Raw genomic sequence first — 55384 nt, forward strand, 5'->3', positions numbered from 1 at the left:
TTGAGATCGAGCTCGGGATAGACGCCGAAAACGACGCCGATCACGAGCCACAGCGCCAGGGCGATGAAGAGTCCGGTCCGGTTCATGGCGCGCGGTTTAGCGGAGTGGGGCGGGGATGGAAACCCCGAGGGAAGCCAGGAAAGTCAGCGCGAATCCGGCCTTGAATTCGCCGGCAGCGGCGGAGGCGGCGTGCGCGGGGGCGGCGGATTACGCCAGGCACCGGCGTTGCGGCCGGCGATCAGCCAATAGACGATTCCGGCGACAATACCGGCACCGGTCATGATCTCCAGATGCCGCCGCACCACGCCCTCGAACTGCAACGTATCGGGGTGAAAGGGGATCAGGCCGAGATAGCAGGCGAGCCCGACGATGCCACCGCCGCCGGCGTAGGCAAGCGCGCTTCGGATGTAGAGCGCTTCGGTGATCGCGACGATCACCGCCGCCGGCACCAGCGCAAAGCCCGAGACGAAGATGAAGCCGAAGCCGAGCAGGATGTCGATCGCGCCCTGATCGACGGGGCCGGCGCCAAGATCGGCAAATTCCGGAAACAGCAGCGCGACGACGACGATCATCCCGCCGACGAAACAGGCGGCGAGAAAGCCGATGAAAATGACGATGAGGCGGCCGATCAGGGACATGACGCCAAAACCACCGTCATTGCGAGGAGCCCGCGACAAAATTGCGAAGCAATTTTGCGCTGGTGCGACGAAGCAATCCAGACTGCTTCCGCGGTGACATTCTGGATTGCTTCGCTTCGCTCGCAATGACGAGGAGGCGAGAGCGCGAGCATGATCAGGTCAATCCGTCATCGCCATGGCGCGCAGCGTCTGGCGTTCGCGCACCGAGAGCTTTTCAGTTTCCGACTTGAGCTGGCCGCAAGCGGCGAGAATATCGCGGCCGCGCGGAGTGCGCACCGGCGAGGAATAGCCGGCGTTGAAGATGTATTCGGAGAACTTTTCGATCTGGTCCCAATCCGAACATTCATAGGCCGTGCCGGGCCAGGGATTGAACGGGATCAGATTGATCTTGGCGTGAACGCCTTTGAGCAATTTCACCAGCAGCTTCGCATCGTCGAGCGAATCGTTGACGCCCTTGAGCATCACATATTCGAAGGTGATGCGGCGCGCGTTGGACGCGCCGGGATAATCGCGGCAGGCTTGCAGCAGCTCGGCGATCGGATATTTGCGATTGAGCGGCACGAGCTCGTTGCGCAGCTCGTCACGCACCGCATGCAGCGAGATCGCGAGCATCACGCCGATCTCGTCACCGGCACGCACGATGTTCGGCACCACGCCCGAGGTCGACAGCGTGATGCGGCGGCGGGAGATGCCGATGCCTTCATTGTCGCCGACGATGAGCAGTGCATCGCGCACCGCCTCGAAATTGTAGAGCGGCTCGCCCATGCCCATCATCACGATGTTGGTGACACGACGCGTGCCGTCCTCGCGATCGGCCCAGTCATTCAGACGATCCCGCGCGACCATCACCTGTCCCACGATCTCGCCGGCGGTGAGATTGCGCACCAGCCGCTGCGTGCCGGTGTGGCAGAAGGAGCAATTCAGCGTGCAGCCGACCTGGGAGGACACACACAGCGTGCCGCGATCGGTTTCGGGGATGTAGACGCACTCGACTTCATGCGCCCGCTCGACATTGTCGCCGCTCGGCAGCCGAAGCAGCCATTTGCGGGTGCCGTCGTTGGAGACCTGCTCCGCCACGACTTCGGGCCGGTCGACGGTAAAGCGCTCGGCGAGATCGGTCCGAATGCCCTTCGAGATCGACGTCATATCGTCGAAGCTCCGGGCGCCGCGGAAATAGAGCCAATGCCACAGCTGCTGCACGCGCATCTTGCGCTGCGCCGGCGCGACGCCGATCTCGCCAAGGCAATCGGCAAGCTCGGTGCGCGACAGACCGACGAGCGAGGGCCTCGCCGGCGGCACATAGGTTTCGAGCGGAGTCTTCTCCACCAGTGTTGCGTTGTGCGGCTCGGTCATCGGTTGCCTGAGATTGCTGCTGTCTCGTCATGGCCGGGCTTGTCCCGGGCATCCACGTTCTTTATCCGCCCGTAGCCAGCGCGTGGATGGCCGGGACAAGCCCGGCCATGACGGCTGTACCTTGGGAATAGCCCCTATATAGCAACCGGAACCGCCGATTGCGACCGTGATACCGCCCGCAGCCTTAACGCCTGCAATCCTGCGAAATCCGGTCAAGCGCCTGCGCGAGGCCCTTCAGCGAGAAGGTGTCGGTTGTCTCGGTTCCCTTGGCTGAGACGCCCTTGACCACGAGATCGGCGGATTTGCGCATGGCCTCGACCATCCGCTCTTCCTCGGCCGCGTTCTTGATCCAGAGACCGTCGCCCTGCGAGTACATGGCGAAAGCGCCGCCACCGACTTCGACCGAGGATTCGGAGCCCGGCTTCAGCGCGTAGCCGATCATGACCGAGACTTCGTTGTTGACCTTCTCCGCCGGGCGGGTGGAGACGAAGGCATAGGCTGGATCGCGCGGCCGATTCGGCGGGTTGGTCTTCGACGACGACGGCTTGGCCAGCGCGAAGCAGACCTTTTTGCCGTTGGGCGCGGCCGAATAGGCGCCCCAGGTGCCGAACTGGCCGATCAGGGTTGGCTCGGCGCCGCCCGCAACCGCCGCGGGAGGGGCCATCGGCTTGCTCTCGGGCTTTGCAGCCGTCTTTCCGGTCGTATGGGCCGCCGGCGCAGCCAATTTCGGCGCGGTCTCCTTCGGTGCAGTTTTGGGCGCCGGTTGCGCCGTCTGCGCCCGCGCGGAATCGGTGATTCCACCGGCTGCCACGCCAGTCATTAGAGCTAAAATCAGCACCCGCCACATGCTGGAGTGGTTCCCTCAATATTGTGACTGGAAGATGGCCCGGCCGCGCGTTGTCCCCGCGGCAGGGATAGCCGGAAAAGTCCAATTTGGGAAGGCAGTTAGCGAAGGTCGCGGTGACTAGGCCCTGGATCGCGCCGCACGCTGCTCCGTCCATTGCGCATCGGTCCAGCGCAACAAATCCTCGGCGCCGGAGCTGCGCAAATGCGCGCCACCGTCGATCACCACCATCTCGCCGTTGATGTAGCCGGCACGATCGGAGACCAGAAAGCTGGCGAGGTCGGCAAGCTCGCTGTGCTCGCCGGCGCGCCCCATCGGGTTGCGCGCGGCCCACCCTTCGTCGCGGCCCTCGGGACGAAGCTGCCCTGAGGCACCAGCGGTCGGGAACGGTCCCGGCGCGATCGCGACGGTGCGGATGCCCTTCGGGCCCCACTCGACCGCAAGACTCTTGGTCATCGCCAGCACCGCCGACTTCGCCATCGCCGACGGCACGGTGAAGGCGCGGCCGGTGATGGCCGATGTCGAGAGAATCGAGAGCACGACGCCGCCATGCTTGCCATCGATCCAGCGCTTGCCCGCGGCAAGCGTGCAATACATCGCGCCATGCAGCGTCGGCGCGAGGACCGCATCCGCTGCACGGAACGACAGATGCTCACTCTGCGCGATGAAGGTCGCAGCGGCATTGTTGACGAGAATATCGAGCGGCGCCTCGCGCCAGATGGCATCCATCATGTTCTCGACGGCGGCGCCGTCGCGGATATCGCAGGCCACGGTGGTGATCTTGCCGCCGGTCTCTTCGCGCATCTCGCTCGCCGTCGCTTCCAGCCGATCGAGCTTGCGACCGCAGATCACGAGCTCCGCACCGAGCGCAAGGAAGCGGCGCCCCATCGCCGCGCCGAGACCCGAGCCACCACCGGTGACGAGGATGCGCTTGTCCCTAAGCAGGCTCGTTTCAAACATCCTTTGAATCCTTCTTGTTATTTCGTCGTTGCGAGCGAAGGCAAGCCATCCGGAAACCGTACCGCGGAAATAGCCTGGATTGCTCACAATGACTGGAGGATAGGCCGGCGCGCAGATTCTACAAAGAAACCGGATTGTCGCCCGTGCCTAAATCCGGCAGAAACGGGCAAACTGTAATTCCACTCGAAACGCCCAAGGTGCCGCCATGAAAGCCATCCTCTGCTCGCAATATTGCCAGCCCGACGATCTCGTTCTGGCCGACGTGCCGGATCCGGTGGCAGGTCCCGGCGAAGCCGTGATCGCGATCAAGGCGGCGGCGCTGAACTTCTTCGACATCCTGATGATCCAGGGCAAGTACCAGATCAAGCCGCCGTTCCCGTTCTCGCCGGCCGCCGAAGTCGCGGGCGTGATCGAGAGCGTCGGTCCCGGCGTGACCGACGTGAAGGTCGGCGACCGCGTCGTCGCCTCCTGCGGCCACAACGGCGCGCGCGAAAAGATCGCGCTGCCGGCGGCATCGATCGTGAAGATTCCCGACAATCTCGACTATGACCGCGCGGCTGGCATCATCATCATCTACGGCACCGCGCTGCATGCGCTGGAAGATCGTGCGAGCCCGAAGCCGGGCGAGACGCTCGCAGTGCTGGGCGCCGCCGGGGGCACCGGCCTTGCCGCCTGCGAGCTCGGCAAGCTGATGGGCCTGAAGGTGATCGCCTGCGCCTCGTCGGACGAGAAGCTCGAATTCGCGAAAGCGCATGGCGCCGAGCTGACGCTGAACTACGGCAAGGAAGATTTGAAGGAAGGCTTGCGAAAACTCACCGGCGGCAAGGGCGTCGACATCATCTTCGATCCGGTTGGTGGCACCTATGCCGAGCAGGCGTTGCGCTCGATCGCCTGGGAAGGCCGCTTCCTGGTGATCGGCTTCGCAGCCGGCGACATTCCGAAGATGCCACTGAACCTCGCACTGCTGAAGGGCTGCGACATCCGCGGTGTGTTCTGGGGCGCATGGACGCGCCTCAACCCGGAAAAGAACCGCGCCAATCTCGAGAAGCTCGTGAAGTGGACGGCGGAAGGAAAAATCTCCTCGCATGTCGACCGCGTCTTCCCGCTGGCACAGACTGCCGACGCGCTGAAGGTGCTCGCGGGACGCCAGGCCATGGGCAAGGTGATCTTGCATCCGTGAGGTCAGGGCGACGCAGTCGCCCCCATGCGCAACCGTCATCGCGCGAAAGCCGGCGCTGCTGAAGCTGCGCCGGTTTTTTCGTGCGCGCTCCATGGTGAAAATGCCGTCAACCATCACCGCCAAAATTGCGGTGCATTCCCCCGCCTCGCCGTAATCAAACCCAAATGTTTCCCAATTCGCGCAAACCGCCGTCGTTTTTTGGGCTGAATCGGACGGCGATTTACCGGTTCCAGTTTGCGGGGCGCTTCTGGACAACAACAAGAAGACTGGAGCCGGGAAGGCCCCTGCGTTGCGTAATAATGGGGAGCATCACACCATGGAGACGACGGCATACCGTCCGTCCAAGGAGTCGGGGGCGTTCGACTCCGATCAATCTGCGTCACATCCGCCTGCCAGGTCCTACATCCGTGCGCGCGCCGCACGGGCCGATATTTCAGACGATCCAATGCCGCTGTTCCTGTCCGATCCGCTCGGGGCACCGGACCCATTGGAGTACGCGCCACCGGGTTTGCGTCCCAGAACGAGGATGGTCTCGCGCGTTCTGGCCGCCATTCTGGTGGCGTCCACCCTCGCGATCCCGGTCACGTTGTTTCAGTCCGACCTTCGCCGGCTGCTGGCCGGCGATGCCGGAGGCTCGACCGACGCAGCCCCGCAGCAAATTGCGACACCGGTCGGTCCGCCGGCCGCCCGGCAGACCCCGCTGAAGGATCCCGCCCGCGTAACCAACCCGATGCTGGCGAGCGCCGACCCGCAGGCCCTCCCTGCACCGTCGACGCCAAGCCGCGAAGCGATCGCGACCGCCTATCAGATCGCGCTGCAAACCCAAGGTCCCGTGCCGGCACCGGCGCCGCTCGTGGCGCAGCTTCCACCACCCGAGCCCGTCAGGGCACTCGATGCCGAGACGCTGGCAGGGCTGATGACGCGCGCAAGGAGCCTGATCGGCATCGGCGACATCACATCGGCGCGTTTGCTGCTCGAACGCGCGGCCAATGCTGGGGATGCAACGGCCGCGCTTCTGCTCGCACAGAGCTATGACCCCGCGGTGCTTGGCGCCAGCGACGCGCGGAGCGTCATTGCCGACGCATCGGTCGCACGTGACTGGTACCAGCGAGCTGCATCGCTCGGATCTGCGGAGGCACGCCAGCGCCTCGCCCGGTTTCAGAACTAGAACTCTTCAGGGGACATCATGCGTAACACTTTGCGAATGGCGCTTGCCGCCATCATGACGATCTGTGCCTTCACCGCCCGCGCCGAGCAGACCGAATACGATCCGGCGAAAGTATCGGACAGTTTGAAAGCCATCTTCCAGTTCGGCTCGAGCTCGACCAAGCAGGCGCTGAACGCCAACACCGTCACGCTGATAACAGGCACGATCGGCGGCACCTATGTGCAGTTCGGCGCCGATCTCGCCTCCGTGCTCGACGACGGCAACAAGATTCGCGTGCTGCCGATCGTCGGCCGTGGCTCGGTACAGAGCGTCGCCGACATCCTGTTCCTGCAAGGCGTCGATCTCGGCGTCGTGCGGGCCGACACGCTCGACTATCTCGAGCGCAAGGGTTTTGCCAAGGACATCAAGCGGCAGTTCACCTATGTGACAAAACTCTACAACGAGGAGATGCAGGTGATCGCACCGAAATCGGTTGCGACGCTCAAAGACCTCGAAGGCAAGACTGTCGGCGTCGATCTGCCGAACGGCGGCACCTTCGTCACCGCGCTCACCGTGTTCGAACGGCTCGGGATCAAGGCAAAATTCGTCTATGTCGAGCAGCGCATCGCGATGGAAAAGCTGAAGGCCGGCGAGATCGACGCCGTCATCGTGGTCGGCGGCAAGCCGTACAAATCGGTCTCGACGTTCGGCAATGACGGCCGCTTCCATCTTGCGAAGGTCGACTATGCTAAGCCGCTCCAGAACGACTATCTGCCGGCGACGCTGACTGCAAAGGACTATCCGAACCTGATCAAGGAGGGCGAAAGCGTCGACACGATCGCGGTGCCGGCGGTGCTCGCGGCCTATAATTGGGCGCCCAACACCGAGCGCTACCGCAAGCTCGCGCTGTTCGTGGACGCATTCTTCACGAAATTCCCTGCGCTCCAGAACCCGCCTTTCCATCCCAAATGGAGGGAGGTTTCGCTCGCGGCACCGCTGTCCGGCTGGAGCCGATTGCCGGTGGCGCAGCAATGGCTCGACAAACACGGCGTCGAGCCAGTGACGCAGAAGCGCTTCGAGGCCTTTTTGAAGCAGAGCTCCACGGCTGCGAAAGTCTCCGACGCGGACAGGGAGACGCTATTCAAGCAATTCCAGGCGTGGGACGCGGAGAAGGCGCGGGCGCAAGCTGGGCCGGAGAAGAAGTAGCGAGCGCTCGTATCCACACACTCAGTCGTCATCGCCCGGCTTGATGACCGGGCGATCCAGTACCCGGACGCGGCAATGATTGAACCGCACGGTCGCGGCGTACTGGATTCCCCGCCTTCGCGGGGAATGACAGCGTGCTTGTGGCGAACGCTACGACAAGGCTCCTAGATCGCCTCCACCTCATCCACCCCGCGCTTCAGTGCGGCGCGGGCGGCTTCGCGATGCTCGCTCGTGATGTGGCTGGCGACCATGCGGATCGCGGTGGCGAGCACGGCGGCGTCATCGGTGAAGCCGAGGATCGGCATCACGTCGGGAACGAAGTCGAACGGCAGGATGAAATAGGCGATCGCCCCGAGCAGCGACGCCTGGATATGGCGCGGCGTCTGCCGGTCGAAGGCGCAGTAATAGGCGGCGAGCAGATCCTCTGCGAATGGCAGTTGCGCGGCGACACGCTTCAGCTTGCGCCAGAAGCGGCGGCGCACGCTCTCGCGATCTTCCGCGAGCCGGTCGGCCGGCTCGAAACCAACGCTGTGTTCGGCAGCCATGGTCGACAAACTCCACTTCAGCCAAGGGTGGCGTCAGAGCGGCAGATCGCCGCATCGCGTACTGATCACAAGATGGGGACGCGGCAGCGCCTCGCAAGACGTCAGCCTGGTGTCAGCTTGGCGATGGCGTTCATCGCCTTGGCGAGCTCGATGTCGAGCGCGGTGACGCCGCCGGCATCATGGGTCGCCAGCACCACCTCCACCGTCTTGTAGACGTTGCGCCATTCGGGGTGGTGGTCCATCTTTTCGGCGACCAGCGCGACGCGTGCCATAAAGCCGAACGCCTCGTTGAAATCCTTGAAGACAAAGGTCTTCCCGATCGCGTCGCGTCCTTGAACCACGGTCCAGCCAGGGAGTCCGCCCAGCGCCTGTCTGCGCGCCTCCGCCTCGAGCCGTTCTGCCATCGTCGCCTCCGTCCTTCAGGGGAACTTTACCCTAACACCGTGCTGGCGCCCCGGGTTCATACGGGATTTGTGCCGTCCGCTAACCATGACGGAGATGTAACCCCGCCGGACAGGAAATTTGCTACACTTGCGGGTGTAAATCGCCGGCCAAGATGAAACTGAACCTCAAGCGACCGTTCGGGAGATCGATGACCGGGGGATTGGACCTGGCCGAAGCGCCCACCCCGCCTTCGCCGCGATCAGCGGCGCGGAAGACGGCGCTCGTGTCTCTGGCACTCGTGCTTGCGATCGTGGGCGCGCTTGCCGGCGGCTATTATTTCGCGATGCGGCCGGTGACGCTGAAGATCGCGGTCGGTCCCGCCAACAGCGATGACCTCAAGGTCGTGCAGGCGCTGACGCAGGCCTTCACTCAGAACAAGAGTCAGGTGCGGCTTCGGCCGATCCAGACCGACGGCGCCACAGCCAGCGCCGAGGCGCTCGCGGAAAGCAGGGTTGATCTCGCCATCGTGCGCGGCGACGTCGACGTGCCGAAGAACGCGCAAGCGGTCGCGACCCTGCGCAAGAACGTCGTGGTGCTGTGGACCGTGCCCGGCAAGGGCAAGAAGAAGGGCGCGAAGATCACCAAGATCGCGCAGCTCGCCGGCCATCGGGTCGGGGTGATCGGCCGCACCCAGGCTAACGTCAATCTGCTCAAGGTGATCCTCCAGCAATACGGCGTCGATCCTGCCAAGGTCGAGGTCATACAGTTCCCCGCCAACGAAGCCGCCGAGGCGATCAAGGCCCAGAAGGCCGATGCCTATCTCGCGGCCGGCCCTGTCAACAGCAAGATTACGTCGGACGCGATCGCCGCCACTGCCAGGGAAGGCGGCACGCCGGTCTTCCTCGCGATCGATTCCGCGGATGCGATCGCGCAGAACCATCCGGTTTATGAAGCCTCGGAGATTCCGGCCGGCACCTATGGCGGCTCACCCGTTCGCCCCGACGACGAGGTCAAGACGATCAGCTTTTCGCACCACATCGTGGCGCGCAAAGGCGTATCCGAAACCAACATCGCCGCGTTCACGCGCCAGCTTTTTGCCGTGCGCCAGCAACTGGTGACTGAATTCCCGCTGGCGGCGAAGATCGAAACGCCCGACACCGACAAGGATGCGGTGATCCCGGTGCATCCCGGCGCGGCCGCCTTCGTCGACGGCGAGGAAAAGACCTTCCTCGACAAATACAGCGATTACATCTGGTGGACCCTGATGGCGCTCTCGGCCATGGGCTCGATCGGCGCCTGGTTTGCGGGCTATTTGAAGAAGGACGAGCGCGACAACAACAACCATCAGCGTGAACGCCTGCTCGACATGATCGCGGCGGCACGCAAGAGCGAGACGACCGAAGACCTTGACCAGATGCAGACCGAGGCCGACGACATCCTGCGCAATACGCTGCGCTGCTTCGATCACGGCGCGGTCGAAGAAGCCGCGCTCACCGCCTTCAACATCGCGCTCGACCAGTTCCACGCGGCCGTCGCCGATCGTAAGGCTGTGCTGTTTAGCCTGCCGCAGAACCTGCAACGTGCGGGCGCGCAGTTCAGGGCCGCCGGCAGCGCGTAATCGCTGCGTCACATTGTCTCGATATAGCGTCGGACTTCACCGTAGCGGCCGCCTTGGGCGGTCCGCGTCACGCGATATCGAGACCGTCCCATGAACATCAAATTTTCACGTCGCCGTTTCCTGACGACCAGTGCCGGCGCGCTTGGCGCGGTTGCAATGCCGCATCTTTCCCGCGCGGCCGACCGGCCGGCGGTGACCCATGGCGTGCAGTCTGGCGACGTCACCGTCGACGGTGGCGTGGTCTGGGCGCGCGCCGACCGTCCCTCGCAGATGCTGGTCGAAGTGGCGACGACGGAGTCGTTCAGGGATGCCCGCGCGCTGCCGCCGATCGCGGCGCTGCCCGAGAGCGACTTCACCGCAAAGATGCTGATCGAAAACCTGCCGGGCGGGCAGGACATCTTTTATCGCGTCCGCTTCCGCGACCTTTCGCACACCGCGGTGGAGGGTGAGCCGGTGACCGGCCGCTTTCGCACCGCGCCCGCCGACCGCCGCGACGTCAGCTTCGTCTGGGGCGGCGACGTCGCAGGACAAGGCTGGGGCATCAATCCCGACGATGGCGGCATGTTCACCTTCTCGGCGATGCGCAAGCACCGTCCGGATTTCTTTCTGCACTCCGGCGATACCATCTATGCCGACGGTCCTATCCAGTCCGAGGTAAAGCTCGCCGACGGCAAGATCTGGAAGAACGTTACGATCCCCGAGAAGGCCAAGGTCGCCGAGACGCTGGACGAGTACCGCGCCGCGCACAAATACAATTTCACCGACGACAACGTTCGCGCCTTCAACGCCGAAGTGCCGATCTTCGTGCAGTGGGACGACCATGAGGTGACCAACAATTGGTCGCTGTCGAAGGAGCTGCCGGCGACCTACAAGGAGCGCGACGTCACGCTGCTCGCGGCGCGCGCAGGCCGCGCCTTCCACGAGATGTATCCGATGCGCGAGAGCATCGTCGAGCCCGGCCGGGTCTATCGCCAGATCTCCTACGGCCCGCATCTCGAATTGTTTGTGCTCGACGAACGCAGCTATCGCGGCCCGAACGGCCCCAATCTCGAGACCGCTTACGGCCCGGCCAGCTACTTCCTCGGCCCGGACCAGATGGCCTGGCTCAAGCGCGGCCTCCTAAATTCGCGCGCGACCTGGAAGGTGATCGCCTCTGACATGCCGCTCAGCCTCGTCGTGTCAGACACGCCGAAGGGCGGCTCCGAGGCGTTTGCGCAGGGTGACGGCCCGGTGCGCGGCCGCGAATTCGAGATCGCCGACATCCTGCGCTTCATCAAGATGGCGCCGATCAAGAACACCGTGTGGCTGACCGCGGACGTGCACTACGCCGCCGCGCATTATTACGATCCGAACAAGGCGCAATTCCAGGAGTTCGAGCCGTTCTGGGAATTCGTCTCGGGGCCGCTGCATGCGGGCACGTTCGGTCCGAACGAACTCGATAACACCTTCGGGCCGGAGGTGCGCTTCGTCAAGGCGCCGGGCAAGGACGACCAGAACCTGCCGCCGTCCGCCGGCATGCAATTCTTCGGTCACGTCAAGATCGACGGCGGGTCCGGCCAGATGACGGTGACCTTGCGCGACCGCGCCGACGTCGCGCTGTGGTCGACCACGCTTGATCCCAAGCCGGCTTGACCGGCTTCAAGCGCCACGCGACCGTAGCGCGATCTCCAGCGCCTCGCTCGAGCATGGCTTTTGCAAACGCGGCCGCTTGACGAAATCGGGAGCGATCCGTGCTTCGGCGTCGTAACCGGTGACGAAGACGAAGGGAATTTGCAGGGCCGCCAGCCGCTCGGCGACCGCAAAGCTCTTCTCGCGGCTCAGCTCGACGTCGAGCAGCGCAAAATCGGGAGCCCGCGCCGCGATCGCGGCCAGCGCCTGCGCCACCGATCCCACCGTGCGCACGCTCTTCACGCCAAATCCGAGCAGGCGATCCTCGAAGTCGATTGCGATGATCGGATCGTCCTCGACGATCAGGACATCGGCAGGACAGTCTGAACCATCGGAAAGAGCGGGTGCCATCGCCACAACTTGGAGCATGAGGTTTCTCTGATCAGGACAGCCGCGTCACGACGCCTGCGCCCAGCGCGCCGGAGGGTTCCCGGAACGAAACCCACCACATCGCAGTTGTTAGGTCTGTCCACTTGTGCACACAGGACCTGGCCGGAACTCGCTAATGTGGAGGCGGATGGGAGTTTAAGATGGACGCGCGCACCAGCAACGCTGCCGAGATCGACAGCCGGCCGACCAACAATCTGCTGCGGCGCTTGAGCCAGGCCGATTTCGCCCTGCTTGCACCACACGTCATGGTCGAAACCGCCGCGGCGAATGAACTGCTCTACAACCCCGGCGACGATGTCCAAGTGGTCCATTTTCCATGCGGGCCGGCGCTTGCGACCTTTGTGGTTCCCAATGAGGACGGCCGCGATGTCGAGACCATTCTGGTCGGCCGCGAAGGCGCGGTCGGCGGCATCGTCAGCGAGGGCTATCTGCCGGCCTATACCCGGATCTGCGTGAAATTCGGCGGGCCGTTTGCGCGAATTCATGTCAGCAAGCTGGAGGCCGCCAAGCAGCGCTCGCCGTCGTTGCGCCATGTCTTCGCTCGCTACGCCGATTGCATGCTGGCGCAGATCTTCCAGTCCACCGCCTGCAACGCCATTCACTCGATCGAGCAGCGCACCGCCAAATGGATGCTGGCGGCGATGGAGCGGACCGGCGACGCGAGCAGCGTGCCGCTGACGCACGAACAACTCGCGACGCTGCTCGGCGTCGGCCGCAGCTACGCCAGCCGCGTGCTCCAGTCGTTCAAGGCGGAAGGCGTGCTCGACACACGGCGCGGATCGATCCTGGTCCGCAACCGCGAGGGTCTCCGCCTGCGCGCCTGCATGTGCAACGAGGCCGTGAAGATGCACTTCGAGGAGGTGCTGCGCGGGGTCTATCCGACCGAGGAGGGCGAACCTCAACTCGGCATGAGGTCCAAACGCTGATACGCGCGCCGAAGCCTGGCTCAATAAGACCGCGAACCCATGCCAGAACTGTTGAGCGGAAAGAACTGAAATACGATCAGATAATACCCGCGAGCAGTTTGCTAAAAGTCGGATCCAACCTCTTCCATTTTGGCCAGCATGCCTGGCCAACCGCCGCCCATAGCGCGATAGCCGCCTTCGTCTTCCGGCCGGAAGCCAGATTGCTCCATCCGAACGGCTGTGCCGCCGCCGACTGCTGTCAATGTCCAGGTCACGATGGTTTTGAGGCCGCCTTTGGCCTGTTCGCCGGAGGCGTTCCAACTGTAGACCAGCCGCTCGTTCGGAACGATTTCCAGAACTTCGCAGTCCGTGACACCATTCCATCCGTACATGGGCTGAGCGCGAAAATTAAAATGGTGGCCGACGCGAAGCTCGAAGTCGTTCTTCATCAACCATCGGTCAATGAGAGCTGGCCGCGTCAGTACACGCCACACCTTGTCGGGTTGGTAAGGCAGCGTGCGCTCAACAATCAATGAGCGCAGGGCGACAGCTTCGGTCACTGATCCATCTCCCTCAGTAAATTTTCCATTTGATTGAAGCGCTCGCGCCAGAAACCTTCGTAGTGCCCAAGCCAATCCATAAGAGGCGCGAGACCATCGGGCTGGGCGCGATAGAACACCTGCCGACCATGACGCTCGTCCGTGACCAATCCGGCCGAGCGCAAGGCTTTGAGATGTTCCGATACCGAAGGCTGCGAGACGTGGGCGCCAGCGGTGAGGGCGCTCACGGTCAGGTCTCCCTCTCGCGAAAGCCGCTCGAACAGGCCCCGTCTGGTAGGATCGGACAAAACTCGAAAGAGCTCAGTCGGCTGTGTTTGGCTCATCATTATCCATAGGGCGCTACCTATGGATTTGTCAAACATACATCGGCGTATGCCTATGGATCGTGGTTCACGATGATCCTGGCCGCGCCGCGGCGGCGGGCATCCCGGAACCCTGAACATTACCCGCCATCCGGTTGGGCCCGAGTCGAGGTTCGCAATATCGGAGAAGCTGCGGGCTGGTCAAAGTCGCCTTTCAGCAAGCAGCCGGTAACGTCCGGGCACGGCTGGCGATCAGCGAGTTCTGGCCCAGCCTGCCCCATAACCCCCGGGGATTCCCGGACAAAATTCAATCAACCAACAGCCAAAGAACACATTGTTTTTTGGCTGTTTTTGCATATATTGCGCCGCAACGCACAGGGTACCCGGTCGAAGAGACTAGGTTTCCTTTTTGGGCGGAAAGCGCCCCGTTTCCAGACTTTCAGCGTTGTTTCGAGAACAGGTCCCGGTCTGACCGGCGAGATCGCGCTTAACCCATTGTCCGACCGCAAAGAAGCTCACTCATGAACCTTCGCAACATCGCTATCATCGCCCACGTCGACCACGGCAAGACAACGCTCGTCGACCGTCTCCTCCAGCAATCCGGCACCTACCGCGAGAACCAGAAGGTGACCGAGCGCGCCATGGACTCCAACGATCTGGAGCGCGAGCGCGGCATCACCATTCTGGCGAAGGCGGCCTCGGTGCAGTGGAAGGACACGCGCATCAACATCGTCGACACCCCCGGCCACGCCGATTTCGGCGGTGAGGTCGAGCGCATCCTCAACATGGTGGACGGCGCGCTGGTGCTGGTGGACGCCGCCGAAGGCCCGCTGCCGCAGACCAAGTTCGTGGTCTCCAAGGCGCTCAAGGTCGGTCTGAAGCCGATCGTCGTCATCAACAAGGTTGACCGTCCCGACGCGCGGGCGACCGAAGTCATCAACGAAGTGTTCGACCTGTTCGCGGCGCTCGACGCCAGCGAGGAACAGCTCGACTTCCCAATCCTCTACGGGTCGGCCAAGCAAGGCTGGATGGCCGAGAGTCCGGATGGGTCGCACGAAGCCGGCATGCAGCCGCTGTTCGACCTGATCGTGCGCCATGTCGCGCCGCCGACCGTCGAGGAAGGCCCGTTCCGCATGATCGGCACCATTCTCGAAGCCAACCCCTATCTCGGCCGCATCATCACCGGCCGCATCACCTCGGGCTCGATCAAGCCGAACCAGGCCGTGAAGGTGCTGGGCGCCGACGGCAAGATGATCGAGCAGGGCCGCATCACCAAGATCCTCGCCTTCCGCGGCATCGAGCGCACCCCGCTCGAAGAAGCCGACGCAGGCGACATCGTCGCGATCGCCGGCCTGACCAAGGGCACTGTCGCTGACACCTTCTGCGATCCGTCGGTCGAGACCCCGCTCGTGGCGCAGCCGATCGACCCGCCGACCGTGTCGATGTCCTTCATCGTCAACAACTCGCCGCTCGCCGGCACCGAAGGCGACAAGGTGACCAGCCGCATGATCCGCGACCGCCTGCTGCGCGAGTCCGAAGGCAACGTCGCGCTGCGGGTCGTCGAAGCCTCCGACAAGGACGCGATGGAAGTCTCGGGCCGCGGCGAATTGCAGCTCGCCATCCTGATCGAGACCATGCGCCGCGAAGGCTTCGAGCTTTCGGTGTCGCGTCCGCGCGTCGTGCTGCAGAAGGACGAGGCCACCGGCGCCACCCTGGAGCCGATTGAGGAAGTCGTCATCGACGTCGACGAGGAGCATTCCGGCGTCGTCGTGCAGAAGATGAGCGAGCGCAAGTCCGAGCTGGTCGAGATGAAGCCGTCCGGCGGCAACCGCCTCCGGCTGGTGTTCTACGCGCCGACCCGCGGCCTGATCGGCTATCAGGGCGAACTGCTCACCGACACGCGCGGCACCGCGATCATGAACCGTCTGTTCCACGGCTACGCGCCCTACAAGGGCGAGATCCAGGGCCGCCGCAACGGCGTCCTGATCTCCAACGACCAGGGCGAAGCGGTGGCTTACGCCATGTTCAAGCTGGAAGATCGTGGTCCGATGATGATCGAGCCAGGCTGGAAGGTCTACAAGGGCATGATCGTCGGCGAGCATACCCGCGAGAACGACCTCGAGATCAACATTCTCAAGGGCAAGCAGCTCACCAACATCCGAACCACCTCGAAGGACGAAGCGGTGCGCCTGACGCCGCCGATCCGGATGACCCTGGAAAAGGCGCTGGCCTATATCGAGGACGACGAGCTGGTCGAGATCACGCCGAAGTCGATCCGTCTGCGCAAGCGGCACCTCGACGCCAACGAACGCAAGCGCGCGGAAAAGTCCAAGGAAGCGGTGGCGTAAGAGCCACTCAGACACACGACGAATGCGTCATGGCCGGGCTTGTCCCGGCCATTGACGTCTTCGATACTGGTGTCAATGACGTGGGTGCCCGGGACGAGCCCGGGCATGACGATGAAATTGACCGCTATGTCCCTTCCCTCCTCAGTCGACGTCGCGATCATCGGCGCGGGCGCCGCCGGCCTCGGCGCGGCGCATGCGCTGGCAGGCTCAGGCCTTTCCGTGATCGTGCTGGAGGCGCGTAACAGGCTCGGCGGCCGCGCCTGGACCGTACAGGCCTCGCCCGAAGTCACCTTCGACGTCGGCTGCGGCTGGCTGCACTCGGCCGACAAGAACTCCTTCGTTCCGATCGCTCGGCAGCTCAATTTCGAACTCAATAACGACCTGCCGCCCTGGAGCGATCGCGCCTTTGGCGACGCGTTTCCGGAAATTCTGCGCCAGGATTTCGTGCGCGCGATCGATCAGTTCTACGATCGCGCCTCCGAGGCTGCGGAAGCAGGCGAGGATGCTCCTGCCTCCCGCTATCTCGAACCCGGCAACCGCTGGAATCCCATGATCGACGCGGTCTCGACCTATGTGAACGGGTGCGAGCTCGATCAGGTCTCGCTCCTGGACATGGAAGCCTACGAGGACACCTACTTCAATTGGCGCGTGCGGGCCGGATATGGGACCCTGATCGCGGCCTATGGCGCGCCTTGCCCGATGGCGCTGAACTGCAACGTCACGCTGATCGATCATTCCGGCCAGCGCATCCGCATCGAAACTTCACAGGGCGCGCTGGCCACGGACAAGGTGATCGTCACCGTGCCGACCAACCTGATCGCCGACGAAGCAATCCGGTTCTCACCTGCCTTGCGCGCCAAGGTCGATGCCGCAGCCGGCCTGCCGCTCGGCGTCGACGACAAGGTGACGCTTGCGCTCGAGGACGCCGAAGCCTTTCCGAAAGAAGGTAATTTGCGCGGCGCCACCATGCGTACCGCCATGGGCACCTACCACATCCGCCCGTTCGGCCAGCCCTGCATCGAAGGCTTTTTCGGCGGCAGCTTTGCCCGCGAGTTGGAAGCCGCCGGCGAAGGCGCGATCGCCGCGCAAAGCATCGACGAAATCGCAGGCTTTCTCGGCAACGACATCAGGCAAAAGCTGAAGCCGCTCTACGAGTCCCGCTGGGCCCACGATCCCTTCGCGAGAGGCTCATATTCGCACGCGCTGCCGGGCCACTCCGGCGACCGCGCCGTGCTGGCCGCGCCGGTAGATGGGCGGTTGTTCTTTGCGGGAGAAGCGACGTCGCCGAACTTCTTCACGACGGCGCATGGAGCGAGGGACTCAGGGGAGCGCGCGGCGCAGGAAGTGCTGGCGGCTTCAAACAAGCCGTAACAGCAAACTCCGTCATTCGATCACCCGTGCCCGTAAATCCGCGTCCGGCACAAAGCACGCGTCATACTTGCCGAAGATGCGATAGCGGTTGCGTGCGATGAGGCTGTACACAGCGTTTCGCAACGGTTTGGGCACGGCGAACAACGCGCGCGTCCAATTCCATCCCGGCAAGTTCGACAGCACCGTCAGCGCGGCGTCCGACTTCATGAAGACGTCGCCGCCATGGATAACAGCATTTGTATCCGGATCATCCGGATCGATGCCGAACGTGCGCGCGAGCCGGGCGCCATAGTCCGACTGGATCGGCGTGAAGCGAAACCGCTTCGCCGTGTCCCGCTGCGCGACGAACCGCACCCAGCGCGAACAGAAGATGCAGACGCCGTCGAACAGGATCACGTCGTCATCAGGCCATTTTGGCATCAGCGCTTATCCAGCGTCAGGAGCGCGACCAGGAAATACAGCGTCATGGCTTTTTGCCAGCCACCGGCTTCAGTGCGCGATCGAGTTCGGCACTCGCGGCTTTGACGCCGGCCTCGGTTTCGATCGTCCAGTGCCCCTCGCCGCTGGCGGCCGGCAGGGTGCGGAAATCGACCTTGCCGCCGCTGCCGCGAAATGCGTCGACCAACATTTTCGAGAATGCCGGTGCAAAATAGCTGTCATTGGTGGCAACGAGCCACGTGACGGGGATGCGCGCGGCCTTGCCGAATTCAGCCGCTGCCGCGAGAAGCGTCTGCGGCGCGCAGATCCGGTTCGGCTCGTCATTGGCATGGCCGCCGCGTCCCGGCGCAAAGGCGATGATGGCGGAGATCGCTTTCGGATCGGCATTCGCGAACGCCAACGCGCCCCAACCGCCGGCGGAATGGCCGATCACGATCGCGGCGTCCTCGCGGATAAAATCCTGCTTTCGCAAATCCTCCAGCGCGAGTGAGATTGCGTCGGCCGTTGCGCGGCCCGAGCGCGCATAGTCCGCCTCGTCACAGCCGCCCTGGTCCTCGGCATAGCGGCCGCCGGTCGCGCCATGGCCGAGCCGTTCCGGCACCAGCACGGCGAAGCCGCGCGCGATGAGGAATGCGGTGAGCGCGCGATATTCCGGCTGTGGCATTTGCGCGCGCCGCAAGCCATTTTGCGTCGAGGCATGCGCGATCACCGCAAGCCGGAACGGGCCGGCACCTGGCGGGCGAAACAGCAGAGCATGCGCGGCGATGTCGGTACCCGGCGATGGCACGCGCCATTGCTGCCGGCGAAATGGATCACCCTCCGCTCCGGACGAGCCAAACGTGACCTGGGCGCACAGAGGCGGCGCAGTCAGCAGGGCCAGGAGAGGCAGAAGCACGAGGGTGTTGAGGAGCCGCATGAATTGCCGGAGGCGAGAACAGCGACCGTCACACTAATAGGAACGAATCAATATCGGCAGACTTTCTGCGTTGCCATTGCCGTTCATTCGTTGCCGCAAAGCAGTTTTGCACCGACGCACGGCACTCCGGTGCCATTCGAATCGGCGCCTTGTCTTTTTTCGGTACAACATGGTGAAAATACTGATGCAGAAAGTCCACAGGTTAACCCATAATTAACGATAGGTCTTGCCGTTGGCGCGGCGACTTGGTTTGATTGCGTCCATGAGCACAACCCTGATCGAGGTCCGGCCGGCCAAAGCCGCAGATGCAACCGCGGTGGCGTCCACCCATGACGAAGCCTGGCGCTCCGCCTATCAGGGCATCATTCCCGGCGCCGAGCTGGAAAAGCTGATCAACCGCCGCGGTCCGCAATGGTGGGACAGCGCGATCCGCAAGGGCAGCCGCGTCAGCGTGCTGGTGTTCGGCGACAAGATCGCGGGCTATGCCAATTACGGTCGCAACCGCGCCCGCAGCCTGCATTTCGACGGCGAGGTCTATGAGCTCTATCTGCGTCCCGAATTCCAAGGCCTGGGCTTCGGCCGCCGCCTGTTCACCGCGGCCCGCCGCGACCTGATGCAGAGCGGCCTGAAGAGCATGGTGGTGTGGGCACTCTCGGACAACGATCCGGCCACCGAGTTCTACCGTGCCTTGGGCGGCCGCATGGTGGCGCGCTCGTCGGAGCGTTTCGGGCCGAAGTCGCTCGACAAGGTTGCCTTCGCTTGGACCAATTGAGCTGCTGAAGTCCAGCCGGCAGCGCTTCCCTTCCGTCGATACCGCTGCCTTTTGAGCCGGTGATCGCTGGATTCATTATTTCACAAAAACGCGATGGATCAGCGGGGCAAGCCCGCGTATGACAGCGCCAAAATCGCTGCCGGGTGCGATTTAACCTCGGCAACAACGGAGCCTTGAATGCGTATCGATGCGGTCTCGATCGGGAAAAACGTACCACAGGACGTCAACGTCATCATCGAAGTCCCTGTGGGCGGTGAGCCGATCAAATACGAGATGGACAAGGAAGCCGGCACGCTGGTGGTCGACCGCTTCCTCTACACGCCGATGCGTTACCCCGGTAACTACGGCTTCATCCCGCACACGCTGTCCGATGACGGCGACCCCTGCGACGTCCTGATCATCAACACCCGCGCCATCATCCCCGGCGCCGTCATGAGCGTGCGCCCGGTCGGCGTGCTGTTCATGGAAGACGAAGCCGGCGGCGACGAGAAGATTTTGGCGGTGCCGTCCTCGAAGCTGACGCAGCGCTACGACAAGGTGAAGTCGTATTCCGACCTGCCGGACATTACGCTCCAGCAGATCCAGCACTTCTTCGAGCACTACAAGGATCTCGAACCCGGCAAGTGGGTGAAGATCCTGCGCTGGGGCGGCCCCGAGGATGCGCACAAGCTGATCCTCGAAGGCATTGATCGCGAGAAGAAGAAGGCCTGAGCTGTCCTGTCCCAGCGCAGCACCGCATCGTTGCACGCGGCGCTGCGGCGGGACGCGAGAATTTGAGTTACACCGCCGGCTTCGGCAGACCCGCGATCGCGCAGGCGGCGCGCAGCGTATTCACCAGCAGGCACGCGACCGTCATCTGACCGACGCCGCCCGGCACCGGCGTAACGGCGCCAGCCACTGCGAGCGCTTCCTGGTAGGCAACATCGCCGACGAGACGCGTCTTGCCGTCGTCCTTCGGGATCCGGTTGATGCCGACGTCGATTACGGTCGCGCCCGGCTTCAGCCAGTCGCCGCGCACCATCTCGGCCTTTCCGACCGCGGCGTAGACGAGGTCGGCGCGCTTCACGAGCCCGGGCAGGTCGCGCGAGCGCGAATGTGCGATGGTCACCGTGGCGTTCTCGTTCAGCAACAGCTGCACCAGTGGGCGGCCGACGAGGTTGGAGCGGCCGATCACGATGGCGTTCATGCCTTCGAGCGAAGCATGCACGCTCTTGGTCAAAATAATGCAGCCGAGTGGCGTGCAGGGCGACAGCGCCTCGAAACCGCCGGCGAGGCGGCCGGCATTGTTCGGATGCAGCCCATCGACATCCTTGGCGGGATCGATGGCATTGACGACGGTCTCGGTGTTGAGGCCCTTGGGCAGCGGCAGTTGCACCAGAATGCCGTGCACGGCGGGATCGCGGTTGAGTTTTGCGACCAGCGCCAGGAGATCTGCTTGCGAGACGTCGGCCGCCAGCTTGTGCTCGAACGACGCCATGCCGGCAGCCTGGGTCTGGGTGTGTTTCGAGCGGACATAGACCTCGCTCGCCGGATCGCTTCCGACCAGGACCACAGCAAGGCCCGGCACCAGATTGTGCTCGCGCTTGACGCGGGCGACCTCGTCCGCGACGCGCGCACGCAGTTCTGCGGCGATGACTTTTCCGTCGATGATCTTGGCGGTCATGCCTCTTTCCTCAGTCTGTCGATTTGGCTGATGCGAGCTGGCGCAGAGCTTCGCCGAGCCGCGCCGGATCGCCGTCGACCGCGATCTGCTTCAGCCGGGAGGTCGCTCCCGACAGGAGCTTTACGCTGGCCTTGGGCACGGCAAGCGATTTCGCCAGCAGCACCAGAACGGCCTTGTTAGCCTCGCCGCCATCTGCGATGGCGCGCACCCGCACCTTGAGCACGCTGCGGCCATCGGCCAGCTGCTCGATGCCGTCGATCTCGTCGCGGCCACCGCGCGGCGTCACCCGCAGCGCGATGCTGATTCCTGCGGCTCCGTAACGCCAAGGTTCCATCAATATCCGATGACGAGAGGCATAACGTTGTAAACGATCAACTTCTCGATCAGATAGATCAGCAAGATCAGGATAATGGGCGAAATATCGAGGCCGCCCAGATTTGGCATGATCGACCGGATCGGCGCCAGCAGAGGCTCGGTGATTCGGTACAGAAATTCGGCAATTGCTGCGACCAATTGATTGCGCGTATTCACGACGTTGAACGCGATGAGCCACGACAAGATGGCTGAGGCGATCAAGAGCCAGACGTACAGGTCCAAGATCAGCAGAATGATTTCGAGAATAGCACGCATCTGATGGGGAGCTCGCAGGGGAGGAAGACTGCTAGATATCGGTTCCCCCCGAACCAAACAAGGGAAGTCGGTGCCGGGATGGCTAAAACCGGGTTGCACCCGTCCTTGACTTGACCTTGCCGGGGACTTAAATGGCGCCCGGTTGTCGGCCGCATTGACCAGAGCGGCCAGCAAAGGGGCCATAGCTCAGCTGGGAGAGCGCGTCGTTCGCAATGACGAGGTCGGCGGTTCGATCCCGCCTGGCTCCACCAGCCTTCGCAGGCTGCGCCTGCTTCGGCTCGGCAAGCCGCTTCGTGGCGAAGGCTGCCGCACCATAGCTCGAAGGGGCGACGGCGGCCTCCATCCGAAATTCTCCCCTACTTCCCCGTAAACCTTGGCGGCCGCTTCTCCATAAAGCTCGCCACACCCTCCCTGAAATCGCTGCCGTTCAGCGCCACCATCATTTCCCGATTGGCCTCGATCGTCGCTTCCGCCAGCGTCTGGAACGGCACCTCGTAGAGCTGCCGCTTGATCACGGCCATCGCGCTCGGCGAGACGAAATCGGCGAGAGCAACATATCCATCGCGTTGGCATGACCGACGATGCGCGGCAGCATCCAGCTGATGCCATGCTCGGCAATCAGACCGCGCCGCGCGAAGGCGGTGGTGAACACGGTGTTGTCGGCGGCAAAGCGCAGGTCGCAATAGAGCGCGTGGACGAGGCCGATGCCGGCGGTCGCCCCGTTGAGCATGGCGATCACGGGCTTCCCGATCGACGGATAGAAGCCATAGCGCGTCTGCCAGTCGGGCCGCCGGTTCATGTCGAAGGGCGGCAGGTTCGACGCTCGCCTGACGTCATTGGGGTCAAGCCCCTTCAGTGCATCCATGTCGGCACCAGCGCAGAAGGCCCGTCCCGCGCCGGTGAGCACAATGACGCGGACATTTTCATCCGCGCTCGATGCTTCCATCGCATGGCGCACGTCGCGTTCCATGATGGGCGTCCACGCATTCATGCGGTCGGGCCGATTGAGCGTGATGGTCGCGACCTTGTCGCTGACCTCATAGAGAATGTGTTCATAGGCCATGGCGCTCTCCCTTTGTTTGCCGGCGCAGTTTCACACGCGCTCGTTGGCGGCAAGCCTAGCATATAAAGGGATGAGACAAGGGCTTGCGCCAAGGACCTGAGAAGGCGCGATCACTCGGCGGCTTGCGCCAGCATCGGCCGGCGCGTCAGCCAGCCGTCGATGAAGTGATCGAGCCAGGCGCGTTCGGCGGCATCGTAGACGGCACGGTCCGCGAAATGGTGATGCCGCTGCCGCGCGCCGGGCGCGCTGAGGCCGTCATAGCCGCGCGTGGTCCAGCAATGCATCATCGCGTAGGTCACGTCAGGGTGAAACTGCACGCCGAACGCGTTGCCGACGCCAAACGCCTGCACCGGAAAATCATCGCCTTCCGCAAGCAATTCAGCGCCGACCGGCAACTCGAAGCCTTCGCGATGCCAATGATAGACCCGCGCCGGCCAATTCGGGCAGAGCCGGTGTCCCGCTTCTGTCGGGCGGATCGGGTAATAGCCGATCTGGGTCAGGGCATCCGCATGCGGCGCGACGCGGGCCCCTAACTGCTTCGCGAGCATTTGCGCGCCGAGGCAGATGCCAAGGAATGGCCGCTGTTCGCGGAGCGGAATTTCGATCCAGTCGATCTCGCGGCGAATGTAGTCGTCGGGATCATTGGCGCTCATCGGGCCGCCGAAGACCACGGCGCCGGCGTGCTGGTCGAGTGTCTCGGGCAGGGGATCGCCGAAGCGGGGACGACGGATGTCGAGGCGATGGCCGAGCGCGCGCAGCGCATTGCCGACGCGGCCCGGCGTCGAGGACTCTTGATGCAGGATCATCAGAACCGGCAACCGGGTTTCGGAGGCGGCGACGTGTGGCGTCCTTCTGGGGAAGGGCACCACTTCTGCGTCACCAAACCTGTTCGTCCGGAACGACATGGTCTCTGCGAGTGCTATCGGTTCAGAGCGCCAGCATAACTAAGCGATCGTTAATTTCGTGTGAGTTTGCGCACACACGCCCGATATTGAAGCAAGCTCCGGGCCACGACGGACTCGGAGCTCCCTTTACTGCCTTTGCCTCTGGAACCGGCTGGTGGCGGACAGGATGAAGCCGCGCGGGAAGAAACGCAGCGCGAACGGCACAATCTTGATGCCCAGGCCGGGAAGCACTGCCCGTTTGTTGGCCATCAGGCCGCGATAGGCCTGCTGTGCAACGTCGGCGGCAGAAACATTGAGAAGGGCCGTGTCATGTCCCGACCCAACGCCGGCGCGCGCCTGGAATTCGGTGGGCACCGGCCCCGGGCAAAGTACGGTGACGCGGACGCCGTGCGGTGCAAGCTCCGCCCGAAGGGCCTCGGTGAAGGAAATCACATAGGCCTTGGACGCGTAGTAGACGGCCATGCCGGGGCCGGGCAGAAAACCGGCGACCGATCCGACATTGAGAAGACCACCCTTGTTCCTGATGAGCTGATCGGCAAAGCGCAGCGACAGATCCGTCAGCGCGCGGACGTTGACATCCACGATGCCGAGCTGCTCGACGCGGTCGCGCTCGATTGCGTCACCGAATACGCCGAAGCCGGCATTGTTGACGAGATGATCGAGCTCGACGCCTTCGGCAGCGAGTGCGGCGGCGATCTTCTCGCCGGCATCCGCGTCCTCGAGATCGCAGGCGATCACGATCGGCTTCTTGCCGCCCTTGGCGGCGAGCTCGTTCGCGAGCGCCACGAGCCGGTCCGCCCGTCGCGCCGTCAGCGCAAGACGGTGTCCGTTCGCGGCGAACACACGCGCCAGCTCCGTGCCGATGCCCGCCGAGGCACCGGTGATCAACGTTACCCGCTCAGTCACGATCGAAGTCTCTTGAATTGAAGTTTTTTGGCCTGCAACTGGAACGAGAGCATGGGCCGTGCGCGACAGGCAAGCGGCGCCCGCCGCATAGCCACTTGAGCGGGAAACGGGGAAGCAGGAAAACCATGGATTTACAGGGGAATCCGGAACCCAGGCAGCCCAGAGGCTACATTAAAGTTTCGTCATGTGGTCTGTACAACCGCCAATTCGCGGTGTTGGCACAGATCACCCACCGACCGCGTTGTCCTTGACTGGGCCGCCGGCGCGGTCTGCGACCGCGTGCTTCAGGTCGATCCGGTCGCGCTGGGAAATCCCGAGCAGGTCAGAGGCGCGCCAGACGACATTGTCCTCAAATTCAGTAACCTGGCCATCGGCATAGACCAGCTCCCACATCATCTGGACGATGCGCCTGCGGCCCTCTTCGTCGAGCGAGCGCATCATGACGCTGGTGAAGTGATAGAGGTCGACCGCCTCGCCCTCGACCTCCGTCGCATCCGCGATCAGACGATCGGCAGTGCCGCGATCGAGCCCGAAATGGCTTTCGATCAGGCTGTGCAACTTGCTCTGCTCGGCAGCCGTCGGCTGACCGTCGAGCGAGACCACATGAACCAGCAGCGCGGTCGCCGCCAGCCGGTAATCACCGTCACCGAATGCGCGGTCCTGGGCATGAGGAGCAACAATGTCGGCGATGAATTGGCGCAGGCCGTCGAGCATAAGGTCCTACCGAAATCGATGAAGCCGCGGGAGCGCGGCCGCTATCAGCCTTATATGAGTGGGAAACTCAACCGGCGCAACGTGCGTCAGTTACGCACGCTGATTACGTTTCGGCAATCTGTTCCACCTCCGTCATTGCAAGACTTTGGTGAGCGTGATCCGCCCCTCACGGTATCTCGTACACCACCATCTTGTCGGCGATGCCGCGCAGGGCCGCCTGTTTCTGGATCGGCTTGATCGCACGCTGCTGGAGCAGCTCGGCAACCGCGGGCGCATCCAGCACCGGCCCCGTGATGTGAATCTCTTGTGCGGTCGACAGGCTCTGCACGCGGGCGGCGATGTTGACGGTCTGGCCGAAATAATCCTGCCGCTCGTTGAGCATCACCGCAAGGCACGGGCCTTCATGGATGCCGATCTTGACGATGAGGTCGCCAGTGCCGCGCTTCTTGTTGAGCTCGTCCATGGCTGCGCGCATCCGCAGGCCGGCGACGATCGCATGCTCGGGTCGGACGAAGGTCGCCATCACGGCGTCGCCGATGGTTTTCACCACCGCGCCTCTCTCCGAGGAGATGATCTCGAGCAGCGCATGGAAATGCGCGCGCACGAGATCGAACGCGGCCAGATCGCCGACACGCTCGTAGAGCGCGGTCGAGCCCTTCAAATCCGTGAACAGGAAGGTGAGCGAGGTGATCTGGAGCCGCTGGTCGAGACTGAGATTGTCCGCCTTGAACACATCGCGAAAGGTCTGGTTCGACAGCATCCGCTTGGCAGTCAGGAACGGCTTGCGCTTGCCGATGAGATGATGGAGCGCCTCGGCCGCGATGAACACCGACGGCAGCACACGCACGCCGGCCTGATTCTCCAGCGACAGCCGTAGCGGGCCCGGCCGCAGGGTCGTGGTTCCCGTCGGCGCCTGCACCTTGTTGTACATGATGGCGAACTGCTGACGGTCCTTGGTCGGCTCGCCCTGCACGTCGATGAAATGGGCTGCGTGCGTCACCGGCTCGAAGATGATGATGAAGTCGTTCGGCAGTTGCAGCGACATGGTCGCCCTCTCGCCGGACGAGAGCTCCATTGTATCCAATGTCACCTCGTTGGCGAGCGTCGCGAACGATTCCTTGTTGAAGTCGACGCCCGAACTCCAGAACACCTGCTTGAAATACTCCCACACCGGAAGCGTATCAGGATCATGCGCCGCAATGCGCCGGACACGCGAGTTCACGGTGAAGGAGACCTCGACCTGATCGTCGACGGAGGTCTTGTAGCCGCAGGCGCAAAGCGCACAGTGATACTCATCCGGCTTGAGCGCCTTCAGGGTCGAATGCGCCCCCAGCACGCCGCCGCAGCCCGGGCAGAGCACGTTCCAGCCGAGATCGAACAGGCCGAGCCGTGCCGAATGCAGGAACGCCGAGATCACGCGCTCTTCATCGAGGCTGTGCTCCCTAGAGAAGTCGAGGACATTGACGCGGTTGAGCTCGTGATCCTCGCCGTCCTCGATGAGGCGCGCAATCGCGTCGACCACCTTCGCATCGGCGGTCTGCTTCAGAACGGAAAACTGGGCCTGGATATCGCTCATGGCGCAACTCTATCTGTGTTGGATCACGCCATCGGCGAGGCGAGCGCCTCTCACCGACGCGTAATGCGGAACAGGGGTGAACGGTCCGGCTGGGTCGTGACGACGCCGAGCGGGATCACGGGATTTGCCGTATCTGCAAGCTCGACACGGAACGCGCCGATCAGCCGGCCCAGCGCCAGCACGGATTCGGCTTGCGCAAACGGAGCGCCGATGCAGACGCGCGGCCCCGCGCCGAACGGCAAATAGGCGAAGCGGTCGGGCGCTTCTTTCGCCATGAAGCGCTTGGGAATGAACGCATTCGGCTGATCCCACAGCTTCTCGTGCCGGTGCAGCAGCCACGGCGCGATCATGATGATGTCGCCCTTGCCGATCTCGACGCCGGCCGCGTTGTCGTTCTCGCGCGCAGCTCGGGCGATCAGGAAGGCCGGCGGGTAAAGCCGCATGGTCTCCTCGATCACCGCGCGGGTAAACTTCTGGCGATCGATGTCGGCCATGCTGTCGAGGTGCTCGCCACGGGTCTCGGAGGCGACCTCCTCCTGTGTGTCCGGATCGAGCGCGAGCAAATAGAGCGCCCAGAACAGTGCCGTCGCCGTGGTCTCGTGACCCGCGAGGATCATGGTCGCGACTTCGTCGACAAGTTGCTCGTCGGAAAAGCCCTTGCCGGTTTCAGGATCGCGCGCCTCGTCCATGAGGTCGAACAGGTCGCGCGGCGGCGCGCCGTCCTTCTTGCCCATCTCACGCCGCTCGGCGATCAGCATTGCGACGAATTCAGTCCAGCGCTTGCGGAAACGGGCGCGGGCAAAATCCATCGGGCTCGGCCAGGACAGCGGCAGCACCATGTCGAGCAAGTACGGCCGCCCGAGCCGTGCTCCGTACTCCATGACGAAGTTGCGCAAGGTCGGGCCGTGCCGGTCCATGCCGAACGAGAACATGGTGCGTCCGGCGATCTCCAGCGTCATGCGCTGCATGATCTCGCGCAGATCGACCGGCTCGCTCGTGCGTGCATCCAGCTTCACAATAGTCTCGTCGAGCACCGCCGTCATGGGCGGGACGAGGTTTGCCGTCGCGCGCGGCGTGAACGCCGGCGCGAGGGTGCGGCGCTGATGCGTCCACGCATGGCCTTCGGCAATCAGAAGACCTTCCCCGAGCACGGGACGCAGCATGCGGATGCCCGCCGGGGTGCGCGAATAATTCTCGTAATTGCTGAGCAGAACGTGCCGGATCGCATCCGGCTGGTTCAGGATGAAACTGTTGCGGAAGACGAAACGGCCCTTGATGACGTCTTCCTCATAGGCCCGCTGTCCCCAGGTCGCGATCATGTTCCGCTTGATCACCGCAAGCCGGCCGAGGAACGACATATCGTCGGACGCACGCGGCGAGGTCGGAGGGACGATGGGCCGACGCACGCTGGCGATATTCATGGCTCTCTCCCGCGGAGGTGACGCAGGCAAATAGCTAGTAAGTCAGCTCGGCAATCGCAATCCTGTTCTCGGAGGCAGGCCAGGCGCGTGCCACAATTCGTTCTTCGTTGAATTGAGCCCCGATGCTACGCCCGACGTCGCCGGCCGGAAGGCGCAGTGTTGCTGTCGAATCCGTGGGCACGCCCGATTTGACGTCGGCCGGGCCCTTGCCGTCGAGCAGCACCACGTCGCGCGGCAAGCCGAAGTAACCGCGCGGACGCGACAGGATGACGACAGCCGCGGCGTCCTTGTCCGCGGGCCCGAGCGGGCGCGCGGCGCGCAGATGCACCATTTCTGACGAGCGGGGGAAGGGTGAGCGGTAGATGTGCGTTGTCGGCGCATCCGGCGATGTCAGGACGAACTCGAGCGACCAGGAAGGCTCGACCTGCGCCGGGCCCCAGCGGCCGTCGGCGCCGGTCTTCGCGCTGTGCACGGCATTGCCCTTGCGCTCACCGGTTTCAGGATCGACGCGAAAGACATCAACGGTTGCGCCCGCCACCGGCCGATTGGTCGGCGCGCCGCCCGGCGTGCCCGTCACCAGTCCGCCCAGCTTCACGCTCTGCTCCGGCACGATCGCGATGCGCGCGGGCTCACGTCCCGCGATGAATTTGTAGATCTCGCGGAAAGCCCGGGGGTGAAACGCCACCTCGCGATGATCAAGCGCGCCGAGCACGAGATTGGTAGCCCCCGTCAACTCTGGACCTTCAACGGTGACGCCAGTTGGCGTGCCCGGCTTGCCGATAAAGCGGCCATCGGCCTGCGCGTATTTGTCCATGCCGTCGCTGCGCAAGGTGAGAAAGGCAACACCCGGCGTCACCTCGCTCTTGCCATCGTTCAGGCCGCGCAGGAATGCGCCGCGGCCGTTGAACTCGCTGTTGAGCTGGTCGTCGGTCGCGAACACGCCGTGATTGGGCGTGCCGCACAGCACGGCATGGCTGACATCGCCGGCACCGCCGTTCTTGATCACGTTACGGATCGCATAGCCGCCGCGCGAGCTGCCGACCAGCGCCACGCGGGATGCACCGGTGCGACGCTTCAATTCAACGATGGCGGCGGCGAGCTCGCGGCGCTGGTCCTCGGTCGAGGAGCGGCCCGCTTGCTCGACCTTGTCGTCGCTTCGTGCATTGGGATCGGTGAAATTGATTGCCTGCATGCGGTCACGCGCAATGCCGTTGGATTCCATCCGCCACATCGTGGTCATCCAGAGCGCGTCGTAGTCGCCATTGCCATGGACGAACAGGATCGGCGGCACCTCGCCCGGCGCGGCGGGGGCGGGTTGGGCCAACGCGCCCGCCCGCAAGCTCGCAATTGCGAAAGGCAGGCTGCCCGCACCTTGCAAGATCATCCGTCGCGACAGCTTCATGTGTTCCTCCCCGGCAAAACCATCTCTTTGCACCGCTTATACCGGCCTAACCACTGGACAGCGAAGGACTTTCGCGGGCATCACTGAACATACCGGAATCGCTGAAGCCACTTCTGCCAGACCTCCTGGAAGGGGATATGACCGAGCAGACGAACCGTCAGAGAATTGCCGCAGACGGCATCACCGCGCCGCTACGTTACACCGTGTTCCGGCGCATCTGGCTCGCCAGCCTGCTCTCCAATCTCGGCCTGCTGATCCAGGGCGTGGGCGCCGCCTGGGCGATGACGCAGATGGCGGCCTCGGCGGACAAGGTGGCGCTGGTGCAGACCGCGCTGATGCTGCCGATCATGCTGATCTCGATGCCGGCCGGTGCCATCGCCGACATGTATGACCGCCGTATCGTCACCCTGATCGCGCTCGTGATCGCGCTGACTGGCGCGACCGCGCTCACGATCCTGGCCGGGTTCAATCTCATCTCCCCGGAAACGCTGCTCGCTTTCTGCTTCGTGGTCGGCAGCGGCAACGCGCTGTTCGGTCCGGCCTGGCAGTCCTCGGTCAGCGAGCAGGTGCCGCCCGATGCACTACCTTCGGCCGTGGCGCTGAACGGCATCAGCTACAACATCGCGCGCAGCTTCGGCCCTGCGGTTGGCGGTGTCATCGTCGCCGCGCTCGGCTCGGTGGCGGCGTTTGCGTGTAACGCGATCCTCTATCTGCCGCTGCTGGTGGTGCTGCTGCTCTGGCGGCGCAACAACGAGCCCTCGCGTCTTCCGCGGGAGAAGCTCAACCGTGCCATGGTGTCGGGCTTCCGCTACATCACTAATTCGCCGCCGATCAAGATCGTGCTGCTGCGCACGCTGGTGATGGGCCTGATTGGCGGCGCCATCATGGCGCTGATGCCGCTGGTCGCGCGCGACCTGCTGCATGGCGGCGCGCAGACCTACGGCATCATGCTGGGCGCCTTCGGCATGGGCGCAGTGGTCGGTGCGCTCAACATCCACGAATTGCGCAAGCGCATGAGCGGCGAAGCCGCGATCCGCGCCTGCACCATCTCGATGGCGTTTGCGATGGCCGCGCTCGCGGTCAGCACCGAGCCGGTGCTGACCGCGGCTGCGCTGGTGCTCGCAGGCGCAGTCTGGATGGCCGCCGTCGCGCTGTTCAATATCGGCGTGCAGCTCTCGGCGCCGCGCTGGGTCGCCGGCCGCTCGCTCGCGGCGTTCCAGGCCTCGATTTCCGGCGGCATCGCGATCGGTGCCTGGGGCTGGGGCCATCTCACCGACTATGCCGGTGTCGAGGTTGCGCTGCTGACGGCCGCCGGCCTGATGCTGATCTCGCCGGTGCTCGGGATCTGGCTCACGATGCCGCGCGTCGGTGCCCGCAACGAAGACGCCGATGTGCTGGCCGATCCGGAAGTCAAACTGTCGCTCACGGCGCGCAGCGGGCCGCTGGTGGTCGAGATCGAATATCGGGTCAGCCAGGAGAACGCGCGCGCTTTTCACAACGTGATGCAGGACGTGCAACTCTCCAGGCAGCGCAACGGCGCCTATGGCTGGTCGATCGCGCGCGACATCGCCGATCCCGAATTGTGGACCGAGCGTTATCACTGTCCGACCTGGCTCGACTATCTGCGCCAGCGCAACCGCTCGACCCAGTCCGAACGCGCGCGGCATCAGGAGGCGATCGCCTTCCATATCGGCCCCGATCCGGTGCGGATCCGCCGCATGCTGGAGCGCCCGTTCGGCTCGGTGCGCTGGAAAGAAGACACGCCGGATCGCGCCAGCACAGAGGTGCTACCGGTGGTCGCGACCGCGGCGGGGAGCAGCACGTAGGTTTTTCGCAATCCGACCCCGCGTCCTACTGCCCGTGGTCCGTCAGCACCTTCTCGCAGCCTTTGCTGAGTCGGGTACGGTTCTGCTTCAAGCAAGCGAGCACGGCGCCATCGCCGTTGTTCATCACCGGACGGCAGAAGCGCGTGACGTCGCGTGCGCAGGCGTCGTGTCCGGGCTGCTGTTGCGCGGACGCGCCCGATGCGCACACAATCAAACAAACAATGAAAAGAAATCTGGTCATCGCGCAATGCCTCTTACCCGGAAGAACGTGCGGGCGAAGCTAGTGCGACGATCTCCTGGTCGCAACGGCTTTATTCGCAGACTGTATGCGCCGCCGCGTGGCCCCGGCTTGACGCCGGGGCACATCGCGAGGGGAGCTAACCGACGCAACGATCGTTACCGTTGCTGTTACTGACCGTCTCTTACTAACCGTCCTGGGCGTCAGCGACCTTGCGTGACGCGCCACCCTTGGCGAGATCCTTGTCCATCACCGCGCGGCAACCGACGCTCAGATCCGAACGATGCTTCATCATGCACGCCGTGATCTTCGGGATGTTGGGGATTTCCGACGAGCACAGGCGGAAGGCATCGCTGGTGCACTGCTGCTGCGCTTCGGACGAGAAGGCGAAGCTCGAGCCGGTTGCGGCGATCGAGACGATGGCGGCAAAGCCCAGAGCCAGGCTGGTGTCGCGGATCTTGCTACTCAAGGACTTGGTGTTCAGCGAGATGGTCATTTGAAGCTCCCATTGGCACCGCGGAACCGGGCCCGTTGTTGATGGGAACGACGATGCTCCAGCAAAACAGTTTCGACTGTGATGACGGTCACGGGCGGCCCCCGCTCTGTGACATCGGTCACTTTGGCGCACCCCGCTGAAATTCCTTCGGATCCGCTGTCGTGTTGGTGTCACGTTAACCGATCCTTCGCATTAATGGATCGGCGAGCGGGAAATTCCGCAGATTTGGTTGCGTAATTGGAAAGAGTAGCGATGCGTAATGCGTTGGGCCTGATGCTGGCCAGTGTAGTTGCAGCGGTCGTGATTGCCGCCGGCGGTTGGTTTTATTATTCCTCGCGCGCCGATCAGGCCGCTCCCAAGACAATTGCAGCCCGTGCCGCCGATCAACTGCCGGCACCGGCAAAGCTCGCCGCCAGGGATGACGTCGAGACCACTGCAGCGATCGCCGGCAAGCCGGCGTTACCCGCTCCGGCGCCAGCCCCGGCCATGCCGGTGCAGCAGAAATCGACCTGCGCAAATCCGAATGCACTGGGCGTGTCCCGCGTGGTCGAGATCGACACCACCGGCGGTCCGGGCTTCGGCTTCGAAACCTTCAAGCAGTTCGACTTCCTCACCGACAAGGAGGTCGTGCTGACCTTCGACGACAGTCCCTGGCCGGTCAACACGCCCGCGGTGCTGAAGGCGCTTGCGGATGAATGCACCAAGGGCCTGTTCTTCTCGGTCGGCAAGCACGCGACCTACCATCCGGAAATCCTGCGCCAGGTGCTGGCCCAGGGCCACACGGTCGGCACACACACCTGGTCGCACCTCAATCTCAACAGCAAGAAGTTGACGGAGCAGCAGGCCAAGGACGAGATCGAGAAGGGGTTCAGCGCGGTGAAGCTCGCGCTCGGCACCAACCCTGCGCCGTTCTTCCGCTTCCCGCAGCTTCAGCATAATCCTGCAATGGTGAGCTATCTCGGCACCCGCAACGTCGCGATGTGGTCGACAGATCTCGATTCTTTTGACTTCAGGAAGGGCGCTACCCCCGAGAAGATCGTCGAGACGGTGATGACCAAGCTCGACAAGCTTGGCAAGGGCATCGTCCTGATGCACGACTTTCAGAAGCACACCGGCGAGGCACTGCCGACGCTGCTCGCGCGGCTCAAGGCCGGCGGCTACAAAATCGTGCAGATCAAGGCGAAGACGACCTTCCAGACGCTGCCGGAATATGACGAGGCGCTGCTGAAGGACCTGAAGGTGCCGACCTCGAGCGCGCGTCCGATCGGAAACGTGGTGCAGACGGTTTCGCAGTAACGCGTCAGTCCGATCCAAAACTCTTGCGTCATGGCCGGGGCTTGTCCCGGCCATATGCTTTTGGGACCAAAGACACCTTACCAATAGATGCCGTGGCGATGCAGCTCGCCGATGATGCGACCTTCGGTCCAGCTGCGCTTGTGCTTCGGCTTGTCCGCCTTCGCGGCGGGTTGGATCGCCGCGGGTGCTGACGTCGCCATCGTCGTGGTCGGCGCGGTCGCAGCAGGGGCCGTGAGCGAAATCGCGGGCGGGCGATCGAGATATTTCGGAGCTTCGGCGGCTGGCGCTGCTTCGCTCACCTGCGTCGGCGCGCTCGTTGTCGCCGTCGTTTGCGGAGCCGAAGCCTGTTCGTTGGTCGAGGCCAGTGACAAGCCGCGCGGGCCGCCGGCCTGGGCAGATGCGGAGGCCAGCACCATGGCGGCGGCTACCAGAATGATCTTGCGCATATGAATTCTCCCCGTGTTTGGCGTGAGCTGGACACTATGGGAGCCGATCGCGAGGTTATGTGATCACGATCACTCATGCTGGCCGGCCAGAAACTCGGCATCAAGGAGGTCGACGACGGCATTTGGCTCGCCAGCTTCATGCACTATGATTTGGGATATTTCGACCTGGAGCAGAAAACCCTGCAACCCCTCGACAACCCGTTCGGCACGAGGTTGTCACCCATGTCTTAGGTACGACCTGTTACCGATGTCTCCGGACTGGACACTGAGGCGCTGGTGCCGCAAGAGGGATTCGAACCCCCGACCCCGTCATTACGAATGACGTGCTCTACCAACTGAGCTATTGCGGCGAACCCCGCCGGAACACGGCAATGCCGGTCCCGATACGCGCGATCGTGATATCGGGCATGGCCCGAATTGGCAAGGTGGAGCCGGCTTCGAAATGCCGCTCACCCGCCCCAGCGGGACCAGAATCCGCGCCAGCCGCCGGCCTGGACCTTGGCCGTGCCGATTTGTTCCGTAAATTCATCGCTCGGACCCTCGTCGTCGATCCCGGGATCATCCGGGGCGCGGATGATCGGGATGACGGCGGGAATAGGCGCTGGTGTCGGCTTGCCGAGGTCGGCGCGGGTCCGGAACACCGGCGTTGCTGCCGCCGGGGATGATTCGGCGATCTCGGGATCCGGCTTAACCGGCTCGGCGGGCGCGACGACCGGCTCTTCGTTGGCGGCCTCTTTGACTTCGGGGGGCGAATTGTCCTGTGCGGCAGGCAACGGATCCGGCGCCGTTACCGGCGGTTCCGCCGGGCTTTCGCTCGGGGCCGCCGTCACCCGCTTCGGCGGCGGGGCCGCCAGCATGGCTTCCTCGAAGGCCGAGGATTCGATCGTGTCGCCCTTGCCGGAAGGAAGACTCGCGACCGGCGTTTGCCACTGGAACGCGTCAAGGCGGCCGGTGACCGGGGAAACCGGACGCCAGCGCTCGCTGACATAGCCGTCCGCGGTCCAGGCCGGATCGTGGCGGGCGCGCACCGCGCGCAAGGTCCAGGCGCGGGCACGGCCGCCGTCACCGTGCTCGGTGCGCTCGATCTCGGCCATCAGCAGCGCCACGCGCTGGGTCGGATCGTTGATGTAAGGCGCCAGCACCTCGCGCGCACGGGCAAACTCGGACGCATCGATCGCGGCGCGCGCGATCGCGAGCTGGCCCTCGGCATAACCAGCCTTATCGACAGGAATCTTGGCGGCAAGCGTCTCGACCCGCTGCAGGCGCTGCCGTGCGGAATCGCCGAGCTTCACATGCGCATAGGCATCCGCGAGGTCGGGATGCGGATTGGCGAGCCAGGCGGCTTCCACCAGCTTCATGGCGCGGCGCACCTGATGCGCCTCGCTCTCGAATTTTGCGGCAAGCACTGCGGCCGGCACCAGGGTCGGCGCGAGCTTGATCGCCTCCATCACGCTCCCGCGCGCGACATCGCGGTCCATCGTCTCCAATTCCAGCGCGCGTGCGGCGAGCAGCACGCCGCGCTGGCGGCGATAGGCCTGCTTGTCGATCAGGCCCGCGGACAGATTCGAATCGAGGATCGCGAGCGCGCCGCTCCAGTCACCGCGCGCGCAGCGGAAGCCGAGCACCGCATGCGAGGCCCAGGTCGAGGACGGCGACAGCTTGATCGCTTCCTCGGCGATCATCACCGCGCCGACCGCATCGTCGGCGCGCTGCGCCTCGATGAACAGGCCGCGCAAGCCGAGCAGGCGCGTGTCCTCGCGCTCGGCCATGGCACGGAAGACGCGCTGGGCTTCGTCGCGATTGCCTTCGAGCTGCGCGGATTGCGCATGCAAGAGAAGTGCGAGCGGGTCGTTCGCGGCCAGCCGCCGCGCGGTGTCGGCGTGGCGACGAGCAAGCGCGGTGTCGCCATGGCCGATCGCGAGCAGGCCGTGGGTGATGGCGTGACGGCCGCGGGCGTGACGCTTCTCGTGACGACGGCGGCGCAGATGCCCCGGCGCGCGCCAGATCATCGTCAGGAGACTCCAGACCAGCACGACTGCCGCGGCAAAGAGGCCGAGCAAGAACACGAACCTGGGCAACGTCGTTGTGGCGCGGAACGCGCCTGCGGTCAGGACGAGATCGCCGGGCTGGTCGGCGACCCAGGCCGCGCCGGCCGCCGCCAGCGCGATCAGGACAAGGAAGAGGACGATGCGAAGCATGACGATCCCTATACGCGCGGATTATTGCGCGAATCTTTATTGACCGGGCTTGACGAGATCCGCCATGGCATCGTCGGCGAATTTGCGGGACGCCGCGAGCGCGGCGTCGCGGGCATCGGCCTTGTCGAGCCAGGCCTGCGCCGGTGCGCGGTCGGCCTCCGGCAGCGTCTTCACCTCGCGCCGAGCTTCCACGAAATCGTTGCGAAGCGCTGCGGCCGTCACCCTCGAGACGATAGCGCCGCGATCGCTGCCGATCCCGTCGGTACGTTCGATGCGAACGAGTTTTGACGCCCCCGCCTGAAGGCGCTCGACGATGCCTGCGCTGCTGGCCGGGGTTTCCGGCGGCGGCGACAGTTTTGGCACGATGTTGAGGAGCTCGCGGCTCAGCGCGACCGGCGTCGGAATACCGGACGATGCAAAGGTGTCGAGCGGCTTCAGCATATCGGGCTTTGCCGCAAGCGACCGCGCCGCGGCGAGCTGCGATTCGTAAGCGTCGCCATGGCGAACGGCGACGTCGAGCAGGGCCGCCGCCACCACATGGCGCAGCGGCTTGTCGTCCATCGTCCTCGCATCGGCAATCTTCTCGCCCTGCTGCGCGAGTTCGGCACGTTCGGTCTTGGTGGCACGCTCGAGCTGCGCGAGGCGGTCGTTGAGAGCGGCAAGATCGGGCGCGACAGCGGGCGGCGCCGATTTCGCGTCGTTCAGGGCGCCCGCGGTCTTGTCAGACTGCGCGCGCAGATTGGCGATGTCGCTGCGCAGGCCGGTTGCGGATTTCTCCAGCGCATCGATCCGCGCCAGCATGGCCGGATCGGCGGCAGGCTTGCCCGCCTTGGCTTCGACCGCGGCAACGCGCCCGCTCAGCGCATCGACCGTTGCGCCCGTCACTTGCGGAGCGGCCGGCGGTGCCTGCACCGCAGGCCAGCCCAGCATCCAGCCGACGGCGATCACAATTGCGGCTGCGACCGCGCCCGAGAACGGAGCGATAATCCAAGGTGAAATCGATGGCGATACGGACGCGGACGCAACGGAAGACCGCTCCTCGGCAGGTTCGGGCTGCGGCTCGGCATTAGCTTCGTCGAACTTGGCGGCTTCGGACTTGGCCTCTTCGGACTTGGCCTCTTCGGGCTTGACCTCTTCAGACTTGGCCTGCTCCTGCGCGGCCTGTTCGGTCGCCGCAGCCTGCGGCTGGCCCGCCACCTCCTGCGGCTGGGTGGAGACTTCGGTTGCCTCGAGGTCGATGGTGGGCGGGGTGCGCTTGGCACGGCTGGACTCGGGAGCCAATCCTGCGTCTTCAGGCTTGTCGTCGGCCATCGTGACGGTTCCTCACACTTACATGCCCTAAACGAATCCGATTGCGTGGGATTCGGCCCGACCTCTTACGCCAAACGGGTGCGCAAAGCACGCTCCAAGGAGTCAAATAAGGCATTTTCGTCCGGCGTCGCGGCCACCAGAACCTGCGAGGCACCGGCCTCGCGCAATATGCCTGCGACCGTCTCGGACAGGCAGCATTGCGGGATCGCCAGAGCCGAGATTTCGACACCTTCACCCCGCGCGGCCTCCAGGAAAGCCCGCGCGCTGCGCCGGGAGTAATGCAGCACCGCCTCGATCCCATGGGCGGCAAAGCCCTCACAGACATCGCGCGGCAACAGCTTGACCGGGACCATGCGATAGGTCGTCTGCGTGACGATGCTAAATCCTTCGGCGCCCAGATCATCGCTGAGGTCGCGCGACAGATCCGCGCCCGCGAGATAAAGCAGCGTGCTCTTTTTCTTCAGCCGCTTGTTGCGCGCGCTCTCCATCACCTTGTCGCGCAAAGCCGCGGCATCGCCGCCGGCGACCACCACCTCGGCAAAGCCTGCATCGCGCGCCGCGGCAGCGGTGTGCTCGCCGACCGCAAACAGCGGCAGCGGCAGGAGGCCAAGGTCCGGCAATTGCGGTGCGACGGCACGGATCGCATTGGCCGACGTGACGATGACGGCGCTGTAGCCCGTCTCACTCTCGTCATGGAAGACGACCGGCTCGAACTTGAGCACCGGGGCAAGCAGCACCACATGACCCCGCGCGCGCAGATTTTCCGCTGTCGCCACATTGTCGGGATGCGGCCGTGTGACAAGAATGGACATCGCTTGGTTCCGGGCACGTGGCGGTGACGTATTCACGAGGAGAGCTGCGCGTGGCGATTGCGCAAGCCGACCCCGGAATGCTACCGGACGTACCAGAACTCTGCTTTGCGGATGAGCGCAAGGGGTGAGAAGGGCGCAGATTGGATACCAATTCGCCAATGCTGGTACTGGGCATAGAAACCACCTGCGACGAGACCGCCGCGGCCGTGATCGAGCGCACGCCTGACGGCAGCGGCAAGATCCTGTCCAATATCGTGCGGTCGCAGGTCGAGGAGCATGCCCGTTTCGGCGGCGTCGTGCCGGAGATCGCCGCACGCGCCCATGTCGACCTGCTCGACGGCATCATCGACCGCGCCATGCACGAGGCCGGCATCGACTTCGCCCAGCTCAACGGTGTCGCGGCCGCCGCGGGCCCCGGATTGATCGGCGGCGTCATCGTCGGTCTCACCACCGCGAAGGCGATCGCGATGGTCCACGCCACGCCGCTGGTGGCGGTGAACCACCTCGAAGCGCATGCGCTGACGCCGCGCCTCACCGATGCACTCGAATTTCCCTATTGCCTGTTTCTCGCCTCGGGCGGCCATACCCAGATCGTTGCGGTCACCGGCGTCGGCGAGTATGTGCGGCTCGGCACCACCGTGGATGACGCGATCGGCGAGGCCTTCGACAAGGTCGCGAAGATGCTGGGCCTGCCCTATCCGGGCGGCCCGCAGGTCGAACGCGCGGCAACAAGCGGCGATCCGGGGCGATTTGCGTTTCCGCGGCCGATGCAAGGACGCCCCGACGCCAATTTCTCGTTGTCGGGATTGAAGACGGCGGTGCGCAACGAAGCGAGCCGGCTAACTGAGATCACGCCGCAGGACGTCAGCGATCTCTGCGCGAGTTTTCAGGCTGCCGTGCTCGACTCCACCGCGGACCGGTTGAGCGTCGGTCTCAAACTTTTCCGCGAGCAGTTCGGCGCGCCGCGTGCGCTGGTGGCGGCCGGCGGTGTCGCCGCCAACCAGGCTATCCGCGGCGCCCTGCATGACGTTGCGAGGAAAGCCGGAACGCAACTGATCATGCCACCGCCCGCACTCTGCACCGACAACGGCGCGATGATCGCCTGGGCCGGCGCCGAACGTCTCGCGCTCGGCATGACCGACACTATGGAAGCGCAGCCCCGCGCGCGCTGGTCGCTCGATGCGAACGCGACGGCACCGGCCGGGTACGGCAAAACGCGGGCGGGATACTAAGCAATGACAGCGTTCCGATCCGTCGCGGTGATCGGTGCAGGCGCCTGGGGCACGGCGCTCGCGACTGTGGCTGCGCGAGCCGGACGAAACGTGACGCTCTGGGCTCGCAATGCCGAGCACGCAATACGAATCGCATCGAGCCGCGACAATCCGCGGCTGCCCGGCGTACGGATCGCGCCGGAGATCATCGTCACGAGCGATCTCACCATGGCGGCGCGCGCGGACATGCTGCTGATCGCGACGCCGGCGCAGCATCTGCGCGGCGCGGTCAACATGCTGGCTTCGCACCTCGCAAAGCCGGTGCCGATCGTCGCCTGCGCCAAGGGCATCGAGCACGGCACGCACAAATTCATGACCGACGTGATCGCGGAGGCCGCGCCTCACGCGCAGCCGGCGATCCTGTCGGGCCCAAGCTTTGCCGACGACGTCGCGCGCGGCCTGCCGACTGCGGTAACGCTGGCGGCGGTGGAAGAAGCGCTGGCCAGCCACCTCGTGCAGGCGCTGGGCTCGGCGACCTTCCGGCCCTATCACACGACGGATGTCCGCGGCGTCGAGATCGGCGGCGCGGCCAAGAACGTGCTGGCGATTGCCGCCGGCATCGTGGTCGGCCGCAAGCTCGGCGCCTCCGCACTCGCCGCACTGACCACGCGCGGCTTCAGCGAGTTGGCGCGGCTCGGCCGCGCCTGTGGCGCGCGCACGGAAACGCTCTCCGGCCTCTCCGGTCTCGGCGACCTGCTCCTGAGCTGTTCGACCGCGCAATCGCGCAATTTCGCGCTCGGGATAGCGCTCGGTCGCGGAGAGGCGGCGCCGGCGGGCAAGCTTGCGGAAGGTGCATTCACTGCGCCCGTGCTGGTCGAGCTCGCGGCCGCGCGGCACGTCGACATGCCGGTCTCCCAGGCAGTGGCTGCCATCCTGGATGGCCGGTTGACGATTGACGCCGCGATCGAAGGGCTGCTGACAAGGCCGTTCAAGGCTGAGGAATGACGGCGGCCTCTACCGCGTCGCAGGTTGCACTTAACGGCCTGCGCGCGCTGGTTTAGCCTAGCGGCGAACCGCAGGGATCCCGGTCCAACAACAATGAGGTGAGTTTGCGATGAACTACTGGCTGGTGAAATCCGAACCGTCGGTGTGGTCCTGGGACCAGCAGGTGGCGAAGGGCGCCAAGGGCGAAGCCTGGACCGGCGTGCGCAATTACACCGCGCGCATAAACCTCGTGAACATGAAGAAGGGCGACAAGGCGTTCTTCTATCATTCCAACGAGGGCAAGGAGATCGTCGGCATCGCGGAGATCATCAAGGAAGCCTATCCCGATCCGACCGACAAGACCGCAAAATTCGTCTGCGTCGACATCAAGGCCGACAAACCCTTGAAGACGCCGGTAACGATGGCCACGATCAAAGCCGAGAAGAAACTCGCCGACATGGCCCTGGTGAAGTATTCGCGCCTCTCGGTGCAGCCGGTGACGGCCGAGGAATGGAAGCTCGTCTGCAAGATGGGTGGGATGTAGTTGCTGCAATTGCAGGTGTGTAGTCCGATCCGGGATTAGCTTTGCTCCATCAGCGCTACGATATCCGAGCTTGCGTCTCCGGCAACGCAAACACCTCACATGGCGCAGCTATGCCGCGTAGCGAATGCGATCCAAGCGCGATCAGAGGCATGTCCGTCTCGACGGCGAGCGCGCCCGACACCAGCACGGTTCTGCCGAGCGGCTTGCACAATCCTTCGAGCCGGCTGGCGAGATTGACGGCGGGACCGATCGCCGTGAAATCGAGCCGATTGGCGGCGCCGATATTGCCCCACAGCATCCCGCCGAGATGCAGCGCCGCGCCGAACGCGAGCGGCGGCAGACCTTGGGCGCGGCGTTCCGCGTTGAGATACGTCATCCCGGCTTCGGCTGCGCTCGCGGCGCGCAGAGCCGCATCGCAGGCGTGGCGCGGGGACGCCTCGACCACCGGAAAGATCGCAAGCACACCGTCGCCGATGAATTTCAGCACCTCGCCGCCGAAGGCGTGAACCGCGCCGGCAATGCGATCGAACCAGGCATCGAGCGCCGCGATGACATCGGCAGGCGGCGTGGTTTCCGACAGGAGCGTGAAGTTGCGCAGATCGGCATAGAGCAGCGCGGCCTGTATGGTCTCGCCGAGATCGCGCCGCAGGGGTGCCGCCAGTACCCGCTCCGCACTGCGCTTGCCGAGATAAGCATCCAACGTCGCGCGCAACGTTGCACGCGCGGCAAGCACCGCAAGGGGCGTCGCAGCAAAGCGCGCAGCCTGGCGCAATTGCTCGATCTCGTCCGCGGTGAACGGACGCGGCCCGATCCAGCCGAGCAAAGGCCCATCGGGCGGTCCAACCGCGTCTTCGTGCACCTCACCGTCCGCGATGTCGCGCAGCCAGCGGCGGCCGGCGTCGTTGGGCGTGTCGGGCGCGAGGCCGCTTGGTGCGAAGCCAAGCGCTTCGATCACCCGGCCGCTCTCCGCGCGCCACAACCAGGTCCGCTTCGCGATCAGCGGATGTGGCACCTCCAGCGTCAGGCTGCCTGCCGCAAGCGGCACGCCGTCGGCGACCAGATGTGCGCCGAGTTCCGTGAGCAGGCGGTCCGCCCCGGCGCTATCGGCGGCGGCATCGACAAGCCAGGCGAGCGTCGGCGAGAGGTGCATGGTCCGATCATGACGAAGGCAGGCCGTCTTTGTCACGGGCAATCCTTGACGGGCCGCGCGAGCGCCGCCATGTCCCAGTGTCAGCCCAGGGATGATCGCCGATGACCGAACCTTTCATAGTGCGACGCGAGACCCAGATCGCAGCCCCACGCGCCACCGTTTTCGCTTACCTGACCGACCCCGAGAAGATTTTGAGCTGGATGGGCTCCGACGCGACCACTGAGCCGCATCCCGGCGGGCTGTATCTGCTCAAAGGCATCGGCCCGCGCGGCAGCGTCGCCCGCGGCGCGTTCCGCGAAGTCGTGCCGGTGCATCGTCTCGCCTACACTTTTGGATGGGAGAGCGGCCAGGAAGTGCCGCCCGGCTCGAGCCTGATCGAGATCGACTTGATCGAACGCGACGGCGGCACGCTGCTGCGCATGACCCATAGCGGACTGCCGACCGAGGAACAGGCTGCCGCCCACGCGACGGGATGGACGCATTATCTGGAACGGCTCACGACCGCGGCCGCAGGCGGCGATCCCGGTCCCGACAGGGGCGTTTCCAACAACGCGTAGCGACGGGAGAAGGTCAGACCGCCGCGGTCGCCACCACCTGCTGCAAGAGTTGCTCGCGCCTGGCCTGCGAACGCTGGCCCTTCATGGTCGCGGCGAAGCGCTCGAGGATGCCGTCCTCGAACGCGGTGACGATGGTGTCGTGCACATAGCTCTTGCGGCAGATCGCCGGCGTATTGGAGAGCTGGTCGGCGGCGGCGCGGATCGCTTCCAGCACCTGCTTCTTGCGGCCGTGCTGGCTGGTCGCCGGCGTAATCCGCGACAGCGATTCCACGACGACGGCGGATGCCATCAGCGTACGAAAATCCTTCAGCGAGATCTTGATGCCGGCGATCTCGCGCAGGAACGCGTTCACCTGCGTGGTGTTCACCGCGCGCACGACGCCGTAGGCATCGCGATACTGGAACATGCGCTTGCCGGGCACGTCCTGCAAAATGCCGATGGCACGCACCAGCTTGGAAGCATCACACTCTTTCCGCACCGCCTTGCCGCCCTTGGCCTTGAAGGTCAGCACGAAGCAATCGTCTTCCAGCGTGACGTTGGACTTCAGCAGCGTGGTGGCGCCGCGGGTGCCGTTGAGGCGGGCGTAGGATTCGTTGCCGGGGCGGATCGCGGTGCGCGCAATCAATTCGATGACGGCCGAGAGCGCGAACTCGCGCGTCGGTTCCTCGCCCGACAGGAACGCCGAAACCTTGCGCCGGATCTTTGGCAGCGCGCCGACGAGTTTCTCCAGCCGATGCGCCTTGCGTTGCTCGCGGACCTTCTCCCAATCGGCGTGATAGCGATATTGCAGCCGGCCCGCGGCATCGCGTCCCACCGCCTGGAGATGCGAGCTCGGATCGGCCGAGTAGCGCACCTCGCGATAGGCCGGCGGCACCGCCATGGAATGCAGCCGGCGGATGGTGCGGGCATCGCGGATATGCGCGCCATTGGGACGGACGAAGGAATAGCCCTTGCCGCGCTTGATGCGCCGGATCTTCAGCTCGTTCTGGTCGCCGAGCCGCAGGCCCAGTTCCTTGGCGAGCGCCTCGACCGTTGCAGCAGGCGCCGTGTCGAACGCTTTTTTCGGGCTAAGACGGGCGGAACCTGCCGGTTTCGGCCATTGTCCGAGTGCTTTGGCCAGCGCAACGGCTGCAGGATCGGCTGAAGCGGGCCGTATCGTCCCGAAATTCTGCTGATCCATCATAGTCTTAAGCCTTAGCCCTGTTTGTTATCGGTCAATGCCGCTGTTCTGATCTTTGTTCCAAGGGTTTCGTTGGACCCGGGTTAGCCACTTAGGGTGTTCCGAACAGCATTGCGAGTCCCGAATCAGTGAGGTGCGGTTTCTAAATACCTCTGGCGAATGCATGGGGCTCTGCGGCGGCCTGTTCCGAGGGTTTTGGGCAAAGGCCCGAAAGCGGCCCCGGCCTGTTCCAGATCTGCGACAGTCCGGCCCGGTGGCCTTGATCCTTCTCAGGGCCGGGCGCTCGCCGAAGGTCCAGCTTGTGCACCTTGTCGGGTCCGGTTAGCCCGACGCATAATCAGTTCAACGATCAAGCCGGCTCGCCAGTGGCCCGTGCTCGGCTTGCCGTATGTGGAGGGAGCGAAACATGTCCGAGAAGATCTACGACGTCCCCGCGGAATGGGCGAAGCGCGCCTGGATCGACCAGGCCAAGTACAAGGACATGTACGCCCGCTCGATCTCGGACCCGAACGCCTTCTGGGCCGAGCAGGCCAAGCGCGTCGACTGGATGCACGCGCCGACGAAGATCGAGAACGTCTCCTTCGCGCCCGGCAACATCTCGATCAAATGGTTCGAGGACGGCGTCCTCAACGTCGCCCATAACTGCATCGACCGGCATCTCCACACCCGCGCCAACCAGACCGCGATCATCTGGGAAGGCGACGATCCCTCGCAGTCCAAGCACATCACCTACAAGGAGCTGCACGACGAGGTCTGCCGGATGGCCAACATCCTGCGCACCCGCAACGTCATGAAGGGCGATCGCGTCACCATCTACCTGCCGATGATTCCGGAAGCGGCCTACGCGATGCTGGCCTGCGCGCGGATCGGCGCGGTTCACTCCGTGGTGTTCGCCGGCTTCTCGCCCGACAGCCTCGCCCAGCGCATCAACGACTGCCAGTCCAAGGTGATCATCACCGCGGACGAAGGCCTGCGCGGCGGCAAGAGGGTGCCGCTGAAGGCCAATGTGGACGCGGCGCTCGCCAAGGCAGACGGCGTCGACTGGGTCGTCGTGGTCAAGCGCACCGGCGGCAAGGTCGACATGAACCCGACGCGCGACCTCTGGTATCACGAGGCTGCCGCGATGGTGACGACGGAATGCCGGGTCGAGCACATGCACGCCGAAGATCCGCTGTTCATCCTCTATACGTCGGGCTCGACCGGCCAGCCGAAGGGCGTGCTGCACACCTCCGCCGGCTATCTCCTGTTCGCCGCGATGACGCATCAATACGTCTTCGACTATCACGACGGCGACATCTACTGGTGCACCGCCGACGTCGGCTGGGTGACCGGCCACAGCTACATTCTGTACGGACCGCTCGCCAACGGTGCGACCACGCTGATGTTCGAAGGCGTGCCGAATTACCCGGATAATTCGCGATTCTGGAACGTCATCGACAAGCACAAGGTCAACATCTTCTACACCGCCCCGACCGCGATCCGCGCGCTGATGCAGTTCGGCGACGAGCCGGTGACCAAGACCTCGCGCGCCAGCTTGCGCCTGCTGGGCTCGGTCGGTGAGCCAATCAATCCGGAAGCCTGGGAGTGGTATCACCGCGTCGTCGGTGACGACCGCTGCCCGATCGTCGACACCTGGTGGCAGACCGAGACCGGCGGCATTTTGATCACACCGCTGCCGGGCGCGACCAAGCTGAAGCCGGGCTCGGCGACGCAGCCGTTCTTCGGCGTGGTGCCTGAGATCGTCGACGCCGACGGCAAGGTGCTGGACGGCGAGACATCAGGCAATCTGTGCCTGGCGCGATCATGGCCGGGTCAGATGCGCACGGTCTATGGCGACCACGCCCGCTTCGAGCAGACCTATTTCTCGACCTACAAGGGCAAATACTTCACCGGCGACGGCTGCAGACGCGATGCTGACGGTTATTACTGGATCACCGGCCGTGTCGATGACGTCATCAACGTCTCCGGCCATCGCATGGGCACGGCCGAAGTCGAGAGCGCGCTGGTCGCGCATGAGAAGGTGTCGGAGGCCGCCGTCGTCGGCTTCCCGCACGACATCAAGGGCCAGGGCATCTACGCCTATGTGACCCTGATGGCCGGTGTCGAGCCGACCGAGGATTTGCGCAAGGAGCTTGTCACCTGGGTGCGCAAGGAGATCGGCCCGATCGCCTCGCCCGACCAGATCCAGTTCGCGCCCGGCCTGCCCAAGACCCGCTCCGGCAAGATCATGCGCCGCATCCTGCGCAAGATCGCCGAGGACGAACCCGGCAGCCTCGGCGACACCTCGACCTTGGCCGATCCCGCGGTGGTCGACGATCTCGTCAAGAACCGGCAGAACAAGAAGTCGGTCTGAGCCAGGGTCTCTCGTGCCCCGGACACAGCGCAGCCCTGGCGATGCGAAGCATCGTCCAGTCAGCGGTGCGCTGCAGAGCCGGGGTCCATCTATCCTTGCACAAATCTGGGTCCCGGCTCTGCGTCGCGTCACTTGCGTGCCGCGCCGCGTCCGGGAAACAAAACCAACGGCATTCCACCGCGCTCCCCACGCCCCCCAAACAACAGCCGTTCACACGCTCACGCATTCGTCAGGGCGCGTGCCCGCGCGCCCGCATCTTTCCCGCTGAGTGTTGTTTCCAGGTCATTTACTTTGTTTCGAACATTTCCTTTGTTCCCCCTGCTGGCTGGCCCTTGGCGGCCGTGCGTGGAAACCATCCGGTTAACAGGCGCGGTTAAGAATGCCCCTAACGAGGACTTGGCGGGTCGGCGATTGCCGGTTGTGCGTCATTTTGGACGATTGGTTCGGGTCAAGGGGAAAATCGATGTCGATCAGGATTGCAGTGGCGCTGGCTGCCACCATCGGAGCGGTGGTCGTGATGTCGACCGCGGCGCAGGCCCGGCCGGAAATGGTGGGGACGCACCTGGCCGACTATTCGCCGGGCACCATCGTGGTCAAAACCAACGAGCGTCGGCTCTATCTCGTCCTCGATAACGGCCACGCCGTGCGCTATCCGGTGGGCGTCGGCAAGTCCGGCAAGCAGTGGGCCGGCACCACCCGCATCGACGGCAAGTACCGCAATCCGGCCTGGTCGCCGCCTGCCGAGGTGAAGCGCGACAAGCCGAGCATCCCTGACGTCATTCCGGGCGGCTCGCCGCGCAATCCGATGGGCGTCGCGGCGATGACGCTGTCCGGCGGGGAATACGCGATCCACGGCACCAACGTGCCGGGCTCGGTCGGCGGCTTCGTCTCCTATGGCTGCATCCGCATGCTCAACGACGACATCACCGATCTCTACAGCCGCGTCTCGGTCGGCACCACGGTGGTCGTGACGCGCTGATCCCCGGGACGAGATCCCGACAACAAGAGCCGCGTCCGTTGACGCGGCTTTCTTGTTACCAGAAGCGCCAACCGTGCGCGCACCAGCCGTCGCGATGGCCGCCATTGTAGCTCCGTGCGTAACCGCCGGCGAGCAACACCGCCGAAACGTTGGCGGTTCGCCTGGTCGCGACGTCGGCGAGAACCCGACCATATTTGTCAGGGCCAAGATTGGTGATCGTCACGCCGCCCTGGCCGAGCAGATCGCGCAATGCGCGGGCCGCGGCTTCGGCCTTGTCCAGTTCCTCCTGGCAGGATGCTTTCATCTCGGGTGCGTCGATGCCGCGCAAGCGAACGCGCACGACGAGATCGCGGCCGTCGCGCTGACGAAAACGCGCGAGAAAGGTGTCACCGTCAATGGTGCGAACGACGTCGACCGACTCGCGACGATCGGGATGGCCGCCCTGCTGGAGCACGATCTCGGCGTCCCGCGTGCCGCCGCCATCCGGGTGCGGGACCGTCCAGTTCGTCCCGTGCCTGAAGATGAGCACAGCCGCCAGCGCGACGCCGACCACGAACATCCACGGCAACAATCCGGAGAAACGACGGCCGAACGGCGAGCCGCGGAATGAGGGTCGATACTGATGGCTGGGATCGAAGCGCGGCATTCGCGCACGCTAGGGCTGAGTCGGCTGCACCGGCAAGTGTGCGTGAAACGCGCCTCAAAAGTCCGAGGCGATGCCTTTTCGTTCCCAATCACCGTACCGGGTGGGCTCGGGTCCCTTTGGTCCCTGCACCTCTTTCGGCGCAGCTTCGGCATGCGCCACCGCCGCAGCCTGCCGGCGCGCTTCGGCTTCGGCCAGCGCTCGCTGGGCCGCCGGCGATAGCGGCTTGCGGTCGGAAACGTGAGGCCGGTCACTCATCGTCGAATTTCTAGCGCAGGACGATCCGCGGCGCGACGCCCAATAACGCATTCCTGAAATTGCTCCGAAAGGGTCGAAAAACCCGGAAGCGATTCTTACATTTGGCATATTCGCGTGTCAGAGATCGCGTCCTCAAGGCATGCGCCCATTGCGGCGGAACTGCCGCTTGCTGAGAACCTTGCTTCCGCATGCCATCTCAACGTTTTGCCCCTCCATCCGAAGTGCCTGGTCTTGCCGCGCGGCGGATTGCTGCCGACATCGTCGACGGCGTGCTGCAGAAGCACCGCACACTTGACGAGCAGCTCGACGGCAGCGGCGCCCATCCCGGACTGAAGACGCTTCCCGACCGCGATCGCGCGCTGATGCGGCGCCTGGTCGCCACCGTGCTGCGCCGGCTCGGCACGCTCGGCCACGTGATGTCCCGCCTGCTCGACAAGGGCATCCCCTCCGATGCGCCGCGCGCGCAGAGCGCGCTGCTGATCGGCGCCGCCCAGATCCTCTGGATGGACGTGCCCGATCACGCCGCCGTCGATCTCTCCGTTCGCCTCGTGCAGTCCGACCGCCGGGCCGCCCGCTATGCCGGCCTCGTCAACGCCGTGCTGCGCCGTTGCGCCCGCGAGGGCAAGGCGCTGGTGGAAGAGGTTGCCGCGCAGTCGCTGGATTTGCCGCCCTGGATGCTCGCGCGCTGGAGCGCGCATTACGGCGAGACAGTCGCAAGGGACATGGCGCTCGCGCTCAGCCACGATCCTTCGCTGGATCTGACCGTGAAGTCGGACGCCGCGCAATGGGCGAGCCGGCTACATGGCGAGGTGCTGCCGACTGGATCGGTGCGTACGGTGCTGCACGGCGCGGTGACCATGCTTCCCGGCTTCGCCGAAGGACAATGGTGGGTGCAGGACGCCGCCGCCGCGCTGCCGGCCCGGCTGTTCGGCGACATCGCCGGCAAATCCATCGCCGATCTCTGCGCCGCTCCCGGCGGCAAGACCGCGCAGCTGGCGCAGGCCGGCGCGCATGTCACGGCCATCGACCGCTCGCCCGCCCGGGTGGCGCGGCTGCGCGAGAATCTGACGCGGTTGTCGCTCCAGGCCGAGACCGTCGTCGCCGACGCCGTGGAATGGGCGGGTCCGGCCGATGGCTTCGACGGCATCCTGATCGATGCGCCCTGCACCTCGACCGGCACGATCCGACGCCATCCCGATGTGTCCTGGCTCCGGCAGGAATCCGACATCCCCGCGATGACCACACTCCAGCAGCGGTTGCTGCAAAAAACGGTCTCGCTGCTCAAGCCCGGCGGAACGCTGGTCTACTGCACCTGCTCGCTGGAACCCGAAGAGGGCGAGCATGCGATCGCCACGCTACTGGCCGCAGAGCCTGCGATTCGCCGCGTCCCGGTCGATGCGTCCGAGGTGTCGGGGCTCAGCGAGATCATCACCGCCGAGGGCGATTTGCGCACCCTGCCCAGCCATCTGCCGAACGCCGATCCCAAGCTCGGCGGGCTCGACGGATTTTTTGCGGCTCGGCTCGTTAAATCCTGATTTTGCAGTGGATTTTGCGACCACGGCGCTGATTCGCATCGTTCAAGGTGGTGTCGGCCGCCCGATTTTGGGATTAAGAAGGATTCGTCGGAATCCTCTCCCCATCAAGGCAAGGCGTGTCGGTCGCTCAACGCAGACGTATCTCGACGCTGGTGATGAACCGCTTCGCGCGGAATGTGCTCGCGCGCGCGAGCGGTGGTTCCGTCGCCCTGTCGCGGGTCTGGCCCGGCCGCTCCGACCGGCTGATCATCGCGCCGCATGACCTGCGCACCGCGGATGCGACCCGCGCCGCCGAGATCTATGCCGGCCGCTTCGTCTTCGCCGGCAAGATCGTCAATTGCCACGGCCGCTCGATCTTCGATCTCGAGCCGCCGTCGGAGGATTGGGAGGTCGCGCTGCTCGGCTTCGGCTGGTTGCGCCATTTGCGCGCCGCCGACACCGCGTTGACACGCGCGAATGCGCGCGCGCTGATAGAGGACTGGATCGCCAACCCCGGCGGCAAGCGCCGTGCCGTCGCGCGACGCGCCGACGTGCTGGCGCGACGCGTGATCTCGCTGCTGTCGCAGGCGCCGCTGGTGCTCAACGACACCGACAACAAATTCTACCGCCGCTATCTGCGCGCGCTGGCGCGCGAGATCCGCTTCCTGCGCTACACCATGGTCAACATCCCCGACGGGGTGCCAAAACTCCAGGTGCTGATCGCGCTGTGCTATGCGGCGCTGTGCCTCGCCAACCAGGCAAGTCACATCCGCAGCGTCTCGAAGAAGCTCTCGGATGAATTGCAGCGGCAGATCCTGCCCGACGGCGGACATATCTCGCGCAACCCGGGTGCGCTGATCGAGCTCTTGATCGACCTGTTGCCGCTGCGGCAGACCTTTGCCGCACGCAACATCGCGCCGCCGCCGGCGCTGCTCAACGCGATCGACCGCATGATGCCGATGCTGCGCTTCTTTCGCCACGGCGACGGCAATTTCGCGCTGTTCAACGGCATGAGTGCGACACCCTCGGACCTGCTCGCGACGCTGCTTGCCTATGACGACACCCACGGCGCGCCGATGGCGAACATGCCGCATACCGGTTTCCAGCGCCTCGATGCCGGACAGACCACCGTGATCATCGACACCGGCCCGCCGCCGCAGGCCGGCGTCAGCCATGACGCCCATGCCGGCTGCCTGTCGTTCGAACTGTCCTCCGGCATCAGCCGCATCGTCACCAATTGCGGCATGCCGACCACGGGCCGCGACAATTGGCGGCCGTTCGCACGCGGCACGGCAGCGCATTCGACGCTGACCTATCACGACACCTCGTCATGCCAGTTCGTGGAGATGTCGGCGATGAAGCGGCTCTTGCATGGCGCGCCCGTCACCAGCGGCCCCGTCGAGGTCGAGAGCTATCGCGAAATCGTGCAGAACGGCACGCTGCTGACGACGTCGCATGATGGCTATCTCGCCAAGTTCGGCGCGATCCACCGCCGCGTGCTGATGATCGCCAATGACGGCGCGCGCATCGACGGTGAGGACACGCTATCGCCGCCGCAGGGCGGACGCTTCAAGGGCGCGGATGCCGATTTCGCGCTGCGCTTCCATCTGCACGCGGCGGTGAAGGCGAGCCGGCTGTCCGATGCCCGCGGCGTCATGCTGGTGCTGCCGAACCGCGACGTCTGGACCTTCGAGGCATTGGACGACAAGGTTGATCTCGAGGACAGCGTGTTCCTGGCCGGCAATGACGGCCCGCGCCGCACCGCGCAGATCGTGATCCGCCAGGATGCGCGGCAGGCGCCCTCGATCCGCTGGAGTTTCGTGCGCTCCACCGCCTCGCCGGCGATCACCAATGCCCGCAGAAACGCGCGGCGGGAGCCGGAACTTCCGCTGTAAACGCCCGCGATCCGGCCCCATCTGATCGTTGTGAAAGCGACCGAAAACTGCTATCGAGCCCTCGCTCGCGCGACTGGCGACCTTGGATGGAGCACCATCGGGAAGCGTGGGACATAGCTGCCGCGCGCCTGGGCATTACTCCTTCAGACAGAGGATCTTGCTCATGACTGACCAGCCCCGCCGCGTCACCCGCGCACTTCTTTCCGTTTCCGACAAGACCGGCCTGATCGACTTCGCAAAGGCGCTTGCCGCGCATGATGTCGAGCTGGTCTCGACCGGCGGCACCTCCAAGGCGATCGCCGCGGCCGGCCTCAAGGTGAAGGACGTCTCCGAGCTGACCGGCTTCCCCGAGATGATGGACGGCCGCGTCAAGACGCTGCATCCGAAGGTGCATGGCGGCCTGCTCGCGATCCGCGACAACAAGGACCATGCGGAAGCGATGAAGGCGCACGGCATCGCACCGATCGATCTCCTGGTCGTCAATCTCTATCCGTTCGAGGCGACCGTCGACAAAGGCGCGGGCTTTGAGGATTGCATCGAGAACATCGATATCGGCGGCCCCGCGATGATCCGCGCCGCCGCGAAGAACCATGACGACGTCGCCGTCGTGGTCGAGGCGGAGGACTACAAGGCCGTGCTCGACGAGCTCGCCGCCAACAAAGGCGCAACCACGCTGAAGCTGCGCCGGCGCCTTGCCGCCAAGGCTTACGCGCGCACGGGCGCGTATGATGCCGCGATCTCGAATTGGTTCGCACGTCAGCTCGAAATCGACGCACCCGATTTCCGCGCCTTCGGCGGAAAGCTGATCCAGTCGCTGCGCTATGGCGAGAACCCGCACCAGACCGCGGCGTTCTATGCGACGCCCGACAAGCGGCCGGGAGTCTCGACCGCGCGGCAGCTCCAGGGCAAGGAGCTCTCCTACAACAACATCAACGACACCGATGCGGCCTATGAATGCATCGGCGAGTTCGACGCCAGGCGCACCGCGGCCTGCGTCATCGTCAAGCATGCCAACCCCTGCGGCGTCGCTGAGGGCTCCGACCTCGTCAGTGCCTATCGCAAGGCGCTGGCCTGCGACTCAACCTCGGCCTTCGGCGGCATCATCGCGATGAACCGCGCACTCGACGCTGATACCGCGCGGGAGATTACAAAGATCTTCACCGAGGTGATCATCGCGCCTGACGCCAGCGAGGAGGCGATCGCCATCATCGGCGCGCGCAAGAACCTTCGCCTTCTGCTCGCCGGCAGCCTGCCCGATCCGCGCGCGCCCGGCCTCACCGCCAAGACGGTGGCGGGCGGCCTTCTCGTGCAGAGCCGCGACAATGCGGTGGTCGACGACATGATTTTCAAGGTCGTGACCAAGCGTGCGCCTGATGATGCGGAGATGCGCGACCTGAAGTTCGCGTTTCGGGTGGCGAAGCACGTCAAGTCCAACACCATCATCTACGCCAAGGATCTCGCCACCGTCGGCATCGGCGCCGGCCAGATGAGCCGCGTGGATTCAGCGCGGATCGCGGCGCGCAAGGCCCAGGATGCGGCGGCCGAGCTGAAGCTCGCCGAGCCGCTCACCAAGGGCTCGGTGGTGGCGTCGGATGCGTTCTTCCCGTTCGCCGACGGCATGCTCGCCTGCATCGAGGCCGGCGCCACCGCCGTGGTGCAGCCCGGCGGCTCCATGCGCGACGACGAAGTGATCAAGGCCGCCGACGAGCACGGCATCGCCATGGTGTTCACGGGGACACGGCACTTCAGGCACTGATTGACTGGCGTGCGGGCTGCAAGAGTTGCGACGACTCCACCGACTTCGTCATTGCGAGCGCAGCGAAGCAATCCAGAATCTTTCCGCAGAGAAAGTCTGGATTGCTTCGTCGCTTCGCTCCTCGCAATGACGGGATGGAATTGCGGTAGTGCGGCTACTCCCGCACCCGCATCAACAGTCCCAGCCCCGCGACGAAGAACACCACCAGCACGGCCATGCCGGCCTTCTGGCTCGCCGTCACCGCGGTGATCACGCCGATCAGGAGCGGGCCGATGAAGGACGTCACTTTCCCCGTCAGTGCGAACAGACCGAAATACTGCGCGATGCGGTCCTTCGGCGCGAGGCGGATCAGGAGCGTGCGTGAGGCGGCTTGCAGCGGACCACCGGCTGCACCGATCAGGCAGCCCAGCACCAGATAAGCGCGTTCGGCCGCAGCGGCGAACAATGCACCGCCAGGCGCGGGCGGTGCGACCTTGATGAAGAAGATCGAATCCTTGTCGACCAGCAGGATCGCCGCCACCGCCAGCAGCAGGACCAGCATGCTGCCGGCGATCACACGCTTCGGCCCGATGCGATCGTCCAGCTTGCCGCCAAGCCATGCGCCAAACGCGCCGGCGATCGCGAGCATGATGCCGAAGGTGCCGATCTGGATCGTGTGCCAGCCGAACGTACCGGCGGCATAAATGCCGCCGAAGGCAAACAGCGACACCAGACCGTCGGTGTAGATCATGTTGGCGAGCAGAAACGCCGCGAGCGATTTCCGCTGCGGCAGTCCCTTGATCGATTGCTTCAGCTCCGACAGGCCTTCGTGCAGCGCCTCGCGCACCGGGCGCTTCGCCGGATAGTCCGGCGTAAACAGGAACATCGGCGTCACGAAAATGATGAACCAAAGTCCGGTCAACGGTCCGGCGGCGCGGTCGCCCTGATGGCTGGCGGGATCGAGCCCGAACAAAGGCGTGAGCCCGAGCAGCGTGCGGCCGGTCTCGGGATTGGCGGCGAGCAAACCGAGCACGATGATCAGGCTGACGATGCCGCCGATATAACCTGTCGCCCAGCCGGTGCCGGAGAGCCGGCCGAGCCGCTCCGGCGGGACCAGGGTTGGCATCATCGCGTTGTTGAAGAGGGTGGCGAATTCCGCGCCGACGCTGGCGAGCGCGACCGCGGTGAGCAGCGGCGGAATGATGGAGGGATCGCCGGGCTTTCCGATCCACAGCGTGCAGGATGCCAGCACCAGCACTGCGCCGAAGCCAGCGATCCATGGCTTCCTGCGGCCCGAAGCATCGGCAATGGCGCCTAGCAGCGGCGACATCAGCGCAATCGCGAGGCCCGCGGCAGCCATCGCAAAGCCCCACAGCGATTGGCCGGTAGCGGGATTCGGCGCAATGGCGGTGGCAAAATAGGGTGCGAACACAAAGGTCGTGATCAACGTGAAATAAGGCTGCGCGGCCCAATCGAAGAAGATCCAGCTGACGACGGCGGCGCGCGGCGGAAAGGTCCGCTCCGCCTTGACGCGCGCATCCGAGGTAATCGTCGTCATCGTCCAGACCTCATCACGAACAGTTTTGCTTCTCTTGGGTCAAACCGTATAGCATTGCGGCGGCGCGTGTGAACTGGCCGAAGGCCGCTGCGGAAATTTGATGATGTCGTCTTTTTCGACACGGCGAGCATTTTTCGCCTTCGTTGCCACTCTGGCGTTCAGCCTTCCAACCGCGACCGCGCAGGATGCGCGGCGAGCTTATGTGCCGCCCGCGCTCGACACGGTGCACGCCGTTCCCGCCGAGCATGGGATGGTGGTGGCGCAGGAGAAAATCTCGGCGCAGGTCGGCGCGGACATCCTGCGGCGCGGCGGCAATGCCGTCGATGCCGCGGTCGCGACCGGCTTTGCCATGGCGGTGACCTATCCGCGCGCCGG

At 64.6% G+C, this 55384-nt stretch carries 55 protein-coding genes, 2 tRNA genes, 1 pseudogene and 1 riboswitch (2 of these 59 cut by a window edge); of the genes and pseudogenes, 24 read left to right on the plus strand and 34 right to left on the minus strand.

All coding sequences use genetic code 11. From position 1 onward, the window contains the following. The 5 genes from ABIB06_RS13615 to ABIB06_RS13635 form a co-directional block, all read right to left on the minus strand. Positions 1–86 carry the beginning of a phosphatase PAP2 family protein gene (locus ABIB06_RS13615; protein ID WP_247352390.1) on the minus strand. 691 nt of this gene lie to the left of the window's left edge, so only the first 86 of its 777 coding nucleotides appear in the window; it begins with the start codon at positions 84–86; its stop codon lies beyond the left edge, outside the window. Between the two features lie 57 nt (positions 87–143). After that, positions 144–638 carry a hypothetical protein gene (locus ABIB06_RS13620; RefSeq protein WP_247352392.1) on the minus strand — a complete coding sequence of 165 codons (495 nt, stop codon included), beginning with the start codon at positions 636–638 and terminating at the stop codon, positions 144–146. Between the two features lie 159 nt (positions 639–797). Further along, complete coding sequence (gene rlmN, locus ABIB06_RS13625; protein ID WP_247352395.1) at positions 798–1991, minus strand: dual-specificity RNA methyltransferase RlmN; 1194 nt, start codon at positions 1989–1991, stop codon at positions 798–800. A 184-nt stretch (positions 1992–2175) separates the two neighbouring features. Beyond that, positions 2176–2838 (minus strand): invasion associated locus B family protein, encoded by a 663-nt coding sequence (locus ABIB06_RS13630; protein ID WP_247352397.1) that lies wholly within the window; start codon positions 2836–2838, stop codon positions 2176–2178. 117 nt (positions 2839–2955) lie between these two features. Next, the gene (locus ABIB06_RS13635; protein WP_354048412.1) at positions 2956–3795 is read right to left on the minus strand and encodes an SDR family oxidoreductase; all 840 of its coding nucleotides are present in this window, start codon (positions 3793–3795) and stop codon (positions 2956–2958) included. Positions 3796–4000: 205 nt separating this feature from the next. On the opposite strand from ABIB06_RS13635, the gene ABIB06_RS13640 reads away from it, so the two are divergent. The 3 genes from ABIB06_RS13640 to ABIB06_RS13650 all read left to right on the plus strand — a co-directional run bounded on the left by ABIB06_RS13640 (position 4001) and on the right by ABIB06_RS13650 (position 7328). Beyond that, positions 4001–4975, plus strand: a complete 975-nt coding sequence (locus tag ABIB06_RS13640) for an NADPH:quinone oxidoreductase family protein (protein ID WP_247352400.1) — start codon at positions 4001–4003, stop codon at positions 4973–4975. A gap of 316 nt (positions 4976–5291) precedes the next feature. Further along, a complete protein-coding gene (locus tag ABIB06_RS13645; protein ID WP_247444139.1) occupies positions 5292–6143 on the plus strand; it encodes a hypothetical protein in 852 nt (283 codons plus the stop codon). An 18-nt stretch (positions 6144–6161) separates the two neighbouring features. Next, positions 6162–7328 carry a TAXI family TRAP transporter solute-binding subunit gene (locus ABIB06_RS13650; RefSeq protein WP_247352404.1) on the plus strand — a complete coding sequence of 389 codons (1167 nt, stop codon included), beginning with the start codon at positions 6162–6164 and terminating at the stop codon, positions 7326–7328. Between the two features lie 164 nt (positions 7329–7492). Here ABIB06_RS13650 and ABIB06_RS13655 read toward each other — a convergent pair whose 3' ends face one another. Further along, positions 7493–7873: a YkvA family protein gene (locus tag ABIB06_RS13655; protein WP_247352406.1), complete on the minus strand. Its 381-nt coding sequence runs from the start codon at positions 7871–7873 to the stop codon at positions 7493–7495. A 101-nt stretch (positions 7874–7974) separates the two neighbouring features. Next, positions 7975–8277: a 4a-hydroxytetrahydrobiopterin dehydratase gene (locus tag ABIB06_RS13660; RefSeq protein ID WP_247352408.1), complete on the minus strand. Its 303-nt coding sequence runs from the start codon at positions 8275–8277 to the stop codon at positions 7975–7977. 152 nt (positions 8278–8429) lie between these two features. Here ABIB06_RS13660 and ABIB06_RS13665 point away from each other — a divergent pair, with 152 nt between their 5' ends. Beyond that, the gene (locus ABIB06_RS13665; protein ID WP_354048415.1) at positions 8430–9875 is read left to right on the plus strand and encodes a TAXI family TRAP transporter solute-binding subunit; all 1446 of its coding nucleotides are present in this window, start codon (positions 8430–8432) and stop codon (positions 9873–9875) included. 90 nt (positions 9876–9965) lie between these two features. After that, positions 9966–11507 carry an alkaline phosphatase D family protein gene (locus ABIB06_RS13670; RefSeq protein ID WP_247444143.1) on the plus strand — a complete coding sequence of 514 codons (1542 nt, stop codon included), beginning with the start codon at positions 9966–9968 and terminating at the stop codon, positions 11505–11507. A 6-nt stretch (positions 11508–11513) separates the two neighbouring features. On the opposite strand, the gene ABIB06_RS13675 is transcribed toward ABIB06_RS13670, so the two are convergent. Continuing rightward, positions 11514–11912, minus strand: coding sequence for a response regulator (locus tag ABIB06_RS13675; RefSeq protein ID WP_247444144.1), 399 nt, complete (start codon positions 11910–11912; stop codon positions 11514–11516). Between the two features lie 161 nt (positions 11913–12073). Between ABIB06_RS13675 and ABIB06_RS13680 the strand changes: the two genes are divergently transcribed. Beyond that, complete coding sequence (locus ABIB06_RS13680) at positions 12074–12859, plus strand: Crp/Fnr family transcriptional regulator (RefSeq protein WP_354048418.1); 786 nt, start codon at positions 12074–12076, stop codon at positions 12857–12859. 101 nt (positions 12860–12960) lie between these two features. Here ABIB06_RS13680 and ABIB06_RS13685 read toward each other — a convergent pair whose 3' ends face one another. Then, positions 12961–13398 (minus strand): SRPBCC family protein, encoded by a 438-nt coding sequence (locus tag ABIB06_RS13685; protein ID WP_354048420.1) that lies wholly within the window; start codon positions 13396–13398, stop codon positions 12961–12963. Beyond that, positions 13395–13721, minus strand: a complete 327-nt coding sequence (locus ABIB06_RS13690) for an ArsR/SmtB family transcription factor (protein WP_354048531.1) — start codon at positions 13719–13721, stop codon at positions 13395–13397. The genes ABIB06_RS13685 and ABIB06_RS13690 overlap by 4 nt, the downstream gene beginning before the upstream one ends. 500 nt (positions 13722–14221) lie before the next feature. Between ABIB06_RS13690 and typA the strand changes: the two genes are divergently transcribed. Both typA and ABIB06_RS13700 read left to right on the plus strand, forming a co-directional pair. Beyond that, positions 14222–16048, plus strand: a complete 1827-nt coding sequence (gene typA, locus ABIB06_RS13695; RefSeq protein WP_247444147.1) for a translational GTPase TypA — start codon at positions 14222–14224, stop codon at positions 16046–16048. 126 nt (positions 16049–16174) lie between these two features. Beyond that, positions 16175–17419 carry a flavin monoamine oxidase family protein gene (locus tag ABIB06_RS13700; protein WP_354048533.1) on the plus strand — a complete coding sequence of 415 codons (1245 nt, stop codon included), beginning with the start codon at positions 16175–16177 and terminating at the stop codon, positions 17417–17419. A gap of 12 nt (positions 17420–17431) precedes the next feature. Here ABIB06_RS13700 and ABIB06_RS13705 read toward each other — a convergent pair whose 3' ends face one another. Together ABIB06_RS13705 and ABIB06_RS13710 are read right to left on the minus strand one after the other, a co-directional pair. Continuing rightward, positions 17432–17839, minus strand: a complete 408-nt coding sequence (locus ABIB06_RS13705) for a thiol-disulfide oxidoreductase DCC family protein (protein ID WP_247444148.1) — start codon at positions 17837–17839, stop codon at positions 17432–17434. Between the two features lie 43 nt (positions 17840–17882). Further along, positions 17883–18773: an alpha/beta hydrolase family protein gene (locus ABIB06_RS13710; protein ID WP_354048422.1), complete on the minus strand. Its 891-nt coding sequence runs from the start codon at positions 18771–18773 to the stop codon at positions 17883–17885. A gap of 262 nt (positions 18774–19035) precedes the next feature. Between ABIB06_RS13710 and ABIB06_RS13715 the strand changes: the two genes are divergently transcribed. Together ABIB06_RS13715 and ppa are read left to right on the plus strand one after the other, a co-directional pair. Then, positions 19036–19545, plus strand: a complete 510-nt coding sequence (locus tag ABIB06_RS13715; protein ID WP_007598725.1) for a GNAT family N-acetyltransferase — start codon at positions 19036–19038, stop codon at positions 19543–19545. A gap of 177 nt (positions 19546–19722) precedes the next feature. Beyond that, complete coding sequence (gene ppa, locus ABIB06_RS13720) at positions 19723–20256, plus strand: inorganic diphosphatase (protein WP_247352428.1); 534 nt, start codon at positions 19723–19725, stop codon at positions 20254–20256. A 67-nt stretch (positions 20257–20323) separates the two neighbouring features. On the opposite strand, the gene ABIB06_RS13725 is transcribed toward ppa, so the two are convergent. From ABIB06_RS13725 to ABIB06_RS13735, 3 genes are read right to left on the minus strand one after another with little or no spacing between them, the layout of a single operon-like run. Beyond that, entirely contained in the window at positions 20324–21208 is an 885-nt protein-coding gene (locus tag ABIB06_RS13725) for a bifunctional methylenetetrahydrofolate dehydrogenase/methenyltetrahydrofolate cyclohydrolase (RefSeq protein ID WP_247444151.1), read from the minus strand. Positions 21209–21218: 10 nt separating this feature from the next. Next, entirely contained in the window at positions 21219–21542 is a 324-nt protein-coding gene (locus ABIB06_RS13730; RefSeq protein WP_247352432.1) for a DUF167 domain-containing protein, read from the minus strand. Continuing rightward, a complete protein-coding gene (locus ABIB06_RS13735) occupies positions 21542–21838 on the minus strand; it encodes a YggT family protein (RefSeq protein WP_247352886.1) in 297 nt (98 codons plus the stop codon). The genes ABIB06_RS13730 and ABIB06_RS13735 overlap by 1 nt, the downstream gene beginning before the upstream one ends. 175 nt (positions 21839–22013) lie before the next feature. Between ABIB06_RS13735 and ABIB06_RS13740 the strand changes: the two genes are divergently transcribed. Further along, positions 22014–22089, plus strand: a tRNA-Ala gene (locus ABIB06_RS13740). Between the two features lie 105 nt (positions 22090–22194). Here ABIB06_RS13740 and ABIB06_RS13745 read toward each other — a convergent pair. From ABIB06_RS13745 to ABIB06_RS13775, 7 genes and pseudogenes are all read right to left on the minus strand, one after another. After that, positions 22195–22901, minus strand: a pseudogene (locus ABIB06_RS13745) (enoyl-CoA hydratase-related protein). Positions 22902–23011: 110 nt separating this feature from the next. Beyond that, positions 23012–23806: a glutamine amidotransferase gene (locus ABIB06_RS13750; RefSeq protein ID WP_247352435.1), complete on the minus strand. Its 795-nt coding sequence runs from the start codon at positions 23804–23806 to the stop codon at positions 23012–23014. Between the two features lie 126 nt (positions 23807–23932). Further along, the gene (locus ABIB06_RS13755) at positions 23933–24712 is read right to left on the minus strand and encodes an SDR family NAD(P)-dependent oxidoreductase (RefSeq protein ID WP_247352437.1); all 780 of its coding nucleotides are present in this window, start codon (positions 24710–24712) and stop codon (positions 23933–23935) included. A 225-nt stretch (positions 24713–24937) separates the two neighbouring features. Next, positions 24938–25426, minus strand: a complete 489-nt coding sequence (locus ABIB06_RS13760) for a tellurite resistance TerB family protein (protein WP_247352439.1) — start codon at positions 25424–25426, stop codon at positions 24938–24940. 166 nt (positions 25427–25592) lie between these two features. Further along, positions 25593–27002, minus strand: coding sequence for an adenylate/guanylate cyclase domain-containing protein (locus tag ABIB06_RS13765; RefSeq protein WP_247352441.1), 1410 nt, complete (start codon positions 27000–27002; stop codon positions 25593–25595). Positions 27003–27052: 50 nt separating this feature from the next. Beyond that, the gene (locus ABIB06_RS13770) at positions 27053–28423 is read right to left on the minus strand and encodes a cytochrome P450 (protein ID WP_354048427.1); all 1371 of its coding nucleotides are present in this window, start codon (positions 28421–28423) and stop codon (positions 27053–27055) included. Between the two features lie 34 nt (positions 28424–28457). After that, a complete protein-coding gene (locus ABIB06_RS13775; RefSeq protein WP_354068849.1) occupies positions 28458–29825 on the minus strand; it encodes a hydrolase in 1368 nt (455 codons plus the stop codon). A gap of 137 nt (positions 29826–29962) precedes the next feature. Here ABIB06_RS13775 and ABIB06_RS13780 point away from each other — a divergent pair, with 137 nt between their 5' ends. Next, a complete protein-coding gene (locus tag ABIB06_RS13780; RefSeq protein ID WP_354068847.1) occupies positions 29963–31651 on the plus strand; it encodes an MFS transporter in 1689 nt (562 codons plus the stop codon). 25 nt (positions 31652–31676) lie between these two features. Here the strand turns inward: ABIB06_RS13780 and ABIB06_RS13785 are convergent, their stop codons facing one another. Both ABIB06_RS13785 and ABIB06_RS13790 read right to left on the minus strand, forming a co-directional pair. After that, positions 31677–31892, minus strand: a complete 216-nt coding sequence (locus tag ABIB06_RS13785; RefSeq protein ID WP_247352449.1) for a hypothetical protein — start codon at positions 31890–31892, stop codon at positions 31677–31679. 184 nt (positions 31893–32076) lie between these two features. Beyond that, positions 32077–32385 (minus strand): hypothetical protein, encoded by a 309-nt coding sequence (locus ABIB06_RS13790; protein WP_247352451.1) that lies wholly within the window; start codon positions 32383–32385, stop codon positions 32077–32079. A 252-nt stretch (positions 32386–32637) separates the two neighbouring features. On the opposite strand from ABIB06_RS13790, the gene ABIB06_RS13795 reads away from it, so the two are divergent. After that, entirely contained in the window at positions 32638–33681 is a 1044-nt protein-coding gene (locus tag ABIB06_RS13795) for a polysaccharide deacetylase family protein (protein ID WP_247352452.1), read from the plus strand. 77 nt (positions 33682–33758) lie between these two features. Here ABIB06_RS13795 and ABIB06_RS13800 read toward each other — a convergent pair whose 3' ends face one another. Beyond that, complete coding sequence (locus tag ABIB06_RS13800) at positions 33759–34127, minus strand: hypothetical protein (RefSeq protein ID WP_247352454.1); 369 nt, start codon at positions 34125–34127, stop codon at positions 33759–33761. A 75-nt stretch (positions 34128–34202) separates the two neighbouring features. Here ABIB06_RS13800 and ABIB06_RS13805 point away from each other — a divergent pair, with 75 nt between their 5' ends. After that, positions 34203–34358 carry a hypothetical protein gene (locus ABIB06_RS13805; protein ID WP_247352456.1) on the plus strand — a complete coding sequence of 52 codons (156 nt, stop codon included), beginning with the start codon at positions 34203–34205 and terminating at the stop codon, positions 34356–34358. Between the two features lie 43 nt (positions 34359–34401). Here ABIB06_RS13805 and ABIB06_RS13810 read toward each other — a convergent pair. From ABIB06_RS13810 to ABIB06_RS13825, 4 genes are all read right to left on the minus strand, one after another. Further along, positions 34402–34477, minus strand: a tRNA-Thr gene (locus ABIB06_RS13810). Positions 34478–34576: 99 nt separating this feature from the next. Further along, positions 34577–36325, minus strand: a complete 1749-nt coding sequence (locus tag ABIB06_RS13815; RefSeq protein WP_354048436.1) for a heme biosynthesis HemY N-terminal domain-containing protein — start codon at positions 36323–36325, stop codon at positions 34577–34579. 36 nt (positions 36326–36361) lie between these two features. After that, a complete protein-coding gene (locus tag ABIB06_RS13820) occupies positions 36362–37636 on the minus strand; it encodes a COG4223 family protein (RefSeq protein WP_354068845.1) in 1275 nt (424 codons plus the stop codon). A 65-nt stretch (positions 37637–37701) separates the two neighbouring features. After that, on the minus strand, positions 37702–38448 hold the full coding sequence (locus tag ABIB06_RS13825) for a uroporphyrinogen-III synthase (RefSeq protein WP_247444165.1): 747 nt from the start codon (positions 38446–38448) through the stop codon (positions 37702–37704). Between the two features lie 158 nt (positions 38449–38606). On the opposite strand from ABIB06_RS13825, the gene tsaD reads away from it, so the two are divergent. The 3 genes from tsaD (at position 38607) to ABIB06_RS13840 (ending at position 41187) form a co-directional block, all read left to right on the plus strand. Further along, positions 38607–39680, plus strand: coding sequence for a tRNA (adenosine(37)-N6)-threonylcarbamoyltransferase complex transferase subunit TsaD (gene tsaD / locus ABIB06_RS13830; RefSeq protein WP_247444166.1), 1074 nt, complete (start codon positions 38607–38609; stop codon positions 39678–39680). 3 nt (positions 39681–39683) lie between these two features. Then, positions 39684–40664: an NAD(P)H-dependent glycerol-3-phosphate dehydrogenase gene (locus tag ABIB06_RS13835; RefSeq protein ID WP_247444167.1), complete on the plus strand. Its 981-nt coding sequence runs from the start codon at positions 39684–39686 to the stop codon at positions 40662–40664. A gap of 109 nt (positions 40665–40773) precedes the next feature. Then, positions 40774–41187 carry an EVE domain-containing protein gene (locus ABIB06_RS13840; protein WP_247352467.1) on the plus strand — a complete coding sequence of 138 codons (414 nt, stop codon included), beginning with the start codon at positions 40774–40776 and terminating at the stop codon, positions 41185–41187. A gap of 55 nt (positions 41188–41242) precedes the next feature. Here ABIB06_RS13840 and ABIB06_RS13845 read toward each other — a convergent pair whose 3' ends face one another. After that, positions 41243–42337 carry an adenylate/guanylate cyclase domain-containing protein gene (locus ABIB06_RS13845; protein WP_354048535.1) on the minus strand — a complete coding sequence of 365 codons (1095 nt, stop codon included), beginning with the start codon at positions 42335–42337 and terminating at the stop codon, positions 41243–41245. Positions 42338–42438: 101 nt separating this feature from the next. On the opposite strand from ABIB06_RS13845, the gene ABIB06_RS13850 reads away from it, so the two are divergent. Next, positions 42439–42894: an SRPBCC family protein gene (locus tag ABIB06_RS13850; RefSeq protein ID WP_354048442.1), complete on the plus strand. Its 456-nt coding sequence runs from the start codon at positions 42439–42441 to the stop codon at positions 42892–42894. 13 nt (positions 42895–42907) lie between these two features. On the opposite strand, the gene ABIB06_RS13855 is transcribed toward ABIB06_RS13850, so the two are convergent. Continuing rightward, positions 42908–44077, minus strand: coding sequence for a DNA topoisomerase IB (locus tag ABIB06_RS13855; RefSeq protein ID WP_354048444.1), 1170 nt, complete (start codon positions 44075–44077; stop codon positions 42908–42910). Positions 44078–44480: 403 nt separating this feature from the next. Between ABIB06_RS13855 and acs the strand changes: the two genes are divergently transcribed. Together acs and ABIB06_RS13865 are read left to right on the plus strand one after the other, a co-directional pair. Continuing rightward, on the plus strand, positions 44481–46427 hold the full coding sequence (acs, locus tag ABIB06_RS13860; RefSeq protein ID WP_354048446.1) for an acetate--CoA ligase: 1947 nt from the start codon (positions 44481–44483) through the stop codon (positions 46425–46427). Positions 46428–46890: 463 nt separating this feature from the next. Then, complete coding sequence (locus ABIB06_RS13865; RefSeq protein ID WP_247352474.1) at positions 46891–47406, plus strand: L,D-transpeptidase; 516 nt, start codon at positions 46891–46893, stop codon at positions 47404–47406. Positions 47407–47461: 55 nt separating this feature from the next. Here ABIB06_RS13865 and ABIB06_RS13870 read toward each other — a convergent pair whose 3' ends face one another. Continuing rightward, positions 47462–48052 carry a thermonuclease family protein gene (locus ABIB06_RS13870; protein WP_247352476.1) on the minus strand — a complete coding sequence of 197 codons (591 nt, stop codon included), beginning with the start codon at positions 48050–48052 and terminating at the stop codon, positions 47462–47464. A gap of 54 nt (positions 48053–48106) precedes the next feature. Further along, positions 48107–48307, minus strand: coding sequence for a DUF1674 domain-containing protein (locus tag ABIB06_RS13875; RefSeq protein WP_247352478.1), 201 nt, complete (start codon positions 48305–48307; stop codon positions 48107–48109). A gap of 188 nt (positions 48308–48495) precedes the next feature. On the opposite strand from ABIB06_RS13875, the gene ABIB06_RS13880 reads away from it, so the two are divergent. The 3 genes from ABIB06_RS13880 (at position 48496) to purH (ending at position 53472) form a co-directional block, all read left to right on the plus strand. Next, on the plus strand, positions 48496–49842 hold the full coding sequence (locus tag ABIB06_RS13880; protein ID WP_354048449.1) for an RsmB/NOP family class I SAM-dependent RNA methyltransferase: 1347 nt from the start codon (positions 48496–48498) through the stop codon (positions 49840–49842). Between the two features lie 155 nt (positions 49843–49997). Beyond that, the gene (locus tag ABIB06_RS13885; protein WP_247352890.1) at positions 49998–51716 is read left to right on the plus strand and encodes a heparinase II/III family protein; all 1719 of its coding nucleotides are present in this window, start codon (positions 49998–50000) and stop codon (positions 51714–51716) included. Between the two features lie 59 nt (positions 51717–51775). Beyond that, a riboswitch (ZMP/ZTP riboswitch) is annotated at positions 51776–51857 on the plus strand. A 22-nt stretch (positions 51858–51879) separates the two neighbouring features. Further along, the gene (gene purH / locus ABIB06_RS13890) at positions 51880–53472 is read left to right on the plus strand and encodes a bifunctional phosphoribosylaminoimidazolecarboxamide formyltransferase/IMP cyclohydrolase (protein WP_247352482.1); all 1593 of its coding nucleotides are present in this window, start codon (positions 51880–51882) and stop codon (positions 53470–53472) included. 154 nt (positions 53473–53626) lie between these two features. On the opposite strand, the gene ABIB06_RS13895 is transcribed toward purH, so the two are convergent. Beyond that, the gene (locus ABIB06_RS13895; RefSeq protein WP_247352483.1) at positions 53627–55009 is read right to left on the minus strand and encodes an MFS transporter; all 1383 of its coding nucleotides are present in this window, start codon (positions 55007–55009) and stop codon (positions 53627–53629) included. Between the two features lie 100 nt (positions 55010–55109). On the opposite strand from ABIB06_RS13895, the gene ggt reads away from it, so the two are divergent. Beyond that, on the plus strand, positions 55110–55384 hold the 5' portion of the coding sequence (gene ggt / locus ABIB06_RS13900) for a gamma-glutamyltransferase (RefSeq protein ID WP_247352485.1). The gene runs 1477 nt beyond the window's last position; 275 of the gene's 1752 nt are visible here — the first part of the coding sequence; its start codon is at positions 55110–55112; its stop codon lies off the right edge, out of view.

Origin of the sequence: Bradyrhizobium sp. LB8.2 (genome assembly GCF_040548035.1) — a bacterium.
Classification (GTDB): domain Bacteria; phylum Pseudomonadota; class Alphaproteobacteria; order Rhizobiales; family Xanthobacteraceae; genus Bradyrhizobium.

Bases quoted from the DNA above. Each gene is read 5' to 3' on its own strand.
- ABIB06_RS13620 (WP_247352392.1), bottom strand. From the start codon at position 638: ATGTCCCTGATCGGCCGCCTCATCGTCATTTTCATCGGCTTTCTCGCC.
- rlmN (WP_247352395.1), bottom strand. From the start codon at position 1,991: ATGACCGAGCCGCACAACGCAACACTGGTGGAGAAGACTCCGCTCGAA.
- ABIB06_RS13630 (WP_247352397.1), bottom strand. From the start codon at position 2,838: ATGTGGCGGGTGCTGATTTTAGCTCTAATGACTGGCGTGGCAGCCGGT.
- ABIB06_RS13635 (WP_354048412.1), bottom strand. From the start codon at position 3,795: ATGTTTGAAACGAGCCTGCTTAGGGACAAGCGCATCCTCGTCACCGGT.
- ABIB06_RS13640 (WP_247352400.1), top strand. From the start codon at position 4,001: ATGAAAGCCATCCTCTGCTCGCAATATTGCCAGCCCGACGATCTCGTT.
- ABIB06_RS13645 (WP_247444139.1), top strand. From the start codon at position 5,292: ATGGAGACGACGGCATACCGTCCGTCCAAGGAGTCGGGGGCGTTCGAC.
- ABIB06_RS13650 (WP_247352404.1), top strand. From the start codon at position 6,162: ATGCGTAACACTTTGCGAATGGCGCTTGCCGCCATCATGACGATCTGT.
- ABIB06_RS13655 (WP_247352406.1), bottom strand. From the start codon at position 7,873: ATGGCTGCCGAACACAGCGTTGGTTTCGAGCCGGCCGACCGGCTCGCG.
- ABIB06_RS13660 (WP_247352408.1), bottom strand. From the start codon at position 8,277: ATGGCAGAACGGCTCGAGGCGGAGGCGCGCAGACAGGCGCTGGGCGGA.
- ABIB06_RS13665 (WP_354048415.1), top strand. From the start codon at position 8,430: ATGAAACTGAACCTCAAGCGACCGTTCGGGAGATCGATGACCGGGGGA.
- ABIB06_RS13670 (WP_247444143.1), top strand. From the start codon at position 9,966: ATGAACATCAAATTTTCACGTCGCCGTTTCCTGACGACCAGTGCCGGC.
- ABIB06_RS13675 (WP_247444144.1), bottom strand. From the start codon at position 11,912: ATGCTCCAAGTTGTGGCGATGGCACCCGCTCTTTCCGATGGTTCAGAC.
- ABIB06_RS13680 (WP_354048418.1), top strand. From the start codon at position 12,074: ATGGACGCGCGCACCAGCAACGCTGCCGAGATCGACAGCCGGCCGACC.
- ABIB06_RS13690 (WP_354048531.1), bottom strand. From the start codon at position 13,721: ATGAGCCAAACACAGCCGACTGAGCTCTTTCGAGTTTTGTCCGATCCT.
- typA (WP_247444147.1), top strand. From the start codon at position 14,222: ATGAACCTTCGCAACATCGCTATCATCGCCCACGTCGACCACGGCAAG.
- ABIB06_RS13700 (WP_354048533.1), top strand. From the start codon at position 16,175: ATGTCCCTTCCCTCCTCAGTCGACGTCGCGATCATCGGCGCGGGCGCC.
- ABIB06_RS13705 (WP_247444148.1), bottom strand. From the start codon at position 17,839: ATGCCAAAATGGCCTGATGACGACGTGATCCTGTTCGACGGCGTCTGC.
- ABIB06_RS13710 (WP_354048422.1), bottom strand. From the start codon at position 18,773: ATGCGGCTCCTCAACACCCTCGTGCTTCTGCCTCTCCTGGCCCTGCTG.
- ABIB06_RS13715 (WP_007598725.1), top strand. From the start codon at position 19,036: ATGAGCACAACCCTGATCGAGGTCCGGCCGGCCAAAGCCGCAGATGCA.
- ppa (WP_247352428.1), top strand. From the start codon at position 19,723: ATGCGTATCGATGCGGTCTCGATCGGGAAAAACGTACCACAGGACGTC.
- ABIB06_RS13725 (WP_247444151.1), bottom strand. From the start codon at position 21,208: ATGACCGCCAAGATCATCGACGGAAAAGTCATCGCCGCAGAACTGCGT.
- ABIB06_RS13730 (WP_247352432.1), bottom strand. From the start codon at position 21,542: ATGGAACCTTGGCGTTACGGAGCCGCAGGAATCAGCATCGCGCTGCGG.
- ABIB06_RS13735 (WP_247352886.1), bottom strand. From the start codon at position 21,838: ATGCGTGCTATTCTCGAAATCATTCTGCTGATCTTGGACCTGTACGTC.
- ABIB06_RS13750 (WP_247352435.1), bottom strand. From the start codon at position 23,806: ATGTCGTTCCGGACGAACAGGTTTGGTGACGCAGAAGTGGTGCCCTTC.
- ABIB06_RS13760 (WP_247352439.1), bottom strand. From the start codon at position 25,426: ATGCTCGACGGCCTGCGCCAATTCATCGCCGACATTGTTGCTCCTCAT.
- ABIB06_RS13765 (WP_247352441.1), bottom strand. From the start codon at position 27,002: ATGAGCGATATCCAGGCCCAGTTTTCCGTTCTGAAGCAGACCGCCGAT.
- ABIB06_RS13770 (WP_354048427.1), bottom strand. From the start codon at position 28,423: ATGAATATCGCCAGCGTGCGTCGGCCCATCGTCCCTCCGACCTCGCCG.
- ABIB06_RS13775 (WP_354068849.1), bottom strand. From the start codon at position 29,825: ATGAAGCTGTCGCGACGGATGATCTTGCAAGGTGCGGGCAGCCTGCCT.
- ABIB06_RS13780 (WP_354068847.1), top strand. From the start codon at position 29,963: ATGACCGAGCAGACGAACCGTCAGAGAATTGCCGCAGACGGCATCACC.
- ABIB06_RS13785 (WP_247352449.1), bottom strand. From the start codon at position 31,892: ATGACCAGATTTCTTTTCATTGTTTGTTTGATTGTGTGCGCATCGGGC.
- ABIB06_RS13790 (WP_247352451.1), bottom strand. From the start codon at position 32,385: ATGACCATCTCGCTGAACACCAAGTCCTTGAGTAGCAAGATCCGCGAC.
- ABIB06_RS13795 (WP_247352452.1), top strand. From the start codon at position 32,638: ATGCGTAATGCGTTGGGCCTGATGCTGGCCAGTGTAGTTGCAGCGGTC.
- ABIB06_RS13800 (WP_247352454.1), bottom strand. From the start codon at position 34,127: ATGCGCAAGATCATTCTGGTAGCCGCCGCCATGGTGCTGGCCTCCGCA.
- ABIB06_RS13805 (WP_247352456.1), top strand. From the start codon at position 34,203: ATGCTGGCCGGCCAGAAACTCGGCATCAAGGAGGTCGACGACGGCATT.
- ABIB06_RS13815 (WP_354048436.1), bottom strand. From the start codon at position 36,325: ATGCTTCGCATCGTCCTCTTCCTTGTCCTGATCGCGCTGGCGGCGGCC.
- ABIB06_RS13820 (WP_354068845.1), bottom strand. From the start codon at position 37,636: ATGGCCGACGACAAGCCTGAAGACGCAGGATTGGCTCCCGAGTCCAGC.
- ABIB06_RS13825 (WP_247444165.1), bottom strand. From the start codon at position 38,448: ATGTCCATTCTTGTCACACGGCCGCATCCCGACAATGTGGCGACAGCG.
- tsaD (WP_247444166.1), top strand. From the start codon at position 38,607: ATGCTGGTACTGGGCATAGAAACCACCTGCGACGAGACCGCCGCGGCC.
- ABIB06_RS13835 (WP_247444167.1), top strand. From the start codon at position 39,684: ATGACAGCGTTCCGATCCGTCGCGGTGATCGGTGCAGGCGCCTGGGGC.
- ABIB06_RS13840 (WP_247352467.1), top strand. From the start codon at position 40,774: ATGAACTACTGGCTGGTGAAATCCGAACCGTCGGTGTGGTCCTGGGAC.
- ABIB06_RS13845 (WP_354048535.1), bottom strand. From the start codon at position 42,337: ATGCACCTCTCGCCGACGCTCGCCTGGCTTGTCGATGCCGCCGCCGAT.
- ABIB06_RS13850 (WP_354048442.1), top strand. From the start codon at position 42,439: ATGACCGAACCTTTCATAGTGCGACGCGAGACCCAGATCGCAGCCCCA.
- ABIB06_RS13855 (WP_354048444.1), bottom strand. From the start codon at position 44,077: ATGATGGATCAGCAGAATTTCGGGACGATACGGCCCGCTTCAGCCGAT.
- acs (WP_354048446.1), top strand. From the start codon at position 44,481: ATGTCCGAGAAGATCTACGACGTCCCCGCGGAATGGGCGAAGCGCGCC.
- ABIB06_RS13865 (WP_247352474.1), top strand. From the start codon at position 46,891: ATGTCGATCAGGATTGCAGTGGCGCTGGCTGCCACCATCGGAGCGGTG.
- ABIB06_RS13870 (WP_247352476.1), bottom strand. From the start codon at position 48,052: ATGCCGCGCTTCGATCCCAGCCATCAGTATCGACCCTCATTCCGCGGC.
- ABIB06_RS13875 (WP_247352478.1), bottom strand. From the start codon at position 48,307: ATGAGTGACCGGCCTCACGTTTCCGACCGCAAGCCGCTATCGCCGGCG.
- ABIB06_RS13880 (WP_354048449.1), top strand. From the start codon at position 48,496: ATGCCATCTCAACGTTTTGCCCCTCCATCCGAAGTGCCTGGTCTTGCC.
- ABIB06_RS13885 (WP_247352890.1), top strand. From the start codon at position 49,998: ATGAACCGCTTCGCGCGGAATGTGCTCGCGCGCGCGAGCGGTGGTTCC.
- purH (WP_247352482.1), top strand. From the start codon at position 51,880: ATGACTGACCAGCCCCGCCGCGTCACCCGCGCACTTCTTTCCGTTTCC.
- ABIB06_RS13895 (WP_247352483.1), bottom strand. From the start codon at position 55,009: ATGACGACGATTACCTCGGATGCGCGCGTCAAGGCGGAGCGGACCTTT.